At 71.9% G+C, this 43,316-nt stretch carries 45 protein-coding genes; 27 read left to right on the top strand and 18 right to left on the bottom strand.

The window, feature by feature from the left end:
* Position 1 precedes the first annotated feature (1 nt).
* The gene (locus tag ACRWK8_RS23390; RefSeq protein WP_378738062.1) at positions 2-874 is read right to left on the bottom strand and encodes an N-acetylmuramoyl-L-alanine amidase; all 873 of its coding nucleotides are present in this window, start codon (positions 872-874) and stop codon (positions 2-4) included.
* 605 nt (positions 875-1,479) lie between these two features.
* On the opposite strand from ACRWK8_RS23390, the gene ACRWK8_RS23385 reads away from it, so the two are divergent.
* Positions 1,480-2,664 carry a hypothetical protein gene (locus ACRWK8_RS23385; RefSeq protein ID WP_431872882.1) on the top strand — a complete coding sequence of 395 codons (1,185 nt, stop codon included), beginning with the start codon at positions 1,480-1,482 and terminating at the stop codon, positions 2,662-2,664.
* 161 nt (positions 2,665-2,825) lie between these two features.
* Here the strand turns inward: ACRWK8_RS23385 and bldC are convergent, their stop codons facing one another.
* Together bldC and ACRWK8_RS23375 are read right to left on the bottom strand one after the other, a co-directional pair.
* Positions 2,826-3,029: a developmental transcriptional regulator BldC gene (bldC, locus tag ACRWK8_RS23380; RefSeq protein WP_013155387.1), complete on the bottom strand. Its 204-nt coding sequence runs from the start codon at positions 3,027-3,029 to the stop codon at positions 2,826-2,828.
* Between the two features lie 717 nt (positions 3,030-3,746).
* The gene (locus ACRWK8_RS23375) at positions 3,747-4,580 is read right to left on the bottom strand and encodes a DUF8083 family protein (protein ID WP_378738058.1); all 834 of its coding nucleotides are present in this window, start codon (positions 4,578-4,580) and stop codon (positions 3,747-3,749) included.
* A 253-nt stretch (positions 4,581-4,833) separates the two neighbouring features.
* Between ACRWK8_RS23375 and ACRWK8_RS23370 the strand changes: the two genes are divergently transcribed.
* The gene (locus tag ACRWK8_RS23370) at positions 4,834-5,061 is read left to right on the top strand and encodes a DUF3073 domain-containing protein (protein WP_357756536.1); all 228 of its coding nucleotides are present in this window, start codon (positions 4,834-4,836) and stop codon (positions 5,059-5,061) included.
* Positions 5,062-5,230: 169 nt separating this feature from the next.
* On the opposite strand, the gene purM is transcribed toward ACRWK8_RS23370, so the two are convergent.
* The 3 genes from purM to ACRWK8_RS23355 form a co-directional block, all read right to left on the bottom strand.
* A complete protein-coding gene (gene purM, locus ACRWK8_RS23365) occupies positions 5,231-6,295 on the bottom strand; it encodes a phosphoribosylformylglycinamidine cyclo-ligase (RefSeq protein ID WP_378738056.1) in 1,065 nt (354 codons plus the stop codon).
* 136 nt (positions 6,296-6,431) lie between these two features.
* Entirely contained in the window at positions 6,432-7,928 is a 1,497-nt protein-coding gene (gene purF, locus ACRWK8_RS23360) for an amidophosphoribosyltransferase (protein ID WP_378738054.1), read from the bottom strand.
* A 34-nt stretch (positions 7,929-7,962) separates the two neighbouring features.
* The gene (locus ACRWK8_RS23355) at positions 7,963-8,436 is read right to left on the bottom strand and encodes a sterol carrier family protein (protein WP_431872881.1); all 474 of its coding nucleotides are present in this window, start codon (positions 8,434-8,436) and stop codon (positions 7,963-7,965) included.
* Between the two features lie 452 nt (positions 8,437-8,888).
* Between ACRWK8_RS23355 and ACRWK8_RS23350 the strand changes: the two genes are divergently transcribed.
* On the top strand, positions 8,889-9,506 hold the full coding sequence (locus ACRWK8_RS23350) for a DUF47 domain-containing protein (protein WP_357756546.1): 618 nt from the start codon (positions 8,889-8,891) through the stop codon (positions 9,504-9,506).
* 90 nt (positions 9,507-9,596) lie between these two features.
* Here ACRWK8_RS23350 and ACRWK8_RS23345 read toward each other — a convergent pair whose 3' ends face one another.
* The gene (locus ACRWK8_RS23345; protein WP_431872880.1) at positions 9,597-11,147 is read right to left on the bottom strand and encodes a PucR family transcriptional regulator; all 1,551 of its coding nucleotides are present in this window, start codon (positions 11,145-11,147) and stop codon (positions 9,597-9,599) included.
* A 148-nt stretch (positions 11,148-11,295) separates the two neighbouring features.
* Between ACRWK8_RS23345 and ACRWK8_RS23340 the strand changes: the two genes are divergently transcribed.
* The 3 genes from ACRWK8_RS23340 to ACRWK8_RS23330 all read left to right on the top strand — a co-directional run bounded on the left by ACRWK8_RS23340 (position 11,296) and on the right by ACRWK8_RS23330 (position 13,561).
* Complete coding sequence (locus ACRWK8_RS23340; RefSeq protein ID WP_378738047.1) at positions 11,296-12,555, top strand: NAD(P)/FAD-dependent oxidoreductase; 1,260 nt, start codon at positions 11,296-11,298, stop codon at positions 12,553-12,555.
* Positions 12,556-12,619: 64 nt separating this feature from the next.
* Positions 12,620-13,063: a GreA/GreB family elongation factor gene (locus tag ACRWK8_RS23335; RefSeq protein ID WP_378738045.1), complete on the top strand. Its 444-nt coding sequence runs from the start codon at positions 12,620-12,622 to the stop codon at positions 13,061-13,063.
* An 84-nt stretch (positions 13,064-13,147) separates the two neighbouring features.
* Positions 13,148-13,561, top strand: coding sequence for a PaaI family thioesterase (locus tag ACRWK8_RS23330; RefSeq protein WP_378738043.1), 414 nt, complete (start codon positions 13,148-13,150; stop codon positions 13,559-13,561).
* Here the strand turns inward: ACRWK8_RS23330 and ACRWK8_RS23325 are convergent.
* The 7 genes from ACRWK8_RS23325 to ACRWK8_RS23295 form a co-directional block, all read right to left on the bottom strand.
* Positions 13,548-14,513, bottom strand: a complete 966-nt coding sequence (locus ACRWK8_RS23325) for a nucleoside hydrolase (protein ID WP_431872879.1) — start codon at positions 14,511-14,513, stop codon at positions 13,548-13,550. The two genes, ACRWK8_RS23330 and ACRWK8_RS23325, sit on opposite strands and share 14 nt — an antisense overlap.
* Positions 14,513-15,292 (bottom strand): phosphate ABC transporter ATP-binding protein PstB, encoded by a 780-nt coding sequence (pstB, locus tag ACRWK8_RS23320; protein ID WP_378738024.1) that lies wholly within the window; start codon positions 15,290-15,292, stop codon positions 14,513-14,515. The genes ACRWK8_RS23325 and pstB overlap by 1 nt, the downstream gene beginning before the upstream one ends.
* A 15-nt stretch (positions 15,293-15,307) precedes the next feature.
* Positions 15,308-16,387 (bottom strand): phosphate ABC transporter permease PstA, encoded by a 1,080-nt coding sequence (gene pstA / locus ACRWK8_RS23315; protein ID WP_378738022.1) that lies wholly within the window; start codon positions 16,385-16,387, stop codon positions 15,308-15,310.
* Positions 16,384-17,349: a phosphate ABC transporter permease subunit PstC gene (gene pstC, locus ACRWK8_RS23310; protein ID WP_378738020.1), complete on the bottom strand. Its 966-nt coding sequence runs from the start codon at positions 17,347-17,349 to the stop codon at positions 16,384-16,386. The genes pstA and pstC overlap by 4 nt, the downstream gene beginning before the upstream one ends.
* Positions 17,350-17,631: 282 nt before the next feature.
* A complete protein-coding gene (gene mshD / locus ACRWK8_RS23305; protein WP_431872877.1) occupies positions 17,632-18,609 on the bottom strand; it encodes a mycothiol synthase in 978 nt (325 codons plus the stop codon).
* Positions 18,610-18,728: 119 nt separating this feature from the next.
* Complete coding sequence (locus ACRWK8_RS23300; RefSeq protein ID WP_378738016.1) at positions 18,729-19,748, bottom strand: hypothetical protein; 1,020 nt, start codon at positions 19,746-19,748, stop codon at positions 18,729-18,731.
* A gap of 229 nt (positions 19,749-19,977) precedes the next feature.
* Positions 19,978-20,757: a winged helix-turn-helix transcriptional regulator gene (locus ACRWK8_RS23295; protein WP_378738014.1), complete on the bottom strand. Its 780-nt coding sequence runs from the start codon at positions 20,755-20,757 to the stop codon at positions 19,978-19,980.
* Between the two features lie 109 nt (positions 20,758-20,866).
* On the opposite strand from ACRWK8_RS23295, the gene ACRWK8_RS23290 reads away from it, so the two are divergent.
* From ACRWK8_RS23290 to ACRWK8_RS23255, 8 genes are all read left to right on the top strand, one after another.
* Positions 20,867-21,124 carry a MoaD/ThiS family protein gene (locus tag ACRWK8_RS23290; RefSeq protein ID WP_378738012.1) on the top strand — a complete coding sequence of 86 codons (258 nt, stop codon included), beginning with the start codon at positions 20,867-20,869 and terminating at the stop codon, positions 21,122-21,124.
* Positions 21,125-21,158: 34 nt separating this feature from the next.
* Positions 21,159-21,425, top strand: a complete 267-nt coding sequence (locus ACRWK8_RS23285; protein ID WP_378738010.1) for a glutaredoxin family protein — start codon at positions 21,159-21,161, stop codon at positions 21,423-21,425.
* 447 nt (positions 21,426-21,872) lie between these two features.
* A complete protein-coding gene (locus ACRWK8_RS23280) occupies positions 21,873-22,565 on the top strand; it encodes a redox-sensing transcriptional repressor Rex (RefSeq protein ID WP_378738007.1) in 693 nt (230 codons plus the stop codon).
* 141 nt (positions 22,566-22,706) lie between these two features.
* Positions 22,707-24,209: a glutamyl-tRNA reductase gene (locus ACRWK8_RS23275; RefSeq protein ID WP_431872873.1), complete on the top strand. Its 1,503-nt coding sequence runs from the start codon at positions 22,707-22,709 to the stop codon at positions 24,207-24,209.
* Entirely contained in the window at positions 24,206-25,177 is a 972-nt protein-coding gene (hemC, locus tag ACRWK8_RS23270; RefSeq protein ID WP_378738003.1) for a hydroxymethylbilane synthase, read from the top strand. Before ACRWK8_RS23275 ends, hemC begins: the two co-directional genes overlap by 4 nt.
* Positions 25,178-25,407: 230 nt before the next feature.
* Complete coding sequence (locus ACRWK8_RS23265; protein WP_378738001.1) at positions 25,408-27,099, top strand: bifunctional uroporphyrinogen-III C-methyltransferase/uroporphyrinogen-III synthase; 1,692 nt, start codon at positions 25,408-25,410, stop codon at positions 27,097-27,099.
* 62 nt (positions 27,100-27,161) lie between these two features.
* Entirely contained in the window at positions 27,162-28,160 is a 999-nt protein-coding gene (hemB, locus tag ACRWK8_RS23260; protein ID WP_378737999.1) for a porphobilinogen synthase, read from the top strand.
* Between the two features lie 90 nt (positions 28,161-28,250).
* Positions 28,251-28,910 (top strand): bifunctional DNA primase/polymerase, encoded by a 660-nt coding sequence (locus ACRWK8_RS23255; RefSeq protein WP_378737997.1) that lies wholly within the window; start codon positions 28,251-28,253, stop codon positions 28,908-28,910.
* A gap of 192 nt (positions 28,911-29,102) precedes the next feature.
* Here the strand turns inward: ACRWK8_RS23255 and ACRWK8_RS23250 are convergent, their stop codons facing one another.
* Together ACRWK8_RS23250 and ACRWK8_RS23245 are read right to left on the bottom strand one after the other, a co-directional pair.
* The gene (locus ACRWK8_RS23250) at positions 29,103-29,750 is read right to left on the bottom strand and encodes a response regulator transcription factor (protein WP_378737995.1); all 648 of its coding nucleotides are present in this window, start codon (positions 29,748-29,750) and stop codon (positions 29,103-29,105) included.
* The gene (locus ACRWK8_RS23245) at positions 29,747-31,021 is read right to left on the bottom strand and encodes a sensor histidine kinase (protein WP_378737993.1); all 1,275 of its coding nucleotides are present in this window, start codon (positions 31,019-31,021) and stop codon (positions 29,747-29,749) included. Before ACRWK8_RS23245 ends, ACRWK8_RS23250 begins: the two co-directional genes overlap by 4 nt.
* 202 nt (positions 31,022-31,223) lie before the next feature.
* On the opposite strand from ACRWK8_RS23245, the gene ACRWK8_RS23240 reads away from it, so the two are divergent.
* Complete coding sequence (locus ACRWK8_RS23240; RefSeq protein ID WP_378737991.1) at positions 31,224-31,940, top strand: hypothetical protein; 717 nt, start codon at positions 31,224-31,226, stop codon at positions 31,938-31,940.
* On the opposite strand, the gene rraA is transcribed toward ACRWK8_RS23240, so the two are convergent.
* On the bottom strand, positions 31,937-32,419 hold the full coding sequence (gene rraA / locus ACRWK8_RS23235) for a ribonuclease E activity regulator RraA (RefSeq protein WP_431872869.1): 483 nt from the start codon (positions 32,417-32,419) through the stop codon (positions 31,937-31,939). The two genes, ACRWK8_RS23240 and rraA, sit on opposite strands and share 4 nt — an antisense overlap.
* Positions 32,420-32,680: 261 nt before the next feature.
* Here rraA and ACRWK8_RS23230 point away from each other — a divergent pair, with 261 nt between their 5' ends.
* The 6 genes from ACRWK8_RS23230 (at position 32,681) to ACRWK8_RS23205 (ending at position 37,973) form a co-directional block, all read left to right on the top strand.
* Positions 32,681-33,343, top strand: a complete 663-nt coding sequence (locus ACRWK8_RS23230) for a phosphatase PAP2 family protein (protein ID WP_431872867.1) — start codon at positions 32,681-32,683, stop codon at positions 33,341-33,343.
* Positions 33,344-33,601: 258 nt separating this feature from the next.
* Complete coding sequence (hemL, locus tag ACRWK8_RS23225) at positions 33,602-34,903, top strand: glutamate-1-semialdehyde 2,1-aminomutase (RefSeq protein WP_378737985.1); 1,302 nt, start codon at positions 33,602-33,604, stop codon at positions 34,901-34,903.
* Positions 34,904-34,934: 31 nt separating this feature from the next.
* A complete protein-coding gene (locus tag ACRWK8_RS23220; protein ID WP_378737983.1) occupies positions 34,935-35,570 on the top strand; it encodes a histidine phosphatase family protein in 636 nt (211 codons plus the stop codon).
* 220 nt (positions 35,571-35,790) lie between these two features.
* Positions 35,791-35,889: a 30S ribosomal protein bS22 gene (locus ACRWK8_RS23215; RefSeq protein WP_013155353.1), complete on the top strand. Its 99-nt coding sequence runs from the start codon at positions 35,791-35,793 to the stop codon at positions 35,887-35,889.
* 229 nt (positions 35,890-36,118) lie between these two features.
* Positions 36,119-37,054: an NAD-dependent epimerase/dehydratase family protein gene (locus ACRWK8_RS23210; RefSeq protein ID WP_378737981.1), complete on the top strand. Its 936-nt coding sequence runs from the start codon at positions 36,119-36,121 to the stop codon at positions 37,052-37,054.
* A 238-nt stretch (positions 37,055-37,292) separates the two neighbouring features.
* The gene (locus tag ACRWK8_RS23205) at positions 37,293-37,973 is read left to right on the top strand and encodes a hypothetical protein (protein WP_431872864.1); all 681 of its coding nucleotides are present in this window, start codon (positions 37,293-37,295) and stop codon (positions 37,971-37,973) included.
* An 82-nt stretch (positions 37,974-38,055) separates the two neighbouring features.
* Here the strand turns inward: ACRWK8_RS23205 and ACRWK8_RS23200 are convergent, their stop codons facing one another.
* A complete protein-coding gene (locus ACRWK8_RS23200) occupies positions 38,056-38,862 on the bottom strand; it encodes an HAD family hydrolase (RefSeq protein WP_378737975.1) in 807 nt (268 codons plus the stop codon).
* Between the two features lie 241 nt (positions 38,863-39,103).
* Between ACRWK8_RS23200 and ACRWK8_RS23195 the strand changes: the two genes are divergently transcribed.
* From ACRWK8_RS23195 to ACRWK8_RS23170, 6 genes are all read left to right on the top strand, one after another.
* A complete protein-coding gene (locus ACRWK8_RS23195) occupies positions 39,104-40,258 on the top strand; it encodes a putative quinol monooxygenase (protein ID WP_378738321.1) in 1,155 nt (384 codons plus the stop codon).
* A gap of 242 nt (positions 40,259-40,500) precedes the next feature.
* Positions 40,501-41,199 (top strand): LmeA family phospholipid-binding protein, encoded by a 699-nt coding sequence (locus tag ACRWK8_RS23190; RefSeq protein WP_378737973.1) that lies wholly within the window; start codon positions 40,501-40,503, stop codon positions 41,197-41,199.
* Positions 41,199-41,522 carry a TlpA family protein disulfide reductase gene (locus ACRWK8_RS23185; protein ID WP_378737971.1) on the top strand — a complete coding sequence of 108 codons (324 nt, stop codon included), beginning with the start codon at positions 41,199-41,201 and terminating at the stop codon, positions 41,520-41,522. Before ACRWK8_RS23190 ends, ACRWK8_RS23185 begins: the two co-directional genes overlap by 1 nt.
* A gap of 116 nt (positions 41,523-41,638) precedes the next feature.
* A complete protein-coding gene (locus tag ACRWK8_RS23180) occupies positions 41,639-41,725 on the top strand; it encodes a putative leader peptide (RefSeq protein ID WP_355267795.1) in 87 nt (28 codons plus the stop codon).
* A 372-nt stretch (positions 41,726-42,097) separates the two neighbouring features.
* Entirely contained in the window at positions 42,098-42,943 is an 846-nt protein-coding gene (locus ACRWK8_RS23175) for a sulfurtransferase (RefSeq protein WP_378737969.1), read from the top strand.
* The gene (locus ACRWK8_RS23170) at positions 42,940-43,245 is read left to right on the top strand and encodes a DUF1416 domain-containing protein (protein ID WP_378737967.1); all 306 of its coding nucleotides are present in this window, start codon (positions 42,940-42,942) and stop codon (positions 43,243-43,245) included. The genes ACRWK8_RS23175 and ACRWK8_RS23170 overlap by 4 nt, the downstream gene beginning before the upstream one ends.
* Positions 43,246-43,316 lie beyond the last annotated feature (71 nt).

Here is a 43,316-nt window from a genome sequence, read left to right as displayed (position 1 = left end):
CCTATCCGCGCAGGAGGTAGGTGGCCAGGCCGCGCGCGATGGCGTCGGCGGCGCGCTCACGCCACTCGGGGTCCTCCAGGAGCTCCGCGTCCTCGGCGTTGCGCATGTTGCCCGCCTCCAGGAACACCTTCGGGACCGTGGACATGTTCAGCCCGCCCAGGTCCGTGCGTTCGTCCAGCCCGTCCTCGGCCAGGTAGTCGGCGTAGGGGATATCGCTCCCCTCCAGGTACTCGCGGCGGAGGTCCTCCGCGAGCAGCGCGGAGGGCTCGACGATCTCCTCGGTGAAGCCGCTCACCTCGCCCGGGGTGATGACGTGGAAGCCCCGCCCCGAACCCGGGCCGCCGTCCGCGTGGATGGACAGCGCGACGTCCGCCTCGTTCTCGTTGCCGATCTCGGCGCGTTCGTCGACGCACGGCCCCACGCCCTCGTTGTCCTCGCGCGTGAGGACCACCGTGGCGCCGTCCGCCTCCAGCCGTTCCCGGACGAGCAGGGACAACTCCCAGTTGAACTCGTGTTCGGGGTAGCCGTTGACGCTCTCGGCGCCGACCGTGTCACAGGCCTTCTCGCCGGGCCCGGCGGGTACCAGCGCGTTGATCTCGCTCGGGGCGTCGGCGTTGCCCCCGTTGTGTCCGGGGTCGATGACCACGACACGGTCACCGAGGGGCCCCTCGCCGGGGGGTGGCGCCTCGTCGTCGTCGGTGGAGGCGCCGGACCCGTCCTCCGGACCGGGGAGCGGAGGCGCGGCCGTGGGGTCGGTCCCGGGAGCTCCGCCCGCCGGGGACGAGCAGCCCGCGGTCCAGACGACGGCGAGCGTGAGCAGGGCCAGGGAGCGGACGGCGCGGCTCCGGCGCCCTGTGGGTGCGCAGACGAGCATGCCTCAAACCTAGCCGTTGTCCGAGACCCCGTCGTACCCGTACAAACACGGACGAAGGGCTCACGTCGCGCCTGACGTCCGGCGCGCCCCCGCCTGGCGGAGGGCGTCCCCGGCGCCCCGTCGCGCCCCCCGGGCCGGACCCGGAACCGGTGGGATCACCCACTCCGACCGGCGGCGGCGGGGCTCGGCTCCGGGGCGGCGGGACTCCGAGGACGGGGCGGGGCGCTCGGCGTTCGAGGGGGCGCCACGGGCCTCCACCGCCCCTCACCAGCCTCCCCCTCTGGTGCGCTGTTCCGTTCGGTTCCGCGTTCCATCAGCTCACAACCGTGCGCCGATGACACTCCGAGGGCGGTGAAACGCCGTCCCCCAGCGACGGAACGGTTTCCGTTTCGTGATCAAGCGACTAGGCTCGCCGTGTGGAGCGCCCCGCACACGGCACTCCGCGCCGAACTCGTCTACGACCGGGTACGGGGTGTGCGCACCCTCCCCGGAAAACACCGCCCCCGGCCCGCCAGGCTGGCCGGATCACCCCGCTCCGACGCCACGGCGTCGGGTCGGGACCGGCCCCGGGCCGGTCATCCCCCAGATGCAACAGGAGTGTCGTGGTGACTCCCGCCAGAACGTCCGTTCGCCGCCTCCTGGTGGGCGGCACCCTCTTCACCGCCCTCGGCGCGCTCGGGGTCGTGTCCGCGTTCCCCGCGTCGGCCGACCAGCTGGTCTGGGCCAACGCGCAGGCCTGGGTCGGTGACGGTGACCTCGTCTCGGGGTACTCCACCGCGATCAGCTTCGGCGGTGCGACCGAGGACGAGGCCGGGGCCGATCCCGTCGTGGGCGCCCTCGCGCCGTTCGCGCGGGTCGAGGGGGAGAGCCGCACGCTGGTCAACGACAGGGGCGCGCTGGCCCAGTCGGTCGTGGAGCGGGCGACGGTCCGGATCGGGGTCGACGACCTCATCGGTCTCGGCATGATCGACCCGGTCGAGGGCGTGCCCGGGGAGGCGGGGGAGACCCCCACGGCGGAACCCGAGGGGGGCACCGCGCCACCCGACGGGGACGAGGGCCCGTCCGAGGAGGGGGAGGCCGGTGACCAGGGGCCGCGGTGGTCGGACCGGCCCACTCCGGACACCCCCTTCCAGGACCCCTCGGAGGACCCCGGCGCCACGCCCTCCGAGGAGGACGTGGTGGTTCTGGACGAGGAGGAGACCGAGACCGTCTCCGTCGACTCCAACGCGGTCGAGTTCTCCCTCACGGACGTGCGGACCAGCGCGGCGGCGGCCTACGACGGCGCCACGGAGACGACCTTCGAGTACGGGGAGCTGACCGCCTTCGGTGAGCCCGTGACCGGCTTCGACGGCGACCACCTGGCGGAGGAGACCCTGGAGGTCCTCGACGAGAGGGGCCGGACACTGGTCGAGGTGCCCGTCAGCGTCCGCTTCGTGACCAGCGCCGACACCTTCGACGACGTGGACGAGGACTGGGAGGGTGAGGGCGTGCGCTCCTCGTTCTCCGTCTCGGTCCGGGTCGGAGACCCCGCACTGGGCCAGGGCTTCACCGTGGACTTCGCCGACTCCTGGGCGATCGGTTCCACCCACATCGCGGCGGACGCGCCCGGTGAGGGGGAGCGCGGCGAGGGGGAACGGGAGACGCCGGCCGCGAGCCAGCGGTTGGCCACCACGGGGAGCTCCCTCGTGGCGCTGGTGACCGCGGCGGTGGTGGCGGTCGGCGGCGGTGCCGCGGCGACCTTCCTGGCGCGCAAGCGGACCACCGCCATGGACGACCAGATCGAGGACTGACGGTGGTCGGTCCGCCCCGGTCGGGGGTCCGGGCGGGGACCCGACCGGGTGGTGCGTGAGGGAGGGCGGGCCACCCCGTCTGGGTGGCCCGCCCTGAGAAATCTGTCAGCAGCCGGAACGTGTCCAGCCGTTCCCCCCGGAATCGGCACAGACCGGGGAGATCACTCCGTGCGCTGGCTGGGGATTCCGGCCAGCAGGGCGCGGACCTCAGTCTCGCGGTAGCGGCGGTGGCCACCCAAGGTGCGGATCGAGGTCAGCTTGCCCGCCTTGGCCCAGCGTGTCACGGTCTTGGGGTCAACGCGGAACATGGTGGCAACCTCGGCGGGGGTCAACAGGGGCTCCGCCTCGGGCGTGCGAGTCGACATGTGTACGGCCTCTCCTCCTGGATCTGTGTGCCGATCCTTGAGCCTGATTCCTGGCACTTGGCCCGGATGTCCAATAGTCCCACTTGAGTCCTATTGATATCACCCGAGGTGTTTGCGCGACCACTCCAAGCAACTTTGCACGTGGGAGGCCATTGAAAGCCGCCCGTGGCCGCGTCACGCTAAGTGATTCTAGCGACACGTTTAGTGGCATGTGGCGTATTCGGTCAAAACTTCGTTCTCGGGCCTCGTTTTTCTCGATCCGGAGAACCCGAAGTGCTAGGGCGGAGCTGACCGAAACCCGGGGGCCGGCTCTGGGGGAGGAGGGCGCGGGCCCTGGTCAGTCGCGGTTCGGGGTGGCGTGGGGTGGGGTGGCGGCCGGGGGGCCGGTCGCGCTGCGGCAGGGGGGTCGGGCCACGTGGATCCTCGTTGTGGCAGGGGTTTCCCGGTTACTCTGAGTGCTCTCTGTGGTCGACTCGCTACAGTCTACGCTGATCCCTATCGGGCGTTATGCCCAGTTTCACGGCGCTTGGTGGGGCGTTCTCGCGGGGTGGTCGCGCGCGCGGCCGTCACGTGCGAAAAGACGGTTTCGTGCGACTGAGAAACCTGGTGTACCAGGTTGGGGTACGGCGTGGCGCCTCCCCGTCCCGGCTCGCGTGCCGACCGGGATGACGACAGGGCGCCCGGGGTGTCCACGAAAGATCGACCGGAACATGACGGTCAGTTGGCGTGCTCCAGGGCTCGCACCGACCTCCAGCGCCGAGTGAGCCGCCCGCGCAGCTCCTTCACCCGTGAGCCCTCGCCCTTGGCGAGCGCCTCCACGGCCTCGGCCACCTCGGCCACCGAGTGGTCCTCGCTCAGGTGCTCGTCACTGAGCAGGTGCGGCAGTCCCCCGTAGTCCAGTTCGAGCAGGGACTCGGGGTGCGCGGTCGTGGCCAGCCACTCCGTGAGCGCCTCCGCCGAGGAGGACACCGCGTGCTCTCCGACGCGTTCGCGCAGCACCGCGGCGGTGTGGTCGAGGCGGCGCCGGGCCAGCGCGGTCCTGGTCAGGTACAACAGGGTCCTGGTGGGGCCCGCGGACAGCACGAGGCAGCGTTCCTGCGGCTCGAAGGCGACGAACCACGGGATCGGGATCGTCCAGTTGCTGGACAGGATGCCCGGCTCCGCCAACGCGCCCGAGTCGCGCCACTGCCGGTACCCCGTCTCGGCGCGGTCGGCCTCCCTGGCGGGGACGAACGCCTCCACCATCGAGCGGGGCATGGACTCCGTGAACTCCCCGAACGCACGCCAGGAACGCAGGCGCGTCTGCCACGGGCACACGTACAACCGGTCGTTGACCCGCCGCAGGTAGGCGTCCCCGCTCTCGTCGGAGGGCGCGACCACCGGTGGGGTCGCGATGGTCCTGCCCAGACTCTCCGTGTGCTCCGCCGCCAGGGCGTTCACACGTTTGGGTCGGTCCGGGGACTCCGCGTACCCCTCCCAGTACCGACGGTCACGAGGGGAGAAGGCCGTGATCGGCTGGTAGACGCGCAGATACGCGGTGTAGGGCAGCACGATCGCATCGTGGCACAGATCGTTCCGTCTGGCACTCACCGTGAGAACGACCAGGCGGGGAGGGGTTCCGTACGCACACCACATCCGTCACACCCGGGTGGCGTAGGCACGGTGGGGTCCGACCAGGTACGGTTGTATGTGTACGTAAGCTGGCGCCAGACGTCAGTCGCGTTTGACGGCCGTCAGCCTGGTAGTGCGGGTTAGTAAGTGATCTGGGGTTCGTCGGAACCCAATCGTTGAGGGGGTCGAGCCAATGGGGCGCGGCCGAGCCAAGGCCAAGCAGCAGAAGGTCGCCCGGAAGCTCAAGTACAGCTCCGGTGGGACCGACCTTGAGCGGCTGCGGTCGGAGCTGGGTGTCGCTGAGGACGAGGGGTCTCCCTCCGGGCCGTCGGGTCCGGACGATTCCTACACGGAACCTCAGGACGACCTGATCGACCGCTACGCGGATCTAGCCGACAAGTACTCGGACTCCGACAAGTAGACGTCGGAACCGGTCGAGTCTTTCGGGTCGCTCGGACAACAACCGCTGACCTGTAGCGGTCACGGTCCCCGTCCGGGGGCCGTCGCGGACAGGTGGATATAGCCGGTGCGAACCACTGCGGTGGTTCGCACCGGCTATGTTCGCGTCCTTCGGTCGCGAACGGCACCACCTAGGCGCTCCGGTACTCGCCGTTCAGCACGGCCCGTCCGGAGCCGCCCTTCACCACTCCCAGGCGCCAGGCCTCCACGCCGCGCCCGGCGAGCACGCCCAACGCGCGATCGGCGTCGTCCTCGGCGACGACGGCCACCATGCCCACACCCATGTTGAACGTGGCCTCCATGTCCTCCCGGCTGACCCCGCCCCTCTCCGCCAGGTAGGCGAAGACCGGCGACGGCGCCCACGTGGAGCGGTCCAGTTCGGCGTCCAGCGCCTCCGGCAGCGACCGGGACAGGTTGGCGGCCAGACCGCCACCGGTGATGTGCGAGTACGCGTGCACCTCGACCTCGGCGGTCAGCGCCACGCAGTCCTTCGCGTAGACACGGGTCGGGGTGAGCAGCACCTCACCCAGGACCCCGCCCAGCTCGGGGACCTCGGAGTACAGGTCCAGGTCCGCCTGGTCCACGATGTGGCGGATCAGCGAGTAGCCGTTGGAGTGCGGTCCGGAGGAGGCCATCGCGATCACGACGTCGCCCTCGCGCACCCGGTCCGGACCCAGGATCGCGTCGCCCTCGACCACACCCGTCCCGGCCCCGGCCAGGTCGTACTCCTCGGGGGCCATGGCGCCCGGGTGCTCGGCGGTCTCGCCGCCGATCAGCGCGCACCCCGCCTGGTGGCAGCCCTCGGCGATACCGCCGACGATCTCGGCCACCCGCTCGGGCACCACGGCGCCGGTCGCGATGTAGTCGGTCATGAAGAGGGGCTCGGCGCCACTGACGACCAGGTCGTCGACGACCATCCCCACCAGGTCGATGCCGATGGTGTCGTGCTTGTCCATCTGCTGGGCGAGCATCACCTTGGTGCCCACGCCGTCCGTGGACGTGGCCAGGACCGGGTCCCGGTACCTGGCCGTGTCCAGGCGGAACAGGCCGGCGAATCCACTGGCGTCGGTGACCTGCTCGGGTCGGCGGGTGCGCGCGACGTGACGCTTCATCAGGTCGACGGCGCGCTCACCGGCGGCGATGTCGACGCCCGCGGCCGCGTACGCGCCCGTCGCCCCTGTGCTGTCGGCTGCCACGCGAGTTCTCCTCGTGTTCGGTGGTGTGCGGGTGTTCGCTGTTGAGCGAGCCTCCGGGCCCCGTAAGCAGGGCACGCCGGAGGGTCCGGAAGGGGTGTCCCGCCGGACGCGGCGGGCCCCGGGCCCGCCGCGCGCGTTACTTGTGGCTGGTGGCCAGGGTGGAGCCCTCGGGGGTGCCGCAGGCCTTCTCCAGCAGGTACTTGCCCTGCGCGTCGGAGTCGACCTCCAGCGGGTACACCCCGTCGAAGCAGGCCCGGCACAGCTGTTCCCTGGGCTGCTCGGAGGCGGCGATGAGCTCCTCCAGGTCCACGTAGGCCAGCGAGTCCGCGTTGACGGACTCCGCGATCTCCTCCACCGACAGGTTCGCGGCGATGAGCTCGGCGCGGGTGGCGAAGTCGATGCCGTAGTAACAGGGCCAGAGCACGGGCGGGCTGGAGATGCGCACGTGCACCTCGGCGGCCCCGGCGTCACGCAGCATCCGGACCAGCGCCCGCTGGGTGTTGCCGCGCACGATCGAGTCGTCCACGACCACCAGGCGGCGGCCCTCGATGACCTCACGCAGGGGGTTCAGCTTGAGTCGGATGCCCAGCTGGCGCAGGGTCTGACTGGGCTGGATGAACGTGCGCCCCACGTAGGAGTTCTTCACCAGGCCCTGGGCGAACGGGATGCCGCTGGCCTCCGCGTAGCCCACCGCGGCGGGGGTGCCGGACTCGGGCACCGGGATCACGAGGTCGGCCTCGACCGGGTGCTCCTTCGCCAGGCGGCGGCCCACCTCCACCCGGGTGGAGTTCACGTTGCGCCCGTTGATGGTGGTGTCCGGTCGCGCCAGGTAGACGTACTCGAACAGGCAGCCCTTGCGCTGGGTGGGGGCGAAGCGGCGGGAGCGGACCCCGTCGCCGTCGATCACCAGGAGTTCGCCGGGTTCGATCTCGCGGACGACCGTGGCGCCCACGATGTCCAGGGCGGCGGTCTCACTGGCCACCACCCAGCCGCCGGAGCCCGAGTTCTCCCCGAGGCGGCCCAGGACGAACGGACGGATGCCCTGGGGGTCGCGCGCGGCGAAGAGGGTGTCCTCGTCCATGAAGACGAGGGAGAAGGCGCCCCGCACCTGGGGCAGCAGCTCCAGGGCCGCGTCCTCCAGGGTGTGGCCCTCCCTGGCGCGGGCCGCGAGGAGGTTGGTGAGCACCTCGGTGTCGGTGGTCGCGCCCCGGCGCTGGTCGGGCAGCATCGCGGCCAGTTCCGGGGTGTTGATGAGGTTGCCGTTGTGGCCGAGTGCCAGACCTCCCTCACGCGCGGTGTAGAAGGTCGGCTGGGCGTTCTCCCACACCGGTGAACCGGTGGTGGAGTAACGGCAGTGGCCGATCGCGAGGTGGCCCTTCAGGGAGTCGAGCGTCGCCTCGTTGAAGACCTGGGAGACGAGTCCCATGTCCTTGTAGACGACGATCCGTTCCCCGTCGCTCGTGGCGATGCCCGCGGATTCCTGCCCGCGGTGCTGGAGAGCGTAGAGGCCGAAGTAGGTGAGCTTGCTGACTTCTTCGCCGGGTGCCCAGACCCCGAAAACGCCGCAGGCGTCCTGCGGGCCGCGTTCGAGCGGATCGAGGTCCATGGAGAGCCGGCCGTCGGAGTACGACACACGCACAGCTTAGCCGCTGCCCGGCGCCGGGGGGTCACTCGGGGGCGGAAGGACCGGGACCCGTCCCGTCGTCCGACCACAGCGGCAGGTGGGGGGACAGGTCGGAGCGCACGCCGCTGGCCCGCACCCCGTGGTCGTGCACGGCTCCGTCCCAGTCGGTCTCGCCCACGGCCAGCCGCAGCCAGGTGAGGGGGTCGGTCTCCACCACCCCCGGCGGGGTGCCCCGGGTGTGCGTGGGTCCCTCGATCACCTGGACCGCGCCGTACGGGGGGACGCGGACCTCCAGGCTGCGGCCCGGGACGCGGTCCGCCAGCACGGCCAGGCTGCACCGCACGGCGGCCTTCACCGCCGGGCGGAGCGGCACCCGGGTGCGCAGGACCGCCCGCGCGGCCGTCGCGACGGCCTCCTCGTCGGTGCCCGTGAAGGCCGGTTCGCCCAGGGCGGAGAGCTGTTCGTCCAGGGCGGAGCGCAACCGGCGCACGGAGCTCGGAGTCAGGGCTGAAGGCATGCACGAGATCCTAGGGCGCGGCGCCGACCGAGCCGGGTTCTTCGAGGTCAGGGCCCTGGCCTCGGGTTGTGGGGAAGGGTTGACGCCGGGGGTGCTTGTCATTGCGAGGTAATGGACCGAAGGTGGACATAGGGGGATTCGGTGGGAGCTGTTCGCCGGTCTCCGAGCGATCGAGTGATTCGTGTCTCAGCGCCCCGCTGGCCAGGGGGAGCGGGACACGGTAGCGTCCCGAACCGTCCCGGTGTCGTCCGAGATTGGGAGGATTGCGAGGGGACCCGCGCTGGTGGCGTTCCACGCGTCGACACAGGCAGATGAACAAGGGGTGACCGCACCCGGACCCGCCTCCCCCAATCGGGGTCCGGACGTGCTCGTCCCTGACTGTCGCGCTGAAGCAGCTGGTCAGCGCCCTTAACATCCACCAAGGAAGACCACCGCACCATCGGGAGAACGACGTGCGCCTGCGCTTGCGCCCGCGTGATGACAGTTACTACGAGATGTTCACCGACTCGGCGAACAACCTGGTCATCGGAGCCCGCCTGCTGGTGGAGCTGATGAGCGACGGGGCCGACCGGGAGGCCATCACCGAGAAGATGCGTGCCTGCGAGCACGCGGGTGACGACGCCACCCACGCGATCATGCGCCGACTCAACAAGAGCTCGGCCCCTCCCCTGCACCGGGAGGACATCTACCGCCTGGCCTCCAACCTCGACGACGTCATCGACTCGATGGAGGCGGCCGTCGACCTCATCAACCTGTACGGGCTGGAACAGCTGCCCAAGGGCATCATCGACCAGATCGAGGTGCTGGAGAGAGCGGCCGAACTCACCGCCGAGGCCATGCCCCGTCTGCGGTCCATGAAGGACCTCACCCGCTACTGGATCGAGATCAACCAGCTGGAGAACCAGGCCGACCGCATCTACCGCAAGCTCCTGGCGAAGCTCTTCAGCGGTGAGTACGACGCGCTGACGGTCCTCAAGCTCAAGGACGTCATCGAGGAGCTGGAGACCGCCGCCGACGCCTTCGAGCACGTGGCCAACACGGTCGAGACCATCGTGGTGAAGAACGGCTAGGAAGGCCGCCCCCGACCCCCGGATGACCCTGACCCCCGGATGCCCCCGGACCCCGCACCGGTCCCCGGACACCCCCACCCCCGTCGATCCTCACCTCCCCGGGGCGTGGGCCTCCAGGGCGATGGCCAGAGCCAGCCGCATGTCGGGCTGGTCCAGGCCGAGCGGGGTCACCTCGGCCATCCTCCGCATCCGGTGCCGGACGGTGTTGGGGTGCACGCCCAGCTCCCCGGCCGCCGCGTTGGGGTCGCCCTGGGCCCGGAGCCAGGCGCGCAGGGTGCGCGCGTACTCCGAGCCGTGCTCGGCGTCGTGCCGGGTCAGGACGGCCACCGGGCCGTCGGCGGGTCGGCGCCCGGACGCCGAGGCCATCCGCAGGCGGTGGATGAGCACGTCGCCCCAGGACTCGTCGTAGGCCACCGCCGCGCCCTCGGGGCGGGCGGCGTGCAGGGTGAGGCTCTCGTCCGCCTCCCGGCGGCTCGCCACCAGCCCGGCGAGGTCGGCGGGGGCACCGATCCCGGCGTTCACCACCACGTGCGCGGGCAGCCCCCGGGTGGTCTCCGCCACCCATGCCCGGGCCGGGGCGGGGTCGGCCCCGCAGGGCAGGACCGTGTAGACCGTGCTCCCGAACACGGTGCTCCGCCCCTGCCGTGACCAGCCGAAACCGGTGGTGGCCCGCTCGAAGGTCATGAGGGTGGCGGAGTGCCGTTCGTCGGGTGTGTGCGCCTGGAGGGCGACCACCCGGTGCGGGGTGTCGGCCAGTCCCAGCCGCCCTGCGGCCTCGGTCGGGTCCATGGCACCCTCCAGCAAGCGGCTGACCAGGTCCGACTCCACCTGGCGTTCCAGGTCCGCGCTCACCCTGGTGCGCAGCAGGTGCAGTGCCACCGTGCGGGCGCCCTCGGACAGCAGCGCCGAGCGCTCGGCGTCCAGCGGTCCCGCGCAGGCCGCCCAGAGCGACCCCAGGAACTCCCGGCCCACCCGCACGGCCACCGCCGTACGGCCGCCCAGCCCCAGCCGGGGCTCCGGCGGGAGGAACACCGGATCGGTGGACGAGGCCAGGTGCGCGATGACCCCGGTGGCCTCCAGATGCCGCTGGAGCGCCTCGGGGACCCCGCGCCCCAGGATGGTGTCCCAACGGGCCTGGTCGGCCTCGGACTGGCGGTTCGAGTACGCGAGGACGCGCAGGCGCGGGTCCTCGATGGTGACCGGTCCGCCGACCCGCGCGGCGATCGTGTCCGCCAGGGCGGGCAGGTCGGCGGGGCCGCGCCCCGCCTCGGTCTCGCCGCCCTCCAGCACCAGCCCGTAGACGACCCCGGCGACCTGGCCCCAGGAGACCGACGGGTCCACGGTCAGCAGGGCGATCCCCAGGTCCCGGGCCCGGACGGCGGCCTCCCCGCGCGGGTCCACCCCGCCCTCCCGTGCGATCCGCACCACCACGGCCAGGGACCGGGACCGGTCGGCCAGCTCAACGGCGTGGAGCGGGTCCTGGACGCCCACGGCGAGCAGGACGTCCGCCTCCTCCGGGCCGGGGTCGGCCGGATCGTGCACCGCCACCCCGCGCAGCACCGTGTCCGGGGCGGGGCGGGGCCCCACCAGCCGGGTGCCGTACGTGCCGAGGATGGTGACCAGCCGGTCCAGCAACACCATCGATGTCACTCCCTTGGACACGTTGTGTGATCTTCACATGAGCGTACGCCGAGATTGTTCCCCGTGGACAAGGGGCGCGATGGGCTTCCGGGAGAGACTCTGGTCGGGTGCGGCTTCGCACCCGCCGTCCAGCACAGGAGAACTCGCCATGTCCGGGAAGGGCGCGGGCGCACCGCGTACCGTCATCGTCGTCGGGGCCGGGATCGTCGGTCTCTCGACCGCCTGGTTCCTCCAGAAGTACGGGGTCGGAGTCACCGTGGTCGAACGCGACACGGTGGCCTCGGGCTCGTCCTGGGGCAACGCGGGCTGGATCTCACCCGGTCTGGCCATCCCGCTGAACGAGCCGGGCGTGCTCGGCACCGGGCTCAGGGCACTGCTCGACCCCGCGGCCCCGCTGTCCATCCCGCCCACCACCGACACCGGCCTCCTGCACTTCCTGGCCTCGTTCGCCCTCAACAGCAGACAGTCGACCTGGGAGCGGGCGCTGCGCGGCAACGTGCCGCTCAGCTCGGCCTGCCTGGACGCCTTCGAGGAGCTCTCCGAGGGCGGTGTGCGGGCCCGGGTCGAGTCGTCCCCGATCACCGCGCTGTTCAGCTCCAGGAAGCACGCCGCCCGGCTGCTCATGGAGCTCGACACCGCCCGCGAGGCGGGCCTGCCGCTCACCTACGCGGCGCTCGACGGCGAGGCCGCCCGAGCCGGTCACCCACTCGCCTCGCGGCAGGTGAACGCGGGTGTGCGCATCGACGGGCAGCGGTACGTCAACCCCGGCGTGTACACCCACGCGCTCGCGGACGCCGTGCGCGAACGCGGCGGCAGCGTGGTCGAGGAGTTCCGGGTCACCAAGGTGGAGGCCGCCCGCGACGGAGGGTTCCGACTGCACTCCGCGCACGGTGAGACCGAGACCGGCGACGCCGTCGTGGTGGCCACGGGCGCGTGGCTCGGCCGCCAGGCCCGCCCCTGGGGCGTCAACGTGCCCCTGCGCGCCGGACGCGGCTACAGCTTCATGGTCCCCACGGAGCGGGTCGTGCCCGGCCCGGTCTACCTGCCCGAGGTCCGTGTGGCCTGCACACCGCACGGCGAGGGCCTGCGCGTGGCCGGGACCATGGAGTTCCGCGCCATCGACGCCCCCCTGCGGGCCGAACGGGTCCGGGCGATCACGGACTCCGCCGCTCCCTACCTGGACGGCGTGGACCTGGGCAAGCGCACCGACGAGTGGGTGGGCTCCAGACCCGTCACCTCCGACGGCCTGCCGCTGATCGGCCGGACCGACGTCCCCGGGCTCTTCGTGGCGGGCGGACACGGCATGTGGGGACTCACCCACGGGCCGATCACCGGACGCCTCCTGGCCCGCGCCGTCGCCACCGGAACACCGTCCCCGGCGCTGCGCCCCTTCGACCCCACCCGCTGACCCGGCAGGAACCCGTCCGCGCCCCGTCGAACCCCGGCGGGGCGCCTTCGTACAAGGAGACCCCATGTCCTGGCTGACCCCGGGCACCCACCAACGCCTCACAGACGAGCTGGCGGTCCTCACCGGCACCGCCGCTCCCGGAACGGGGGGCTTCCCCCTCATCGAGGACAAGGACGCCCGTGAGGCCCGAGTCAACCGCATCCAGGAGATCCTCCGGGACGCGGTCATCGGTGAGGCCCCTCCGGACGACGGCATCGCGGAGCCCGGGATGGTCGTCACCGTCCGCTACGGCACCGACCCCGAACCCGAGACCTTCCTCCTGGGGGTGCGCGACCGGGCCGACTCCGACGGAGTGCCGGTCTGCTCCCCGGAGTCACCCCTGGGCCGGGCCATCCTCGGCGCCGAGCAGGGGGAGGAGCGCACCTACACGGCACCCAACGGGCGGACACTCAGGGTGAGTCTGGTGCGCGCCGTCCCCTACGGCTCGGAGGCCGCCGAGGTTCCCTGAGTCCGGAGGCGGGGCCGCTCACATCGGGACCGGCCCCGCCCCGGACACCTAGGGTGGCGGTACCCGCCCCCAGGAAGGAGCCCCATGGCCGAGGAGATCACCCCGGAGCTCGCGGACCGCGTCCTGGCCGCCCAGCCCTTCAGTCGACTGGTCCGGGCCCGGATCGCCGTCTTCGAACCCGGCAGGGCCGTGCTGGAGGTCGACGTCCGCGACGAGCTCCGCCAGCAGAACGGCTTCCTGCACGGGGGCGTGCTCGCCTACGCGGCGGACAACGCGCTCACCTTCGCGGGGGGCACGGTGCTGGGCGCCTCCGTGCTCACCAGCGGGTTCTCCATCGAGTACCTGCGTCCGGCGACGGGAACCCTGCTCAGCGCCCGCGCGCACGTCGTCGAGTCCACCCGCCGCCGGGCCGTGTGCCGCTGCGACCTCGTGATGGTCGACGACACCGAGAGGACCGTGGCGGCCGCGCAGGGCACCATCGTGCTCACAGACCGATGACGTCCCTCGGAGGCCGGATGTCGCGGGACAACAACGACAGCAGGTACTCGAAGAAGCCGTCCGCGTCGATCTCCTCCACGACCCGCGCGTTCGGCTCCAGGCCGTGGACGCCCCAGGACATGGCGGAGTAGCCGCGGGTGAGCTCCCCGGCGGTCTCCACGTCCACGTGGTACGGCGAGACCGAGCGCACGAGCTCCGGATGGAGGAGCACCGCCGCGGTCAGCGAGTCCGGGTGGGTGGTGCCGTCGATGCCCACCCGGCGGTCGAAGTCCAGGGTGGCGGCGCAGATCCGCGTGAAGAACCGGGACAGCGGGGTGTCCAGGGCCGCGATCCGGTCCAGCCGGTCCTGCCCGAACACCGCCTGCCGCAGCGTGAGCGGGTCCCACGGGACCACGGTGACGTCGAACCCCGCGGCGAACACCGCCTTGGCGGCCTCGGGGTCCACGTAGAAGTTGAACTCGGCGGCGGCCGTGATGTTGCCCCGCCCGTTGTTGGACCCGCCCATGACGTACAGCGACCTCACGTTCCGCGCGAAGTCCGGGTCGCGGACCACGGCGGCGGCGATGTTGGTGAGCGGACCGATCGCCACGATCGACAGTTCACCGGGGTTCTCGGCGGCCATCCGCACCAGGGCGTCCACGGCGTGCTCGGCACGGGGCTCCAGGCCGTCGTGGTCCATGGAGAGCCCGCCGGAGCCGTCCCCGTGGACGTTCTCGGCGCTCACCCACTTGCGCACCAGGGGACGCCGACAGCCCAGGTACACGGGCACGTCGGAGCGCCCTCCCGCGACGTTCAGCGTCAGGTGGGCGTTGCGGACCTGCTGGTCGAAGCCCACGTTCCCGGCGACCATCGTCACCGCCCGCAGGTCGGCCACGGGGTCCAGCAACCCCACCAGCAGGGCCACGCAGTCGTCCTGCGCCGTGTCGGTGTCGATCACCAGGGGAACGGCCATCACCCGAACCGGCCGGTGATGTAGTTCTCGGTCTCCTTCTTCTCCGGGCGGGTGAAGATCTGGTTGGTCTCGCCCATCTCGATCAGCTTGCCGGGCTTGCCCGGGGCCGACAGGTTGAAGAAGGCGGTCCGGTCGGAGACGCGGGCGGCCTGCTGCATGTTGTGGGTGACGATCACGATCGTGTAGTCCTCCTTCAGCTTGTGAATGAGGTCCTCGATCGCCAGCGTCGAGATGGGGTCCAGGGCGGAGCAGGGCTCGTCCATGAGCAGCACGGACGGCTTCACGGCCGTGGCGCGGGCGATGCACAGGCGCTGCTGCTGGCCGCCGGACAGGCCCGAACCGGGCTTGTGCAGGCGGTCCTTGACCTCCTCCCAGAGGTTGGCGCCGCGCAGCGACTCCTCGACCAGCCCATCCGCCTCGGACTTGCTCATCCGCTTGTTGTTGAGCCGGGCCCCCGCGATCACGTTGTCGTAGATCGACATCGTGGGGAACGGGTTGGCCTTCTGGAAGACCATGCCGATCTCGCTCCGCACCATCACCGGGTCGACCTCGCGCCCGTAGATGTCGAGGTCGTCCAGGAGGACCTTGCCCTCGGCGCGGGCGCCGGGGGTGACCTCGTGCATCCGGTTCAGGGTGCGCAGGAAGGTCGACTTGCCGCATCCGGAGGAGCCGATGAACGCCGTCACGGAGCGGGGCTCGATGGTCATGGACACGTCCTCGACCGCGAGGAAGTCGCCGTAGTAGACGTGCAGTCCGGAGACGTCGATTCGTTTCGCCACAGGGTGTTCCTCGTCTTAGCGGGTCTTGGGTGCGAAGAGGCGGCCGATCACGCGGGCCAGGACGAACAGCAGCATGACCGTCAGGACCAGCGTCAGCGCGGCGGCCCAGGCCCTCTCGTAGTTGACGGCCCCACCCATGCGGAACTGCGAGTAGATGAACACCGGCAGGCTCATCATCTGCCCGTCGAACAGGTTCCAGTTGATGGACACCGCCGACGATCCGGCGGTGAGGACCAGCGGCGCCGTCTCTCCGATAACGCGCGCGATGGCGAGCATGATTCCGGTGGTCAGACCGGCGGCGGAGGTGGGCAGCACCACCTTGGTGATCGTGCGCCACTTGGGCACGCCCAGGGCGTAGGAGGCCTCGCGCAGGTCGCGGGGGACCAGGCGGAGCATCTCCTCGCTGGACCGGACCACGACCGGGATCATCAGCACGGCGAGGGAGATCGCGCCCGCCGCGCCGTTGGTGTTGCCGGGGCCGAAGAGCATCATCCACAGCGCCACCACGAAGAGGCCGGCGACGATGGAGGGGATGCCGGTCATGACGTCCACGAAGAACGTGATGACCTTCTTCAGGCGGCCCTGGGCGTACTCGACCAGGTAGACGGCGGTGAGAACGCCGATCGGCACCGAGATGAGCGTCGCCATGCCGGTGATCGCCAGGGTGCCGACGATCGCGTGGTAGACGCCGCCCGCGTCCATGCTCGGCAGCACGCCGTTCATCGACACGGTCAGGAAGTAGCCGTCGAAGCGGGCGAGCCCGTAGCCGACCACCGTGTACAGCAGCGACACCAGGGGCGCCATCGCGAGCAGGAACGCCGAGTAGACCAACGAGGTGACCAGGCGGTCCTTGGCCTTGCGGCCGCCCTCGATCCGCGCCGAGGCGGTCACCACGATGACGACGTAGGAGACGGCGGTGAGCAGGGCCCACAGGACGATGCCGAAGGACGAGAAGGCGGCCAGCACCCCCGCGACCACCATGCCGCAGGCGACCAGCAGGACCAGCGGGAAACGGTGGGGGAGGGCACCGGAACGGAGGTCGTTCTCGGGCGATCCCGCGTCGGGGGCAGGAGGCTGCGTCGTCGTCATGCTCATGCGGACTCCTTGTTGCCCCGGGCCACGACGTAGCGGGCGCCCATGTTGACGGCCAGGGTGATCGCGAACAGCACCAGGCCCGCAGCGATCAGAGCGGACACGCCGTAGCCGGTGGCCTCCGGGTACTGGAGGGCGATGTGCGCGGCGATGGTCTGGTTGCCGCTCTGGAGCAGGTTGAAGGAGATCGCCAGGGACGGGGAGAGGATCATGGCGACCGCCATGGTCTCGCCCAGCGCGCGCCCCATGCCGAGCATGGCGCCGCCGACGATCCCGGACTTGCCGAAGGGCAGGACCGCGAGGCGGATCATCTCCCAGCGGGTGGCCCCCATGGCCAGTGCGGCCTCACGGTGGCCCTGCGGGACCTGGTGGAACACGTCGCGGGACATGGCCGTGATGATCGGCAGGATCATGACCGCCAGGACGACGCCCGCGGTGAGCAGTGTGCGGGCGGAGGTGGAGGCGGGGCCCGCGAAGAGGGGGATCCAGCCGAGGTACGTCGTCATCCCCTCGTAGATCGGGACCAGCTGCGGGGCCAGGACCATCATGCCCCACAGGCCGTAGACCACGCTGGGGATGGCGGCGAGCAGGTCGACCAGGTAGCCGAGCGTGGTCGCGAGCCGCCGGGGCGCGTAGTAGACGATGAACAGCGCGATACCGATCGCCACCGGCGTGGCCAGCAGGAGCGCGATCGCGGCGGCCATGACGGTGCCGAAGGCCAGTGCGGCCACACCGAACGACGGGTTCTCCCGGACGTTGGCGTTCCATGACTGGTCGGTCAGGAAGTTCGAGGTGTTGGCCAGCAGCGACGGCCAGGCCTGGACCAGGAGGAAGGCGGCCACACCCGCGAGGATCAGCAGGATCAGGATCCCCGATCCTCGGGCGAGCCCGGCGAAAACGACATCGCCGATCCGGCGCTTGCCCGTGGGCGGCGGTGCCGCCTTGGGCGCGTCCGTGGTCGTCATGGATTCTCCGGTTCGGAAAGGTTTGCGGGGCTGGTCATCGGTCCGCGTCCCAGCGGGACGGCGGTGAACCGCGCGAGACCCGACCGTGGTGCCACGGTCAACGCGCGGAAAACAGCCGAACCGCGCCGAATGCGAAGGTAGGCGCAGGAAGTGACCAGTTGTCCCAGAGAAGATGAACGGAAGGTGAACGCGGCGTCGCACTCCTGTGGCGCACAAGGGTTCGCCCGGTGAATGTGACGAGACGCACGTCGAGCGGGCCCCGGGGGCGGCCCGCGACGGCACTCAGCTCCGTGGGTCCGAGGGGGCGTACATCACGTCCGTGTCCCACATGGAGAAACCGAGGGACTCGTACAGGCGCACCGCGGCCTCGTTGTCGCCGTCCACGTACAGGTGCACCCAGGGCAGTCCGGCGTCGCGCAGGTGCACGAGACCGGCCAGGGTCAGCGCGCGGCCCAGCCCGGTGCCCTGCCAGGCGGGGTCGACCCCCACCACGTAGACCTCACCGACGGCCTCGTCGTCGCTGAGCCCGGCGCCGTCCGCGTGCGTCTTGGTCCAGTGGTAGGCGGCGATCGCGCCGCTGTTGGTGGACGCGACCAGGAATCCCCGGGGGTCGAACCAGTCCTCGACCTCGCGCTGGAGCAGGTCGTCCAGGGTGAGGGAGCCCTGCTCGGGGTGGTCCGCGAAGGCGAGCGCGTTGGCCCGCAGCCAGGCCTCCTCGTCCTGGCCGACCACGAACGGTCGGATGCGCACCTTGTCCGCGACCTCGGGCCGAAGGACCGGCTCGGGCAGTTCGGGCGCGGTCCACGGGCCGTCCGGAACCTCGGGTCCCAGGTCGCGCAGGGGCATGCGCATCTTGTGGAGTTCGCGGACCGGCGTCCAGCCCTCGGACTCCGCGACCGAGACCGCGCCGGGCGTGCGCCCGTGCGCCCACACCCGCACCCCGTGGGGGCCCGCGTCCTCCCGGACCGAGCGCAACAGCGCGGAACCGTGTCCGCTCCCTCGGTGCTCGGGGTGCACGACGACCTCGCCGGAGTCCGGCTCGTCCTGGCCCCTCTCCACGAACGCGAATCCCACGACGCGTTCGTCACGGGTGACCACGTGGAAGCGGCTGCTGCCGGAGGGGGCTCCGTGTCTGATCCGGAGCAGGGTGTGCTCGGACAGGGGGGCGGCCCCGTCCCGTGCACGCGCGGCCTCGGCCAGGGCCAGTACGGGCCCGGCCAGCTCCGGTGCGAGGTTGTCAGTGACTAGCGGGGTACTCATGAGCCAGAATCCTAGATCGTGTCGGCCGAATTCCCCACGTCGACGCCCGAACTGGTGCCCGAACGACCGAGCCGACCCGTGGGCCCGGGGCCGGAACCCCGGAGCCCCACGGAGGTGTGTCAGCCCTTGCGTCGTTTGCCCTGGTATCCGGCGCCGAGGCGGACCCGGCGGGTGGGTGCCAGCGGGGTGGCCAGCAGCAGGGCGAGCAGGAACGCGGCGAGCAGGACGGCCGGTGCGATCGAGGGGCCCATGTCCGAGTGGTCGGCGGCGATCTCGGTCTCGGTGTCCTCGTCGGAGGAGGGTGTGACCAGCGGCAGCTCGGCCAGGTCCTCGGCCTCCCCCGGGGCGAGGTCGGGCAGGTCCGCCTCGCTGCGGGGGAGCGTGGGGATGGTCGCGTCGCTGGTGGGGGCGGTGCTCACCGTCGAGCGCGGGGGCCGGTCGGGGGTCCTGGCCGGGCCGCGTTCGTTGCCGGAACCGCCTCCGGCGCTCTCACTGGCGGACGGGGAGGGCGTGGGCGTGCCGGACGGGGACGGGGTCGGCGTGGGGCTGGCGGAGTTCGTGGGGGAGGGCGTCGGCGACGGGCTCGGGGTCCGGGAGGGTTCCTCGGACGGCTCCTCGCTGGGTTCCTCCGTGGGGCTCTCCGTGGGCTCCTCCGAGGGCTCCTCCGTGGGCGAGGGCTCGGGGTCGGTGACGGTCACCGTCCACGGGTTCGACTCGACCTCCTTCACCTGGCTCTCGTCCACGCCCTGGCAGCCCGCCTCGGGGGCGGGCGCGTAGCGCAGGGTCGCGGTCACGGTGGTGTCCTGCCGGGGCGCGCCCGAGACGGTGCTCTGGGTGGTCACCTCGGGCGCGATCACCGACGCGGTGGGGGCGCCCGCCGGGAACTCGGAGGCGTCGGTCCACAGGTCGAGCAGGCAGATCGGGACGGTCCCGGTGTTGGCGACCGAGAGCGTGTTGGGCGGGGCCTCCTGGCCCAGCACGACGGAGTCGTCCTCACGGTCGAAGGTGATGACGGCGGACGCGGCGGGGTCGGCGTGCGCCGGCGACATCACGGCGATCAACGTGGAACCGACGAAGGCCGCGCCGAGGACGCTGCTGAGACGGGGTCTGTGGGGGGCGTGGGTAGCGGGGGTCGGCATCGGTGCGATCTCACTCCTCCGGGGGCGCGCCGTCAGCGGCTCGGGCCGCACCCGGCGACGGGTCTCCGCCACGCCTGCCAAGCCCCGTCCGTCGGGTGCCCCACCGATCTTAGGGTGTGGGGGCGCCGAGCACGAGGGTGCGCGCCGTTCCAATCGGGCGGACCCGGACACGGCACCGGGGCGCCCGCGCGGGCGCCCCGGAACGGTCGGGTCGTGCGGGGCCGGGGCCCTACGAGGCCCCGGAGGAACGGGTCGCGGGTACGGCCTCCGCCGTTTCCTCCGCCTCCGAGGAGGGCTTCTGGGCCGTCCCGGACTTCGTGACCGGGTCCGGCACGAAGCGGTAGCCCACGTTGCGCACGGTGCCGATCAGCGACTCGTACTCCGAGCCCAGCTTGGCGCGCAGGCGGCGCACGTGGACGTCGATGGTCCTGGTACCGCCGTAGTAGTCGTAGCCCCACACCTCCTGGAGCAGCTGCGCCCGGGTGAAGACCCGGCCGGGGTGCTGCGCCAGGAACTTGAGCAGTTCGAACTCCTTGAAGGTGAGGTCGAGGATGCGGCCGCGCAGACGGGCGATGTAGGTGGCCTCGTCGATCACCAGGTCGCCCCGGCGGATCTCGTCCGGATCGCCGGATCCCGCCTCGGCCGCCCCGACCGCCAGGCGCAGCCGGGCCTCCACCTCGGCGGGACCAGCCGTGACCAGGATGAAGTCGTCGGCCTGCCAGTCCGGTGTCAGCGCCGCGACGCCGCCCTCCGTGAGGATCACCATCAGAGGGCAGTCGAGGCCCGTGGTGTCCAGCAGCCGACAGAAGTTGCGGGCCGCCGCCAGGTCCGTTCGGGCATCGACCAGAATGGCGTCAACCGGGGCGCTCGGGTTCCCGCCGGCCCCGGAGGCCAGCAGGGCCCCGGCCTCGGCGGGTGCCACCCGCACCGAGTGCAGGAGGAGTCCGAGAGCGGGAAGAACGTGGTCGGACGGATCGTTCGAGTTCGTGAGTAACAGCAGATGGCTCATGCGTCTCTTCTCGTCGGCCCGCTTGTGTCGGGCGATCGAAGGCGCCATTGCCCCCGGTGAAGATTTGTCGAATACGTCGCCTCCGAGCAACACCAAGGATAATCAACTGATGGCGAAGTGCACTATCCGGTACTGGGCTTCCGCGAAGGAAGCGGCCGGAACGGCTGAGGAGACGGTCGAAGCCGACACCCTCGCGGCCGCCCTCGAAGCGGCGTGTCTCCTGCACACCGACGACCGTTTCCAGCGTGTGCTCGGGGCTTCGTCGCTCCTGGTGGACGAGCGTCCCGTGGGGCGGCGGGCGCACGGTGAGGTCGTGGTCACGGACGGGACTGTGATCGAGGTCCTACCGCCCTTCGCGGGCGGGTGAGGGGGCCGACGACGTGGCGGAATCGGAGCGAAACATGACGGAAACCCAGCAGTGGACGGGGAAGGCGCGCGTGGTCATGCTCGGCAGGGCCGGGTGCCACCTGTGCGAGGACGCGTGGTCGGTCATCGAGCGTGTGACGGACGGCCTCGGGGTGAACCGGGCGGAACAGGACCTGGCCGAGGTTTCGGAGGCCGACCGCGAGGAGTACTGGGACAAGATCCCGGTGACGTTCGTGGACGGTCGGCGGCACGATTTCTGGCGGGTGTCCGAGGAGCGGCTGCGTTCCGCCCTCTCCTCCTGAGGGCCCTTCGGCGGGATCCCCCCGGGGCCGGAACGGAAGGGGAAATGGCGCCGTCGCGTCGGTGGCGGGGGCACCGCCAATACGCGGCGGCGCCATTTCCGTCGCCGCTTCCACGGGGCCTCCCCGCCCGTTCCGTGATCCTTCGGCGGGTGGTCCGGAGCGTCCCGCGACTTCCTCCCCGGCGCCCCGCGTGCTCGGCTCCCGTGCCCGGAATGCGTGCGATGTGATCTCGTGTTCCTCGCCGGGTCCCCAGGGGTGCATTTGTGGGAACTCGCCCGTGGGGCGTCACACCGGACCCCACTTTGTGCGTGCTTTCACAAGCACGTAATCTGGGGATCCCACGACCCGTAGGGCGGGGGAGACGCGTGTCCGGGCCGACGGCGCCGGAATCGCGCGCCCACCACCCCGCACCCGCCCGAACCGACCGCCCCCCAGGAGCGCCACCCTGTGACAACACGTCCGCCTCGGCCCCGGGAGAGGGGAATCCCGGAGGCCACCGTCGCCCGGCTGCCGGTCTACCTCCGGGCCCTCCAGGCCCTCCAGGACCGTGGCACCGCCACCGTCTCCTCCGAGGCGCTGGCCGGTGCCGCCGGAGTGAACTCGGCGAAGCTCCGCAAGGACCTCTCCCATCTGGGCTCCTACGGGACGAGAGGCGTGGGTTACGAGGTCGAGTACCTCATCTACCAGATCTCGCGTGAGCTTGGTCTCACCCAGGACTGGTCGGTGGCCATCGTCGGTATCGGCAACCTGGGGCGCGCACTGGCCAACTACGGGGGTTTCGGCACCCGGGGGTTCCGGATAGCGGCCCTGCTCGACGCGGACCCGGAGGTGGTCGGCCGGTCCGTCGCGTCGCTGGACGTGAGGCATATTGACAGCCTGGAGGAGGTTGTCCGTACGAAGGGCGTGTCGATCGGCGTGATCGCCACCCCGGCCGGTTCCGCGCAGGGCGTCGCCAGCCGCTTCGTGGAAGCGGGAGTGACCAGCATCCTCAACTTCGCCCCCGTCGTGCTGAATGTGCCGGACGGGGTCGATGTGCGTAAGGTCGACTTGTCCATCGAACTCCAGATCCTCGCCTTCCACGCGCAGCGCAGGGCCGACGGCGACGGTCAGACGCACAGGTCGGGGCTGGAAGTGACATGAGACGGACCGGGTCCTGGGGCAGGGGTCCCAGGCCCGAGCGGCGGCGATGAGCGAGCGTACGTCGCGTTTCGGGGGGTTGGCGGCGGTGGTCCGCGTCCGTGCCCGAACATGGAGAGACATAGTGCCTGCATAGGAGTGCGGATGAGTGTCCTGGCCGTGGGGTTGAGCCATCGGAGTTCGCCGGTGGCGCTGCTCGAACGTGTCGCGTTGAACGGCGAGACGCGCACCAGGGCGATCGGGGAGATGGTGGGCTCCGACGCGGTCAACGAGGTCATGGTGGTCTCCACCTGCAACCGCACCGAGGTCTACGCCGACGTCGAGAACCCCCACGGCGGGGTCGCGGCCATCACCGAACTCCTCTCCTGGCACACGGGCGTCACCCTCGGGGAGCTCAACGAGCACCTCTACGCGCACTTCGACGACAACGCCGTCCAGCACCTGTTCTCCGTCACCTGCGGCCTCGACTCCATGGTCGTCGGTGAGGGCCAGATCCTCGGCCAGGTCCGCGACGCCCTCAAGGAGGGCCAGGAGACCGGTTCCGTCGGCCGGGTCCTCAACGACCTCGGCCAGCGCGCCCTGCGCGTGGGCAAGCGCGCCCACACCGAGACCCACCTGGACCACGCGGGCGCCGACATGGTCAGCTTCGGCCTCACCATCGCCACCAGGAACCTCGCGGTCACCCCGGACCCGTCGCTGCCCGCAGCCGAGGTCACCCCGCCCGCGGGCTGCCCCATGTCCGGCCAGGGGCCCCTGCCCGCGGAGCGGACCGAGCCCCGCACCCTCGGCGCGGCCCTCCCCTCCGGCCCGCTCACCGGCTCCCGCGTGCTGGTCCTCGGAGCGGGATCCATGAGCGCCCTGTCCGCCAACACCGTCGCCCGCCAGGGCGCCGGGACGGTCGTCGTCGCCAACCGCACGCCCGAACGCGCGGCGCGGCTGGCCGAGTGCCTCAACGAGGCCTACGACACCGTGCGGGCCGGCTCCGTCCCCTTCCCCGACGCGGCCGCCTCCCTCACCGACGTCGACCTCGTCATCTCCTGCACCGGTGCCCAGGGCCTCGTGCTCACCGCCGACGCCGTGGCCGCCGCCACCGAGGGCCGCACCCGCCCGCTGGTCTTCCTCGACCTGGCCCTGCCCCGCGACATCGACCCCGGCGTGCGCGAGCTCCCCGGGGTCCACCTCGTGGACATCGAGGACCTGCGCCAGGCCGTCGCCGCCGGAACCGACCACGACCCCGGCCGCTCCAACGCGCTCCCGCTCGTGCGCGGGATCGTTGACGAGGAGGTCGACGAGTTCCGCGCGATCCGCCGCGCCAACGAGGTCGCCCCCACCGTCGTCGCCCTGCGCGCCCAGGCCCGCGGTGTGGTGGAGTCCGAGCTGTCCCGCCTCCACGGCCGACTCCCCGACGACCTCGACGAGCGCACCCGCGAGGAGATCGGCCGCGCCATGCGCCGCGTCGCGGACAAACTGCTGCACAGACCGACCGTGCGTGTGAAGGAACTGGCCGCGGCCCCGGACGGCGAGTCCTACGAGGCCGCCCTGCGCCAGCTGTTCGACCTCGACCTCCAGATCCCGAAGACCCCGGACGGGGAGACCTGTCCCGGACGCCGCAGCCCCGCCGTGCGGCCCGCACAGGAGAAGGCATGACCGCAGAAGGCACGACCTCCGTACCCGCCAGGCTCGGCACCCGCCGCAGCACCATGGCCACCACCCAGTCGCAGGGGGTCGCCGACACGATCACCGAGCGGACCGGCCAGGCGATCGAGCTGGAGCTCATCACGAGCTTCGGTGACGTCACCAAGGCCCACCTGACCCAGCTCGGCGGCACCGGCGTGTTCGTCAACGCCCTGCGCGACGAGCTGGTCGCCGGGACCATCGACTTCGCGGTGCACTCCCTGAAGGACCTGCCGACCACGCCCGCCGAGGGGCTGGTCCTGGCGGCCATCCCCGAGCGGGACGACCCGCGCGACGCCCTGTGCGCCCGCGACGGGCTGAAGTTCGCGGACCTCCCCGCCGGGGCCAAGGTCGGCACGGGCTCCCCGCGCCGCGTCGCCCAGTTGTCCGCGCTCCGCCCCGACCTCGTCTACGTCCCCATCCGGGGCAACGCCGAGACCCGCCTGGGCAAGGTGACCTCCGGCGAACTCGACGCCGTGGTCCTGGCCCACGCCGGGCTTGGCCGCGTCGGGCGCCGCGACGACGTCACCGACGTCTTCGAGCCCGAGCAGATGCTGCCCGCTCCCGGACAGGGCGCCCTGGCCGTCGAGTGCCGGACCGAGCGCGCCGGGTCCGACCTCGCCTACCTGGGCGCCGTCGACCACCCGGCCACCCGCGCCGAGGTCGTCGCGGAGCGCACCGTGCTGTCCGAACTGGAGGCCGGGTGCGCAGCCCCGGTCGGCGCCTTCGCGGAGTACTCCGAGGGGTCCCTGCGTCTGCGCGCCGCCGTGGTCGCCACCAACGGCGCCACCGCCGTACGCCGTGAGCGCACCATCGACCTGGCGTCGCCGGACGACCTCGACACCGCCGTCGGGCTCGGCCGCGACCTGGCCCGCCAGATGATCGCCGAGGGCGCCGACCGCATCGTCGCCGAGGCCTTCGCCGAGCGGGACGCCCCCTAGACCGTGTTCCCCGGACCGCGCCCGCCGCGCACTCCGCTCACCGGCCCGGACGGACGGCCCGCCCCGGGCGGGCCTCCGCCGTGCGAGGCGGCGGAGCGGGGCGCGGCAGGGGCACCGCCGCCCGTCGCCCGCGAGAGAGGGTCCGGCCACCACCGCACCACCACCTCCCTGTCACCGCCCCGGGATCCGCACCCCGGGGCGCGGGCGACCCACACACGAGGAGCCAGTACGTGAACGCCAACGCCAGCCCCCAGCCGGAGGAACCGCGTCGCCGCGAGCGCGGGTCCGGTCACGTCGCCCTGGTCGGTGCCGGCCCGGGAGGCGCCGACCTGCTGACGCTGCGCGGCGCCGAGCTGCTGAGCCGGGCGGACGTGGTCATCACCCTCCGGGAACCCGCCGCCGAGGAGCTCTCCGGTTTCCGTGAGGAGCTGTTGGCGCACTGCTCCGAGGACGTCACGGTGGTCCAGGCCGCCGAGTGCGGCGGCGACGTCAACACGCTCGCCGTCACCCACGCCCGCGAGGGCCAGCGGGTCGTGCGCCTGTACTCGGGCGACCCGTTCTTCGGCTGCCGGGGCGCCGCCCTGGTCGCCGCCTGCCGCGAGGCCGGGATCGAGGTCGAGGTCGCCCCCGGGGTCTCCTCGATCACCTCGGTGCCGACCTTCGGCGGCGTCTCCCTGCTCGGGGACGACCAGGTCGAGCTGCGGGTCCTGCACGCCCGCCCGCACGGCGACAGGGAGGTCGACTGGCAGGAGGCCGCCTCCAGCGACGCCCCGCTGGTCATCCTGGGCGCCGACGCCCCGCCGGAGGAGGCGCCCGAGCACCGGGGGCCCGGCTTCGACGTCGTCTGCAAGGCGCTCATCGCCGGTGGCCGCCCCACCACCACCCCGGTCGCGGTCGTGCGCGCCGGGGGCACCACCCGGCAGACCACCGTCACCTCGACGCTGGGCCGCCTGGTGGCGGAGCTCAAGTCCACCGACGCCAAGAACCACCACGTCACCGCGCCCGCGCTGATGATCGTCGGCGCTCCGGTGGCCCGCCAGGCCGAGCAGTCCTGGTACGAGACCCGGCCGCTGTTCGGGTGGCGCGTCCTGGTGCCCCGCACCAAGGAGCAGGCCGTGGCCCTCTCCGACCAGCTGCGCGGCTACGGCGCGGTGCCCGAGGAGGTGCCCACCATCTCCGTGGAGCCCCCGCGCACCCCGCAGCAGATGGAGCGCGCCGTGCGCGGCCTGGTGACCGGCCGCTACCAGTGGGTGGCCTTCACCTCCGTCAACGCGGTCCGCGCCATCCGTGAGCGGCTGGAGTCGTACGGCCTGGACGCCCGCGCCTTCGCCGGGGTCAAGGTCGCCGTCGTGGGAGAGGCCACCGCCCAGGCCGTCCGCGACTTCGGCATCCAGCCCGACCTGGAGCCCGCCGAGGACGCCCAGTCCAGCAAGGGTCTGGTCGAGGTCTGGCCGCCCTACGACGCCGAGATCGACCCCATGGAGCGGGTCCTGCTGCCCCGCGCGGACATCGCCACCGAGACCCTCGCCGCCGGACTCACCGACCTCGGCTGGGAGATCGACGACGTCACCGCCTACCGGACCGTCCGGGCGGCGCCCCCGCCCCAGCCGGTCCGCGAGGCGATCAAGGGCGGCGGCTTCGACGCCGTGCTCTTCACGTCCTCCTCCACGGTCCGCAACCTCGTCGGGATCGCGGGGAAGCCGCACAACACCACCGCGATCGCCGTGATCGGCCCGGAGACCGAGAAGACGGCCATCGAGTTCGGCCTGCGTGTGGACGTGGTCGCGCCGAAAGCCTCGGTTTCCGCCCTCGCGGAGGCGCTTTCGGAGTACGGTGCGGCCAAGCGCCAGGAGGCGATCGACGCGGGCAAGCCGATCCTCAAGCCGAGCCAGAAGCGCCGCGGTCGCCGCCGCAAGCTCTGAGCAGTGACCCCGAACCGTGCCCCTCGGTTCCCGACCACCACCCAGCCCATCCGGGAGTACCCATGACCGCCGCCAGCCATGACGCAGAGTTCCCCGTCGCCCGGCCGCGCCGACTGCGCCGAGGCCCGGCGCTGCGTCGCCTGGTCGCGGAGACCCGGGTGCTCCCGGAGAACCTGATCCTGCCGATGTTCGTCAAGGAGGGGCTCACCGAACCGGTGGCGATCTCCTCGATGCCCGGCCAGGTGCAGCACACCCGCGACAGCCTGCGCAAGGCCGCCCGGGAGGCGGTCGAGGCCGGGGTCGGCGGCCTCATGCTGTTCGGCATCCCCGAGCACAAGGACGCCGTGGGGTCGCAGGCGGACGACCCCGACGGGGTGGTCCAGGTGGCACTGCGCGACCTCGCGGCCGAGGTCGGCGACGACATCGTGGTGATGGCCGACCTCTGCCTGTGCGAGTACACCGACCACGGCCACTGCGGCCCGCTGGAGCAGGACGGGCACGTCAACAACGACCTCACCCTGGAGCGGTACGCGTCCATCGCCGCCGCCCAGGCCGAGGCCGGGGCCGCCGTGGTCGCGCCCAGCGGAATGATGGACGGCCAGGTCGGCGCGATCCGCGACGGACTGGACCGGGCCGGTTTCCCGCACGTGCCGATCCTGGCCTACGCGGCCAAGTACGCCTCCGTGTTCTACGGGCCCTTCCGTGAGGCTGCCGAGGGGGCTCCGCAGTTCGGGGACCGCTCCGGCTACCAGCAGGATCCGGCCAACGTCCGCGAGTCCCTGCGCGAGGTGGCCCTGGACGTCGCGGAGGGCGCCGACATGGTCATGGTGAAGCCGGGACTGGCCTACCTGGACGTGGTCGCCAAGGTCGCGGAGTCCTCTCCGGTGCCCGTGTCCGCGTACCAGGTCAGCGGCGAGTACGCGATGATCGAGGCGGCGGCCGAGAAGGGCTGGCTCGACCGTGAGCGGGCGATCCTGGAGACGCTGACCTCCTACCGGCGCGCGGGGGCCGAACAGATCCTCACGTACTGGGCCACCGAGGCGGCCCGCCTGCTGCGCTGACCCGTCGAGGCCCACGCCCCGGTCGCGGCCGCCGGGCGCCGGCCCCCTCCACCGGCCGCGCCCGCACCGATCACGACCGGGGAGCCCCAGATGGCCGACGTGTTGTACCGACGTAAACGACGCCACGCAACGGACAGCATGCTGGATTCGGCGCTGCGCTTCGCCGAACTGGGCTGGCCCGTGGCGCGGGGCACGGCCCCCGGCGAGGACCGCGCGTGTACGTGCGACCGGATGGGCTGTCCGGACCCGGCCGCGCACCCGGTCACCGCCGCCTGGGGCGTGGAGGCCAGTACCGAGACCGCGACCATCCGGCGGTGGTGGACGGCCAGCCCGCAGGCGAACGTCGTGCTCCCGACCGGTCGGGTCTTCGACGTCCTGGACGTCCCCCGCGAGGCCGGAGTCATGGCCCTGGCCCGCATGGGCCGCGCGGGCGTGCCCGCGGGCCCGGTCGCGGCCCAGGACTCGCGCTACATGTTCTTCGTCGCCACCCGTTCCCCGATGGACGAGGACGAGTGGTGGTCGTGCCATCTGGACTGCGTCCCCGAGGCCGTCGAGGCGATGCCGGGCCTGCGCTGGCACTGCCGGGACAGCTTCGTCATGGGCGCCCCGTCCGCCCTGCCCTCGGGCGGGCGCGTGACCTGGATCCGCACCCCCCGCGACGTGGAGGGCGCCGTGGTCCTGCCGGACCCGATCGCGGTCCTGGACATCCTCAGCGACGCCAGCGAGGAGTTCGCCGCCCCGGGCGCCTGACCGCCCTTGGCAGGCGGGTGGCCCCACGCCCTCCGGTACGGAGGTGGCCCAACGCCCCAGGCACGGCGGGTGGCCCTATGCCCCCCGGTACGGAGGTGGCCGAGTGACCCTTGGCACGGCGGTGCCTGACCGCCCTTGGCACGGCGGGTGGCCGAGCGCCCCCGCCACGCGGGCGGCTCCGTGCGGTGCCGATCAGGCGCGGCGCTCGCCGACCCACAGGGCCAGCGCCGTGCGGTCGCGCAGGTCCAGCTTGCGCAGGATGCTCGTCACGTGGTTCTTGGCCGTGCCCTCGGTGATGAACAGGGCACGGGCGAGCTCCCGGTTGGTCGCCCCCGTGCCCACCATGCGCGCCACCTCCCACTCGCGCTCGGACAGCGCGGCGGGTCGCACGGGGGAGGGCGCGGGCGCCGGGGGAGCGGTGAGGGCGGCGACCAGGTGGTCGGCGGCCGGACCGCCCAGGACGGTCTCGCCGCGCGCCGCCTGACGGATGGCCAGCACCAGCTCGTCCGGGGGGACGTCCTTGAGCAGGTAGCCCCGGGCGCCCGCGCGCAGACCGCCGAAGACGAGCGCGTCGTCGTCGAACGTGGTGAGGATGACGGCGGGCACCCCCGGGTACTCGGCGCGCATCCTGGTGATGAGCTCGATCCCGTCCATGCGCGGCATGCGGGCGTCCACGAGGGCCACGTCCGGGGGCGGCGCCGAGGCGAGGAACTCCAACGCCTCCAGCCCGTCGGCCGCGTCGCCGACGACCTCGACCCCCTCCTCGATCTCCAGCAGCTTGCGCAGCCCCTGCCGCAGCAGGACCTGGTCGTCCACGATCAGCACCGAGACCGGCCTCATCCGCCGCTCCCGACCACGGCGGGGGCGGCGGTCCGCTCGGCGGGCACGGTCACCAGGAGCCGGAACCCTCCTCCCGGCAGGTTCTCCGTGCTCACGGAGCCGTCCACGGAGGCCACCCGCTCACGCAGACCGCGCAGCCCGAAGCCGTCGCGGGCGGCGCCCTCCTCGGCGCCGGTCCCGTTGTCGGTCACCGACAGGCGCGCGTCCTCCGCCAGGCCGCCCACCTCCACCTCGATCCGATCGCTGCCCGAGTGGCGCATCGCGTTGGTCAGCCCCTCCTGGAGCGCCCGGTAGCAGACCAGTTCCGCCTCCTGGGACAGCTGGGGCCAGGCCCCGGAGTCGGTGAAGACGATCCGCGCGCCGCCGCCGTCGAAGGACTCGGCCATCGCCCGCATGGCCGCCGTGCCCGCGTGTCCCTCCAGTTGGAGGGGGCGCAGGGCGCGCACCCAGCGGCGGGTGTCGGTGAGGGCGTCCCGGGCGAGCTCCCGGGCCTGCTCCACCTCCTCCCAGGCGTCCTCGGGGCGGGCGGTGCGGAAGCGCAGGGCGTTCGAGAGGGTCATGGCCAGGGCGGTCAGGTAGTGCCCGGTGCTGTCGTGCATCTCCCGCGACATGCGAGCCCGCTCCTCCGCGACCGTCAGCTCGCGCACCCGCTCCGCGTGGCGGCGCAGCTCCGCGTGGGCCTCCTCCAGCTCGGCCAGCAGCTCCCGGGTGCGCTCGGCCCGTTGGGAGGCCACGAGCAGGGCGACGTAGACCAGACCGGAGGCCAGCACCAGGACCAGGGCGCTGCCGGTCGTCACGAGGCCGATCAGCAGCGGGTCGCCGGGGACCACCAGGACGAGCAGGAGGTTCACCGCGCCCAGGAAGGCGGCGTAGCCGCAGGCCCCGGCGATCCCGAACACCGCGATCGCGTTCATGGTGGCCAGGCACACCAGGACCAGCACGGTGTAGTTGTTCGAGGCCAGCGAGAACACGGAGACGACCAGGAACAGGACGGTGGCCGCGCGGTGCACCCAGCCCGCCGAGGGTGACCAGGCCAGGAACGGCCACAACCCGCAGGAGACCGCCAGGCACCCGATGATCACCAGGATCACGACGTCGACCACCGGGTCGCCCGAGGGGAACAGGTCCCGATCGACGAGGAACACGAACCCGTAGGTCAGCCCGGTGGAGATCACGGCGGCCCAGAACAGCAGGTTCAGGACCCGGGGAGGGCGGTCGGCGCGCAGCGCCACCCACGAGGAGAGGTCGGGCAGGGAGTCCTTCTTCCACATTCTTCGAGAATAGCCGCGAGAGGGTTCCCGGAATGGCCCGAAGGGTCACGAATGCGGGCATGTTCCGACCATGACCTCCGGCATGTCCCACCCCCGACCAGGCACATGACCGGAGCGTGCCCCGGGCCCGATGTGTCGGCGGCGCGGAATTCCTAACGTTTCTCCCACCAAGGAATCGAGTACGTCGAAAGGTGGGAGTCACATGGTGGCGAACCCGGGGGAATCCGTCGTCGAAAGGGAAGCCGTGCCCGTTCCGTGGGTGGGGGCGGTGTTCGCCTCGCTCATGGCGCTGGTCGCGGTGGGGGTGACGGCGACACTGTGGTCGGAGCTCCCGGAGGTGGTCCCCAGCGGGAAGGTGGGGCTCGACGGCGAGCCCACGATGACCTCCCGCTGGCTGTTCGCCAGCGCGATGCCCGGGGTGATCCTGCTGCTGGTCGCGGTCCTGACCGTCGGAGCCCGCCTGGGCGCCGGGTTCCAGCGGGCCCTGCGGATGCCGGTGTTCTGGTCCGGGCGTTCGCTGGGCAGACTGCTGAACCTTCACCTGGCCGCGCTGGCGGCGTTCCTGACGGCCGTCCACGTGGTCATGCTGTACTCGGAGGCCGGGCGTGCGCTGCCGGTGTCCAGCGACCGTCTGGTGGGCCTGTTCCTGGCGGCCTTCCTGGTCGCCCTCGGCCTGCTGGCCCTGGTGCTGCGCACCCGCAGGGGTCACGACACCCCCGCCGTCCGCTGGTGGAACCGGGCGCGCTGGTTCGTGGGCGGAGGCGTGACGGCGGTCGGGGTGGTCACGGGAGTCGCCTGCGTGCTCGCCCCGGACCCCCGGTGGGCGGCGCTCACGGGGGTGCTGCTGATGCCCGCGATCCTGCTGGGGTGCGCGGCGCCGTTCGTCGGGAACCAGGCGTGGCGGAAGCCGGCCGCCTAGAGCGCGGTGGTGTTGACCACGATCCCGTCGTGGTCGCTGTAGAGCCACTCTCCCGGTTTGAAGGTGACGTCCCCGAAGGTGACCGGCACGTCCTCGCGTCCGGCGGCGTCCTTGAGGGACTTGCGGGGGTTGGAGCCGAGGGCCTTCACCCCGAGCTCCAGCCCGCCGAGGGCGACGGTGTCGCGGACGGCGCCGTTGATGACGACCCCGGCCCAGCCGTTGTGTACGGCGGCCTCCGCGATCATGTCGCCCATCAGGGCGGTGCGCAGGGAGCCGTTGCCGTCCACCACCAGGACGGCCCCCGCACCGGGGGAGTGGAGGATTCGCTTGACCAGCCCGTTGTCCTCGTGGCAGCGCACGGTGCGGATCGGACCGGAGAACACCTCGTGCCCCCCGTACTGCCGGAACTGCGTGGAACAGCTGCGCAGGGTGTCGCCGTGGTCGTCGATGAGGTCCGCCGTGGTGAAGCTCGTGGCCATGACAACTCCGGTCCGTGAGGTGTGAGTGGACGGGCCCCAAGTTACTTGCTGGTAGAGCGCCGGGTCCCGACCGGGGTCTTTGGTGGGTGGACCGTGTCTCTTTCGTCGGTTTCGGGCTTCCACGGTCTCAAGGGGGTTCGACGGATGACAGGATAAGGACCTTCCCGTCATTCGCTCGTGGGAGTCCCGTCACCGGGCCGTCGCCCCGTCTTCCCCCTGCCGTCAGGGCGACTCTCCTCCCCGTACGACCCCTGGAGAGAGATGGTCTCCGACATCTTCGCCGTCAGCGCTTCCTGGTCACGGTCCGTGATCGAGTTCGCCGACGGGCTCGACCCCTGGATGCAGACGGCCGCGGAATGGGGCACCGACCTGTTCCTCGGTGTGTTCGCGATCCTCTTCCTCATGGCCTGGTGGCGCGCGCGGTCCGTCAGCTCGCGCCTGGTCGGCCTGGCCCTCTTCGCGCCGGTCGCCACGGTCATCGCCTACGCGGTCAGCCGGACCATCAAGTCGTTCTTCGAACAGCTGCGCCCCTGCCAGGCCATGACGGACCTGAACACCATCGCCACGTGCGACCCGATCGGTGACTGGTCCTTCCCGAGCAACCACGCCGCCATCGCCGGTGCCGCGGCCGCCGCCGTGATCGTCGCCTGGCGCCGCTTCGCCGTCGTCGCGGCCGTCTTCGCCGTCCTGGAGGCCTTCTCCCGGGTCTTCGTCGGCGCCCACTACCCGCACGACGTGACCGTGGGCCTCCTGGTCGGCGCCCTCGTCGCCACCCTGGTCTCCCTGCTGGCCGCCCGCCCGATGACCGCCGTCGTCGACAAACTGGCCCAGAACGACCGCCTGCGCCCCCTGCTGCTCACCGAGGACGCGGCCCACGGCCCCCAGGCCGAGCGGACCCGCGAGAACGCCCACAGCGACGCCTGACCCTTCCTCCCCCTCCACGTGTGCCCCGTCCCCCCGGCGGGGCACACGTGCGTCCGGGGGCGGGAGGTCTGCGGGCCGGACGGCGGGTGAGACCCCTCTCAACGGTGGCCGCCCTCGGCGTGGGGGACCGGCGTGCACCGGCTGGTGCGGGTGCTCCTGCGGGACTGAGGGCGTGCCACGACCGGTACCGGCGGGGGCCGAGAGCGTTGCGGGGCGGGTCACGGTCACGGGGGAGAGCGCAGCTGACACACTGGTGAGGTGGGTACTCAACAGACTTCAGCAGAGCTCTTCCAGCGGGCGGCCGCCGTCGTTCCCGGCGGCGTGAACTCGCCCGTGCGCGCCTTCGGGGCGGTCGGCGGCACCCCGCCGTTCTTCGTCAAGGGCGAAGGCCCCTACCTCACGGACTCCGACGGTCGCCAGTACGTCGACCTCGTCTGCTCGTGGGGGCCGCTCGTCCTCGGGCACGCCGCCCCGAGCGTGGTGGAGGCCCTCCACGGCGCCGTCGCGGCCGGGACCTCCTACGGCGCCCCGACCCCCGGTGAGGTCGAGCTCGCGGAGCTGATCGTCGAGCGCACCCCCGTGGAGAAGGTCCGCCTGGTCAACTCCGGGACCGAGGCCACCATGTCCGCGATCCGCCTCGCGCGCGGGTTCACCGGGCGCAGCAAGATCATCAAGTTCGCGGGCAACTACCACGGCCACGTCGACGCCCTCCTGGCCGCCGCCGGTTCCGGCCTGGCCACGTTCGCCCTGCCGGACTCCCCGGGGGTCACCGGAGCCAGCGCCGCCGACACCCTGGTGCTCCCCTACAACGACGTCGAGGCCGTGGAGCGGGCCTTCGCCGAGCACGGCGACGAGATCGCCTGCGTCATCGCGGAGGCCTGCCCCGCCAACATGGGCGTGGTCCCGCCCAGGGCCGGGTTCAACGCCCGCCTCAAGGAGATCGCGCACGCCCACGGGGCCCTGCTGGTCCTCGACGAGGTCCTCACCGGCTTCCGCGTCAGCGCCTCCGGCTGGTTCGGCCTGGAGGGCGTGACCCCCGACCTCATGACCTTCGGCAAGGTCATGGGCGGCGGCCTGCCCGCCGCGGCCTTCGGCGGACGCGCCGAGATCATGGACCGCCTCGCCCCGAACGGCCCCGTGTACCAGGCGGGGACGCTCTCCGGGAACCCGCTGGCCACGGCGGCGGGCCTGGCCACGCTGCGGGGCGCCACACCCGAGGTCTACGCGCACATCGACCGGGTCTCCGCCCAGGTCGAGAGCGAGATCTCCAAAGCGCTCGCCGCCGAGGGCGTGACCCACCGCATCCAGGGCGGCGGCAACCTGTTCACGGTCTTCTTCACCGACCGCGAGGTCACCGACTTCGACAGCGCCCGCACGACGGACACCAAGGTGTTCGCCGCGTTCTTCCACTCCATGCTCGAACAGGGCGTCTACCTGCCGCCCGCCGCGTTCGAGGCGTGGTTCTTCTCCTCCGCGCACGACGAGGCCGCCGTCGGCAGGGTGATCGACGCCCTGCCCGCGGCCGCCCGGGCCGCGGCACAGGCCCAGTCCCAGGGCTGACCCGACCCGCACCTCGGAAGGATCCTCCACCATGACCACGACCACCGTCGTCCACCTGCTCCGGCACGGTGAGGTGTACAACCCCGAGAAGGTCCTCTACGGCCGACTCCCCGACTACCACCTGAGCGACCAGGGGCAGCGGATGGCGGAGATGGCCGCCGACTGGTTCGAGGGCCACGACATCGCCGCCCTGTACTCGTCGCCGCTGGACCGTACCCAGGAGACCGCCGTCCCGCTCCAGAAGGCGTTCGACCTCCCGGTGACCCTGGACGACCGGCTCATCGAGGCGGCCAACAAGTTCGAGGGGATGGCGCTGTCCTCCAAGTCGGCGCGCGACCCGCAGGTGCTCAGGCGCCTGTACAACCCCTTCCGGCCCTCGTGGGGCGAGCCCTACCAGGACATCGTCAACCGGATGGTCGAGGTCATCAAGGTCGTCCGGCGGGCCGCCTGGGGACGTGAGGCCGTGTGCGTCAGCCACCAGCTCCCGATCTGGATGTCCCGCCGGGCCGCCGAGGGCAGGCGCCTGTGGCACCGGCCGGACCTGCGGGAATGTAACCTCGCCAGTGTCACGTCGCTGACCTTCGCGGATCAGCGACTGGCCAGTGTCAGCTACGCCGAACCGGCCGCCGTCCTCTACGGCGAGGGTCCGTCTCTTCCCGGGGCGTGATCCGCCCGGGTTGCCCGTAGCGGTAAGCTGGGCCCACGGGTGCGGTAGACGTGTGTACCAGTGACCGTCGTCCTCCCCGGGGCCCGCCCCGGTCGCACCGGCCACCCGCGCTGCGCGCGCGTGTGCCCGGGCGAGCCCAGCAACCGCATCCGAGCCAGCAGGTGTTCGTCACCAGTGGTTCGGCATGTCCGTACTCACTCGTCAGCGAGAAGGTGATCCCATGGGTTCCGTCATCAAGAAGCGCCGCAAGCGGATGGCGAAGAAGAAGCACCGCAAGCTGCTCAAGCGCACGCGTGTGGCGCGTCGCAACAAGAAGTAGGAGCGTTCGCGACGTAGGTCGTCTCTCCGCGGGCGCGGGCGGGCCGTTGGCACGCCCCGGACGCGGAGACACTTCACTTCCCTTGCCCGGCGTCGGCCGGGGAACGGAATTTTCCGGGTGTACCACTGTTGTGACCCATGGGTCATCCTCACCGGTTCGCCTCCGACGGGGGTGAGCGGTTCGTGGCCCATCCGGACCACCACCGTCTCCTTCCAAGGAACGTGTCTCCATGGCTCGTGTCGTACTCGTCACCGGGGTCTCCAGCCCCCTCGCTGCCGGGGTCGCCCAGACCCTGAGCCAGGGACCCGGTGTGCACCGGGTGATCGGCGCGGACTCCGCTCCTCCGCCGAGCGGCACCACGGGGGTCGAGTACCAGCACGTCGACCTGCACGACGGCAGCCTGGACCGCATCGTCGCCGAGTCCGGCGCCGAACTGGTCCTGCACCTGGGCCTGGACACCGCGAACGACCCCAACCGCGAGGACAACCTCCTGGGGACCATGCGGGTCCTGGGCGCCGCCCAGCGCTCCTCCACCGTCCGGCGGCTGGTGGTGCGCTCCAGCGCCACCCTGGACGCCGACGACGCGGCCGAGGTCGAACGGCACACCCGTGGCCTCCAGCGCCGCCGCCCGGACCTGTCCGTGGCCGTCCTGAGGTTCGCCAACCTCATCGGTCCCTCCGTGGACACCCCACTCACCCGTTACATGGACTCCCGTGTCGTGCCCACCGTCATGGGCCGCGACCCGCGCGTGCAGTTCCTGCACGAGGACGACGGAGCCGAGGCCCTCGTCCGCATGGCGCTGAGCGACGAGACCGGCTTCTTCGACGTCTCCGGGGCCGACACGGTCCCGCTCTCCGACTGCCTGCGCCGCGTCGGCGGCCAGCGCCTCCCGGTCCCCGCACGCGGCCTCAGGGTGCTGCGCGGTGTCGCCAGGCACGGCCGGATCGACTACGCCAGCTCCAGCTCCGCCCGCGCGGTGCGCGGGGGGCTGAACGCCCCGCGCCTGGACCCCGCGCCGCTGTGCCGGGCCCTGGACTGGGTGCCCTCCTACAGCTCCATCGAGGCCTTCGAGTCCTACGCGCACAGCCGGGGCGGTGCGCACCGGGGATCCGGGCTCCGTCCGATCCACGTGCTGGCCCTGGCCCGCGCCACTCTGGGCCGGTAGCCTCCCCCGCGTCACCCCGGGCCGGTGGCGGCCCCGTGGCTCACCGGTCGCGCATCTCGTCGGCCCAGGCCCGCGGACCGGCCGCGACCCCGCACGGTCCCGCTCGGGCAGTCGTTCCGTCGCGCGCCGTAGCGGCGCGGCCCGCGCCGCCACCAGGGTCTCCACCGACGTCGCGGTTAGGCTCGGTGGCAGGCACCGTGACGGGGCTCCCCGCCCCGACTGACGGAGGAGAGGCGCCATGCCCAGGAACAGCCCGGAGCCGGACCGGACGGAGTTCCTCGAACCCCATCCCTACGGTTACCTGTACGTCGGCGCGCGCGTGGCGCCTCCCGCACACGGCGCCCTCGTCCGGCGCGACAAGGAGCGGGAACGCGCGCTGGCGCGGTTCCGGGTGCTCGCCGACGAGCTGGAGGAGCTGCCCGCGGTGGTCGCGACCACGGTCTACGAGGCCGTGCTCATGCCGCCGCTGGAGGGCGCTCCGGGCCACGACGTCGTCCTGCTCGTCACGGTGGCGTCCCCCGACCGGCTGGCGGACGTGCTGGGCTCCGACGCCTACCGCCAGCTGGACGGCGAGCCGCTGATGACCGCGCGCAACATCCGCCGTATCGGTGTCACCGGCGACGACCCCTCGGCCACGTACCTGCTCAACCACTTCACGGCCCCGGACCCCGAGCGGGCCGTCGCGGTCTGGGAGGACCTGGCCCGCTGGTACGTCGACAAGGCGGGGGTGGACAACTCCACCCTGCTCCAGCCGCTGGACGAGTCGCCCTACGCGCTCGTCAACCACGTGCGCCTGCCCGGCGGGCCGGTGCGCTTCCTGCTCACCCAGCTCGTCAGGCCGAGCTTCCGCACGAGGGTCCGCGCGGCCCTCCGGGGCGAGGGCATGAGCGCCCTGCCAGTGTTCTACCGACGGCGCTGACGGCGGTGCGCCCGTGAGCGCCCGTGCGCCTCTGTCGCGTGCCAGCGCACTCCCAGGGGTACGGACCCGGCTTCCGGCGTGCTCAGCGCAGACTGAGCGCTCTGCGGTGTCTGACGGCGCGTACGGCCACCGCACCGGCCACGGCGCCCGCCACGGCGGCGGGAACGGCCACCTTCAGCGCCGCCCGGTGCTTGCGGAAGTCGTGCACCGGCCACTCGTGGGTGCGCGCGTACCGGCGCAGGTCGCCGTCCGGGTTGACCGCGTGGGGGTCACCGACCAACGACAACAGCGGCAGGTCGTTCGAGGAGTCGCTGTAGGCCGAGCAGGCCGCCAGGTCCCACCCCTCCTTGTCGGCCAGCGCGCGCACCGCCACGGCCTTGGCCGGGCCGTGCATGAGATCGCCGTTCAGCCGGCCCGTGTAGACGCCGTCGACGCACTCGGCCTCGGTGCCCAGCGCCCCGGTCAGTCCCAGACGGCGACGGATGATCTGGGCCAGCTCCACCGGGGTCGCGGTGACCAGCCACACCGGTCGGCCCGCGTCCAGGTGCTCCTGCACGAGCGCGCGCGTGCCCTCCCAGATGCGGTCGGCCATGGTGTCGTCGTAGATCTCCTCGCACAGGGTGACCAGGTCCTCGACCCCGTGACCGGCGACGAAGGCCAGGGCCGCCTCGCGCGCGGCGTTGATGTGTTCGGGCTGCTCGCTGCCGGTCACCCGGAACACCGTCTGCCCCCACGCGAACCGCATGAGGTCCCGGGTGGTGAAGAGGTCCCTGGAGGCCAGGCCGCGGGCGAAGTGGTAGATCGACGCGCCTCGCATGAGCGTGTTGTCCACGTCGAAGAACGCGGCTCCGGGGCCGACCGGTTTCGGGGAAACGGCGTCGTGTGACACGGTTCTCTCCTGGCTGTGGTGGGGGAGGCAGCCCTCCGGATGTCCGGGGTGGCGCTTCCCCGCGTACTGCGAGCTTATGACCACCCACGGGTGCCGAGCCGCGACAGGGCGAGGGCGTCAAACCTGGTGATGAAGGTCACAGTGTAGATCGGGGTTCTGGCCTCCACTCTGCGGGATCTTCCCGGTCACCGTGCCGCCGAAGGTGCACGCGGTGCACATCCACCCTTTGCGGTGCAGCATCATGGTCGGGATGGTCACGGTAGGACTGACATTCATCAGCGCGTTGGTGGGCTGGAGCGCCACCGCCGCGCTGACCGCGTATGCCCAACGCCGTCCCAGTGTCTCCGCGATCGCCTGGCTGGTCGCGTCCCTGGGGGTGACGGTCGGCCTCAGCGCGGCGGTCATCGGGGTGCTCTTCGACTTCGGACAGGTCACCTTCCGTCTGTTCCACATCGGTGTCAGCCTCCTGGCCCCGCTCTACGCGGCCTGGGGCGCCCTGGAGTTCGCGGTCCGTTCACCCAACGGCCGCTTCGCCGCGCGCCTCTTCGTCACCGCCCTGACCATCGTTCCCCTGGTGGTGCTCAGCGTCGACCGCATCAGCGGCCGGTTCGACGCGGCCTTCCCCCCGCTGGGAGAGCACTACGACCTCATCCCTCGCGCGCTCGTCAACGGCGTGCAGGGCTTCGTCGCCGTCCTCCTCGTCCTCGCGGTCGTCGCCGTGGCGCGCCGCGGACTCCGGGGCCCCGGCCGGAGCGACCTGGCCGTGCTGGGTCTGGTCGCGCTCGCCGTGCTCCTCTCCGTCGTGGTCGGACGCATGGGGCTGGGCGTCCTCGGTCCGCTGCTGGTCCTCGGTGCCGTCTCCTCCCTCTGGGGTGCCGGGGCGCTGGCCGCCAAGCCGCGCCGCGACCCCTACGACGACGAGTACGACGACTACTACGACGACGAGTACGACGACGAAGACGAACTCGACGACGAGCCCCAGGAGGAGCCCGTGCGCCGCAAACGCCGCAACGCCGAGAACTACGACGACCTCTACGAGGGCGCGCCCGCCACCCCGCCCAGCAAGCTCCGCGGCGTCATCACGATCTACACGCTCGCCGACGGCCAGGGCGGCGGGTTCGACCAGCTCGCCAACGCCGTCGTGGCCGAGGTCTCCAAACGGGAACCGGACACCCTGCTGTTCGCCTCGCACACCGTTCCCAGCGCACCCCTGCAGCGCATCGTCTACGCGATCTACCGGGACGAACTCGCCCAGTCCGAGCACGAGCAGCAGCCGCACGTCATGGAGTTCACACGGCGCCTCTCCGGGCACGTGGTGGCCACCAACGTGATCGAGCTCTCCCTCTCGGGCGCCGCCGCCACGGACGGCCTCGCAGCGCTGCTGATGCCCCGCTGACCAGGCGTTCCACGCCGTCGTCGATCCCTCCGGCACGATCCGGGGGGACCCCGTACCGCCCGCGCCGACGCCCCGGACGCAACCAACTCCGGGCGCCCCGCGTCCCACCTCGGGTGAAGTACCCTTCCCTACAGGTTTTTCATGACCGGTGCCCGTCGGGCGCCGATGGCGTGTGACCGAGACCGGCCGGATGACCCAGCCGAGAGCCGCGCCGGAGCCAAAGAAAGTTGCTGGGAGCCCCGATGCGTAAGTTCCTTGTCGTCTTCCTGATCCTGCTCGCCGCGCTCGTCGTGGTGGCGGACGTCGGAGCGCGTTCGTTCGCGCAGAGCACCCTGGCCGGGCGTCTGGCCGACCAGATGGAGATGTCCGAGGACCCGGACGTGTCCATCGAGGGGTGGGCCTTCCTCCCCCAGGTGATCAGCGGCACGTACACCGAGGTCAACATCGAGGCCGACAGCGCCACGATGGGCGGCGTGACGGTGGAGAAGATCGAGGCCACCGCCTCCGACGTCGAGGCGCCCCTGAGCGACCTCATGGACCAGCCCACGGTGACCGCGGGCCAGGTGGACGGTTCCTTCGTGGTGCCCTACGCCTACTTCAACCCGTACCTGCCCGAGGGCATGACCATCACCACCGAGAACGGCGAGCCCCGCATCAACGGCGAGCTGGCCGTGCCCGAGCTGGGCCGGAGCGTCTCCGTCTCCAGCGCCGGGGAGTTCAGCGTCGACGGCGACACCCTGCACGTCACCCCGGTCGACATCGAGGTGGCGGACGTCCCCCTCAACGTGGACGCCATGGTCTCGACCATGCTGACCTTCAGCGCGCAGGTGCCCGAGCTGCCCTTCGGCCTGACCGCCAAGGAGATGGAGGCCACCTCCAACGGCCTCAAGATCACCGGCACCGGCAACGACGTTCCCCTGATGGGCTCCGAGGCCGTCTGATGACCCCGGCGGCGGAGACGCTCGGCCCCGACGATCTCGGTGCCGAGCTGGGCGCGAGGGCCACCCTCGTGCAGTTCTCCAGCGCCTTCTGCCAGCCCTGCCGCGCCACCCGCCGTGTCCTGGAGGACGTGGCGGGCATGGTCGAGGGGGTGGCGCACGTGGAGGTCGACGCCGAGTCCCGGCTGGACCTCGTACGTCGGCTGGAGGTCCACGGGACCCCCACGGTGTTCGTGCTGGACACCGGTGGCCGGGTGGTCCGCCGGGCCGGGGGGCAGCCCCGCAAGGCCGACGTGATCGCCGCCCTGGGCGAGGCGGTGCTCTGACGGGCGGCCCCGCGACGCCGCCGCCACCGCTCCGGGCGTCCCACATCCTGGGACGCCCGTCCTGTGATCCAGGACACCCGTGACAAGGTCGCGGTGCGGCCTGTAGCGTCTAGGACGTGACTTCCTTGACGAGCGCGTATCTGACGAAGCGACGAGCGGTGGACTTCTGCCGCGTCGCTGCCGCGCTCTGTCCGTGTCCCTAGGGCGGACGGGCCCTCCGAGCCCCCGCTCGCTCCGTGCGACCGGCCCCTTCCGCGTACGCGCTGGGAACGACGGCGTTCACCCGTCGTTCGCCCCGGACCCCGACCACACCCGACGGTTCCCTCCCCTCCGTCGCCACCGTCGGTGACCCCGGGAACATCCTCCGTCGTACCCGGAACGGCTCGCCACCGCCGCGACCGCCCTTTCCCACGCGTAGTGCCTCTCCCGCGCCCTTCCGCGCCACCGGTGGATGTTTCGGTGGCCGTCGGGGGCGGGGAGGCCGCCCCGAAACCCCTGTTCCGGGCACCGCGCCCCCGGAACGCGACGCACCGACCGCACACGCGACACCGCACAGAAAGCACAGGAGGTTCCTCATGAGCCGCTCCGACGTCCTCGTGGACGCCGCTTGGGTGGAGGCTCACCTGGACGACGCCAACGTCGTCCTGGTCGAGGTGGACGAGGACACGTCCGCCTACGACAAGGGCCACATCCCCGGCGCTGTCAAGATCGACTGGAAGACGGACCTCCAGGACCCGGTCCGCCGCGACTTCGTGGACCGCACCGGCTTCGAGAAGCTGCTGTCCGCCAAGGGCATCGGCAACGACGACCAGGTCATCCTGTACGGCGGCAACAACAACTGGTTCGCCGCCTACGCGTACTGGTACTTCAAGCTCTACGGCCACGACAACGTCCGCCTGCTCGACGGCGGCCGCAAGAAGTGGGAGCTCGACTCCCGCGAGCTCGTGGAGGAGGTCCCGGAGCGGGCCGCCACCGAGTACAAGGCCCAGGAGCAGGACTCCTCGATCCGCGCCTTCCGCGACGAGGTCGTCGAGGCCATCGGTACCAAGGACCTGGTCGACGTCCGCTCGCCCGACGAGTTCACCGGCAAGCTGCTGGCCCCCGCGCACCTGCCGCAGGAGACCTCGCAGCGCCCGGGGCACATCCCGACCGCGCGCAACATCCCGTGGGCCAAGACCGCCAACGAGGACGGCACCTTCAAGACCGCCGACGAGCTGCGCGAGCTGTACACCGAGGCCGGGGTGGACCTCGACAAGGACATCATCGCGTACTGCAGGATCGGCGAGCGCTCCTCGCACACCTGGTTCGCCCTGCACGAGATCGTCGGACTGGAGAACGTCAAGAACTACGACGGCTCCTGGACCGAGTACGGCTCCCTGGTGGGCGTCCCGGTCGAGCTCGGAGAGGCTGAGGCCAAGTGAGCGACAGCTGCGGAGCACCCGAGGGCGGCGTGGCCCTGGCCGACGTCGACGCGGGCAACCAGGCGGTCATCCAGGGCACGGTCACCCGTGAGGGTCAGCCCCTGCGTGGCGCCTACGCCCGTCTGCTGAACTCCTCCGACGACTTCGTCGGGGAGGTGGCCACCGGTGACGAGGGCACCTTCCGCTTCTTCGCCGCCGACGGCGAGTGGAAGCTGCGGGTCCTGGCCTCCCAGGGCTTCACCGGCGAGTACACGGTGACGGCCGAGGTCGGCAAGGTCATCGACGTCCAGGTCGAGGCCTGACAGCAGGACCACCGCGGGGGGGGGGGGGGGGGGGGGGGGGGGGGGGGGGGGGGGGGGGGGGGGGGGGGGGG

Source organism: Nocardiopsis eucommiae, assembly GCF_965344335.1.
Lineage (GTDB): Bacteria > Actinomycetota > Actinomycetes > Streptosporangiales > Streptosporangiaceae > Nocardiopsis > Nocardiopsis eucommiae.
Note: the sequence above shows the minus strand (reverse complement) of the source record. Positions and strands in the feature narration are given on the sequence as shown.

Excerpts from the sequence above, each read along its gene's own strand:
- ACRWK8_RS23390 (WP_378738062.1), bottom strand. The coding sequence starts at position 874 with ATGCTCGTCTGCGCACCCACAGGGCGCCGGAGCCGCGCCGTCCGCTCC.
- bldC (WP_013155387.1), bottom strand. The coding sequence starts at position 3,029 with ATGTCGACTCGCACGCCCGAGGCGGAGCCCCTGTTGACCCCCGCCGAG.
- ACRWK8_RS23370 (WP_357756536.1), top strand. The coding sequence starts at position 4,834 with ATGGGGCGCGGCCGAGCCAAGGCCAAGCAGCAGAAGGTCGCCCGGAAG.
- ACRWK8_RS23355 (WP_431872881.1), bottom strand. The coding sequence starts at position 8,436 with ATGCCTTCAGCCCTGACTCCGAGCTCCGTGCGCCGGTTGCGCTCCGCC.
- ACRWK8_RS23345 (WP_431872880.1), bottom strand. The coding sequence starts at position 11,147 with ATGGTGTTGCTGGACCGGCTGGTCACCATCCTCGGCACGTACGGCACC.
- ACRWK8_RS23340 (WP_378738047.1), top strand. The coding sequence starts at position 11,296 with ATGTCCGGGAAGGGCGCGGGCGCACCGCGTACCGTCATCGTCGTCGGG.
- ACRWK8_RS23335 (WP_378738045.1), top strand. The coding sequence starts at position 12,620 with ATGTCCTGGCTGACCCCGGGCACCCACCAACGCCTCACAGACGAGCTG.
- ACRWK8_RS23330 (WP_378738043.1), top strand. The coding sequence starts at position 13,148 with ATGGCCGAGGAGATCACCCCGGAGCTCGCGGACCGCGTCCTGGCCGCC.
- ACRWK8_RS23325 (WP_431872879.1), bottom strand. The coding sequence starts at position 14,513 with ATGGCCGTTCCCCTGGTGATCGACACCGACACGGCGCAGGACGACTGC.
- pstA (WP_378738022.1), bottom strand. The coding sequence starts at position 16,387 with ATGAGCATGACGACGACGCAGCCTCCTGCCCCCGACGCGGGATCGCCC.
- pstC (WP_378738020.1), bottom strand. The coding sequence starts at position 17,349 with ATGACGACCACGGACGCGCCCAAGGCGGCACCGCCGCCCACGGGCAAG.
- mshD (WP_431872877.1), bottom strand. The coding sequence starts at position 18,609 with ATGAGTACCCCGCTAGTCACTGACAACCTCGCACCGGAGCTGGCCGGG.
- ACRWK8_RS23300 (WP_378738016.1), bottom strand. The coding sequence starts at position 19,748 with ATGCCGACCCCCGCTACCCACGCCCCCCACAGACCCCGTCTCAGCAGC.
- ACRWK8_RS23295 (WP_378738014.1), bottom strand. The coding sequence starts at position 20,757 with ATGAGCCATCTGCTGTTACTCACGAACTCGAACGATCCGTCCGACCAC.
- ACRWK8_RS23290 (WP_378738012.1), top strand. The coding sequence starts at position 20,867 with ATGGCGAAGTGCACTATCCGGTACTGGGCTTCCGCGAAGGAAGCGGCC.
- ACRWK8_RS23285 (WP_378738010.1), top strand. The coding sequence starts at position 21,159 with ATGACGGAAACCCAGCAGTGGACGGGGAAGGCGCGCGTGGTCATGCTC.
- ACRWK8_RS23275 (WP_431872873.1), top strand. The coding sequence starts at position 22,707 with ATGAGTGTCCTGGCCGTGGGGTTGAGCCATCGGAGTTCGCCGGTGGCG.
- hemC (WP_378738003.1), top strand. The coding sequence starts at position 24,206 with ATGACCGCAGAAGGCACGACCTCCGTACCCGCCAGGCTCGGCACCCGC.
- hemB (WP_378737999.1), top strand. The coding sequence starts at position 27,162 with ATGACCGCCGCCAGCCATGACGCAGAGTTCCCCGTCGCCCGGCCGCGC.
- ACRWK8_RS23255 (WP_378737997.1), top strand. The coding sequence starts at position 28,251 with ATGGCCGACGTGTTGTACCGACGTAAACGACGCCACGCAACGGACAGC.
- ACRWK8_RS23250 (WP_378737995.1), bottom strand. The coding sequence starts at position 29,750 with ATGAGGCCGGTCTCGGTGCTGATCGTGGACGACCAGGTCCTGCTGCGG.
- ACRWK8_RS23245 (WP_378737993.1), bottom strand. The coding sequence starts at position 31,021 with ATGTGGAAGAAGGACTCCCTGCCCGACCTCTCCTCGTGGGTGGCGCTG.
- ACRWK8_RS23240 (WP_378737991.1), top strand. The coding sequence starts at position 31,224 with ATGGTGGCGAACCCGGGGGAATCCGTCGTCGAAAGGGAAGCCGTGCCC.
- rraA (WP_431872869.1), bottom strand. The coding sequence starts at position 32,419 with ATGGCCACGAGCTTCACCACGGCGGACCTCATCGACGACCACGGCGAC.
- ACRWK8_RS23230 (WP_431872867.1), top strand. The coding sequence starts at position 32,681 with ATGGTCTCCGACATCTTCGCCGTCAGCGCTTCCTGGTCACGGTCCGTG.
- ACRWK8_RS23220 (WP_378737983.1), top strand. The coding sequence starts at position 34,935 with ATGACCACGACCACCGTCGTCCACCTGCTCCGGCACGGTGAGGTGTAC.
- ACRWK8_RS23215 (WP_013155353.1), top strand. The coding sequence starts at position 35,791 with ATGGGTTCCGTCATCAAGAAGCGCCGCAAGCGGATGGCGAAGAAGAAG.
- ACRWK8_RS23210 (WP_378737981.1), top strand. The coding sequence starts at position 36,119 with ATGGCTCGTGTCGTACTCGTCACCGGGGTCTCCAGCCCCCTCGCTGCC.
- ACRWK8_RS23205 (WP_431872864.1), top strand. The coding sequence starts at position 37,293 with ATGCCCAGGAACAGCCCGGAGCCGGACCGGACGGAGTTCCTCGAACCC.
- ACRWK8_RS23195 (WP_378738321.1), top strand. The coding sequence starts at position 39,104 with ATGGTCGGGATGGTCACGGTAGGACTGACATTCATCAGCGCGTTGGTG.
- ACRWK8_RS23190 (WP_378737973.1), top strand. The coding sequence starts at position 40,501 with ATGCGTAAGTTCCTTGTCGTCTTCCTGATCCTGCTCGCCGCGCTCGTC.
- ACRWK8_RS23185 (WP_378737971.1), top strand. The coding sequence starts at position 41,199 with ATGACCCCGGCGGCGGAGACGCTCGGCCCCGACGATCTCGGTGCCGAG.
- ACRWK8_RS23175 (WP_378737969.1), top strand. The coding sequence starts at position 42,098 with ATGAGCCGCTCCGACGTCCTCGTGGACGCCGCTTGGGTGGAGGCTCAC.